This window comes from Kitasatospora sp. NPDC050543 (assembly GCF_044457565.1).
Lineage (GTDB): Bacteria > Actinomycetota > Actinomycetes > Streptomycetales > Streptomycetaceae > Kitasatospora.
The window spans coordinates 1-56004 of sequence record NZ_JBITGZ010000039.1; the positions used below are offsets into that span (position 1 = coordinate 1).

The 56004-nt window shown below is 74.0% G+C and carries 44 protein-coding genes; 31 read left to right on the plus strand and 13 right to left on the minus strand.

Going from position 1 to position 56004, the window contains the following annotated elements:
* Nucleotides 1-167: 167 nt before the first annotated feature.
* Nucleotides 168-1286, minus strand: coding sequence for a phosphoserine transaminase (gene serC, locus ACIBH3_RS31295; RefSeq protein ID WP_396315482.1), 1119 nt, complete (start codon nt 1284-1286; stop codon nt 168-170).
* 135 nt (nt 1287-1421) lie between these two features.
* Nucleotides 1422-2522: a citrate synthase 2 gene (locus ACIBH3_RS31300; RefSeq protein ID WP_396315483.1), complete on the minus strand. Its 1101-nt coding sequence runs from the start codon at nt 2520-2522 to the stop codon at nt 1422-1424.
* 424 nt (nt 2523-2946) lie between these two features.
* Here ACIBH3_RS31300 and pdxH point away from each other — a divergent pair, with 424 nt between their 5' ends.
* From pdxH to ACIBH3_RS31360, 12 genes are all read left to right on the plus strand, one after another.
* Nucleotides 2947-3570 carry a pyridoxamine 5'-phosphate oxidase gene (gene pdxH, locus ACIBH3_RS31305; RefSeq protein ID WP_396315522.1) on the plus strand — a complete coding sequence of 208 codons (624 nt, stop codon included), beginning with the start codon at nt 2947-2949 and terminating at the stop codon, nt 3568-3570.
* A 155-nt stretch (nt 3571-3725) separates the two neighbouring features.
* Complete coding sequence (gene fxsA / locus ACIBH3_RS31310) at nt 3726-3911, plus strand: FxSxx-COOH cyclophane-containing RiPP peptide (protein WP_396315484.1); 186 nt, start codon at nt 3726-3728, stop codon at nt 3909-3911.
* Between the two features lie 207 nt (nt 3912-4118).
* The gene (locus ACIBH3_RS31315; protein WP_396315485.1) at nt 4119-5489 is read left to right on the plus strand and encodes a TIR-like protein FxsC; all 1371 of its coding nucleotides are present in this window, start codon (nt 4119-4121) and stop codon (nt 5487-5489) included.
* A complete protein-coding gene (gene fxsT / locus ACIBH3_RS31320) occupies nt 5479-9489 on the plus strand; it encodes an FxSxx-COOH system tetratricopeptide repeat protein (RefSeq protein ID WP_396315486.1) in 4011 nt (1336 codons plus the stop codon). Before ACIBH3_RS31315 ends, fxsT (ACIBH3_RS31320) begins: the two co-directional genes overlap by 11 nt.
* A gap of 42 nt (nt 9490-9531) precedes the next feature.
* Nucleotides 9532-10872: an FxsB family cyclophane-forming radical SAM/SPASM peptide maturase gene (locus ACIBH3_RS31325; protein ID WP_396315487.1), complete on the plus strand. Its 1341-nt coding sequence runs from the start codon at nt 9532-9534 to the stop codon at nt 10870-10872.
* Between the two features lie 188 nt (nt 10873-11060).
* Nucleotides 11061-12122: an aKG-HExxH-type peptide beta-hydroxylase gene (locus tag ACIBH3_RS31330; protein ID WP_396315488.1), complete on the plus strand. Its 1062-nt coding sequence runs from the start codon at nt 11061-11063 to the stop codon at nt 12120-12122.
* Between the two features lie 248 nt (nt 12123-12370).
* Nucleotides 12371-12556 carry an FxSxx-COOH cyclophane-containing RiPP peptide gene (fxsA, locus tag ACIBH3_RS31335; protein ID WP_396315489.1) on the plus strand — a complete coding sequence of 62 codons (186 nt, stop codon included), beginning with the start codon at nt 12371-12373 and terminating at the stop codon, nt 12554-12556.
* Between the two features lie 46 nt (nt 12557-12602).
* On the plus strand, nt 12603-15086 hold the full coding sequence (locus tag ACIBH3_RS31340) for an FxsB family cyclophane-forming radical SAM/SPASM peptide maturase (protein ID WP_396315490.1): 2484 nt from the start codon (nt 12603-12605) through the stop codon (nt 15084-15086).
* A 123-nt stretch (nt 15087-15209) separates the two neighbouring features.
* Nucleotides 15210-16175, plus strand: a complete 966-nt coding sequence (locus ACIBH3_RS31345) for an aminoglycoside N(3)-acetyltransferase (protein WP_396315491.1) — start codon at nt 15210-15212, stop codon at nt 16173-16175.
* Between the two features lie 161 nt (nt 16176-16336).
* On the plus strand, nt 16337-17704 hold the full coding sequence (locus ACIBH3_RS31350) for a TIR-like protein FxsC (protein WP_396315492.1): 1368 nt from the start codon (nt 16337-16339) through the stop codon (nt 17702-17704).
* The gene (gene fxsT / locus ACIBH3_RS31355; RefSeq protein ID WP_396315493.1) at nt 17701-21717 is read left to right on the plus strand and encodes an FxSxx-COOH system tetratricopeptide repeat protein; all 4017 of its coding nucleotides are present in this window, start codon (nt 17701-17703) and stop codon (nt 21715-21717) included. The genes ACIBH3_RS31350 and fxsT (ACIBH3_RS31355) overlap by 4 nt, the downstream gene beginning before the upstream one ends.
* Before the next feature lie 103 nt (nt 21718-21820).
* Nucleotides 21821-22786: a 2-hydroxyacid dehydrogenase gene (locus tag ACIBH3_RS31360; RefSeq protein ID WP_396315494.1), complete on the plus strand. Its 966-nt coding sequence runs from the start codon at nt 21821-21823 to the stop codon at nt 22784-22786.
* 134 nt (nt 22787-22920) lie between these two features.
* Here the strand turns inward: ACIBH3_RS31360 and ACIBH3_RS31365 are convergent, their stop codons facing one another.
* From ACIBH3_RS31365 to ACIBH3_RS31375, 3 genes are all read right to left on the minus strand, one after another.
* Nucleotides 22921-23787, minus strand: coding sequence for an alpha/beta fold hydrolase (locus tag ACIBH3_RS31365; RefSeq protein ID WP_396315495.1), 867 nt, complete (start codon nt 23785-23787; stop codon nt 22921-22923).
* A 173-nt stretch (nt 23788-23960) separates the two neighbouring features.
* Nucleotides 23961-24881 carry a DUF4231 domain-containing protein gene (locus tag ACIBH3_RS31370; RefSeq protein ID WP_396315496.1) on the minus strand — a complete coding sequence of 307 codons (921 nt, stop codon included), beginning with the start codon at nt 24879-24881 and terminating at the stop codon, nt 23961-23963.
* Between the two features lie 218 nt (nt 24882-25099).
* Nucleotides 25100-25864 (minus strand): SIS domain-containing protein, encoded by a 765-nt coding sequence (locus ACIBH3_RS31375; protein ID WP_396315497.1) that lies wholly within the window; start codon nt 25862-25864, stop codon nt 25100-25102.
* Between the two features lie 220 nt (nt 25865-26084).
* Between ACIBH3_RS31375 and ACIBH3_RS31380 the strand changes: the two genes are divergently transcribed.
* A complete protein-coding gene (locus tag ACIBH3_RS31380; protein ID WP_396315498.1) occupies nt 26085-26777 on the plus strand; it encodes a metal-dependent transcriptional regulator in 693 nt (230 codons plus the stop codon).
* A 543-nt stretch (nt 26778-27320) separates the two neighbouring features.
* Here ACIBH3_RS31380 and ACIBH3_RS31385 read toward each other — a convergent pair.
* The gene (locus ACIBH3_RS31385; protein WP_396315499.1) at nt 27321-28028 is read right to left on the minus strand and encodes a bifunctional DNA primase/polymerase; all 708 of its coding nucleotides are present in this window, start codon (nt 28026-28028) and stop codon (nt 27321-27323) included.
* A 306-nt stretch (nt 28029-28334) separates the two neighbouring features.
* On the opposite strand from ACIBH3_RS31385, the gene ACIBH3_RS31390 reads away from it, so the two are divergent.
* Complete coding sequence (locus ACIBH3_RS31390) at nt 28335-29711, plus strand: transcriptional regulator (protein WP_396315500.1); 1377 nt, start codon at nt 28335-28337, stop codon at nt 29709-29711.
* Nucleotides 29712-30040: 329 nt separating this feature from the next.
* Nucleotides 30041-31153 (plus strand): hypothetical protein, encoded by a 1113-nt coding sequence (locus ACIBH3_RS31395; RefSeq protein WP_396315501.1) that lies wholly within the window; start codon nt 30041-30043, stop codon nt 31151-31153.
* 72 nt (nt 31154-31225) lie between these two features.
* On the opposite strand, the gene ACIBH3_RS31400 is transcribed toward ACIBH3_RS31395, so the two are convergent.
* Nucleotides 31226-32539 (minus strand): ABC transporter substrate-binding protein, encoded by a 1314-nt coding sequence (locus tag ACIBH3_RS31400; RefSeq protein ID WP_396315502.1) that lies wholly within the window; start codon nt 32537-32539, stop codon nt 31226-31228.
* Nucleotides 32540-32773: 234 nt separating this feature from the next.
* Between ACIBH3_RS31400 and ACIBH3_RS31405 the strand changes: the two genes are divergently transcribed.
* Both ACIBH3_RS31405 and purU read left to right on the plus strand, forming a co-directional pair.
* Nucleotides 32774-33217: a hypothetical protein gene (locus tag ACIBH3_RS31405; RefSeq protein WP_396315503.1), complete on the plus strand. Its 444-nt coding sequence runs from the start codon at nt 32774-32776 to the stop codon at nt 33215-33217.
* Between the two features lie 149 nt (nt 33218-33366).
* Nucleotides 33367-34233 carry a formyltetrahydrofolate deformylase gene (purU, locus tag ACIBH3_RS31410; RefSeq protein WP_396315504.1) on the plus strand — a complete coding sequence of 289 codons (867 nt, stop codon included), beginning with the start codon at nt 33367-33369 and terminating at the stop codon, nt 34231-34233.
* Between the two features lie 46 nt (nt 34234-34279).
* Here purU and ACIBH3_RS31415 read toward each other — a convergent pair whose 3' ends face one another.
* The gene (locus ACIBH3_RS31415; protein ID WP_396315505.1) at nt 34280-35530 is read right to left on the minus strand and encodes a zf-HC2 domain-containing protein; all 1251 of its coding nucleotides are present in this window, start codon (nt 35528-35530) and stop codon (nt 34280-34282) included.
* Nucleotides 35527-36207, minus strand: a complete 681-nt coding sequence (locus ACIBH3_RS31420) for a sigma-70 family RNA polymerase sigma factor (protein WP_396315506.1) — start codon at nt 36205-36207, stop codon at nt 35527-35529. Before ACIBH3_RS31420 ends, ACIBH3_RS31415 begins: the two co-directional genes overlap by 4 nt.
* 654 nt (nt 36208-36861) lie before the next feature.
* Between ACIBH3_RS31420 and ACIBH3_RS31425 the strand changes: the two genes are divergently transcribed.
* On the plus strand, nt 36862-37395 hold the full coding sequence (locus ACIBH3_RS31425; protein ID WP_396315507.1) for an ATP-binding protein: 534 nt from the start codon (nt 36862-36864) through the stop codon (nt 37393-37395).
* 395 nt (nt 37396-37790) lie between these two features.
* Here the strand turns inward: ACIBH3_RS31425 and ACIBH3_RS31430 are convergent, their stop codons facing one another.
* Nucleotides 37791-38825 carry a GlxA family transcriptional regulator gene (locus ACIBH3_RS31430; protein WP_396315508.1) on the minus strand — a complete coding sequence of 345 codons (1035 nt, stop codon included), beginning with the start codon at nt 38823-38825 and terminating at the stop codon, nt 37791-37793.
* A gap of 116 nt (nt 38826-38941) precedes the next feature.
* Between ACIBH3_RS31430 and ACIBH3_RS31435 the strand changes: the two genes are divergently transcribed.
* The 4 genes from ACIBH3_RS31435 to ACIBH3_RS31450 all read left to right on the plus strand — a co-directional run bounded on the left by ACIBH3_RS31435 (nt 38942) and on the right by ACIBH3_RS31450 (nt 42505).
* Nucleotides 38942-40252 (plus strand): MFS transporter, encoded by a 1311-nt coding sequence (locus ACIBH3_RS31435; protein ID WP_396315509.1) that lies wholly within the window; start codon nt 38942-38944, stop codon nt 40250-40252.
* Between the two features lie 22 nt (nt 40253-40274).
* Nucleotides 40275-40802 carry a GNAT family N-acetyltransferase gene (locus tag ACIBH3_RS31440; protein ID WP_396315510.1) on the plus strand — a complete coding sequence of 176 codons (528 nt, stop codon included), beginning with the start codon at nt 40275-40277 and terminating at the stop codon, nt 40800-40802.
* 107 nt (nt 40803-40909) lie between these two features.
* Nucleotides 40910-41254 (plus strand): DUF4229 domain-containing protein, encoded by a 345-nt coding sequence (locus ACIBH3_RS31445; RefSeq protein WP_396315511.1) that lies wholly within the window; start codon nt 40910-40912, stop codon nt 41252-41254.
* Nucleotides 41255-41527: 273 nt separating this feature from the next.
* Nucleotides 41528-42505, plus strand: coding sequence for a LacI family DNA-binding transcriptional regulator (locus tag ACIBH3_RS31450; RefSeq protein WP_396315512.1), 978 nt, complete (start codon nt 41528-41530; stop codon nt 42503-42505).
* Between the two features lie 65 nt (nt 42506-42570).
* Here ACIBH3_RS31450 and ACIBH3_RS31455 read toward each other — a convergent pair whose 3' ends face one another.
* Nucleotides 42571-43812: an MFS transporter gene (locus ACIBH3_RS31455; protein WP_396315513.1), complete on the minus strand. Its 1242-nt coding sequence runs from the start codon at nt 43810-43812 to the stop codon at nt 42571-42573.
* A gap of 436 nt (nt 43813-44248) precedes the next feature.
* Here ACIBH3_RS31455 and ACIBH3_RS31460 point away from each other — a divergent pair, with 436 nt between their 5' ends.
* Together ACIBH3_RS31460 and ACIBH3_RS31465 are read left to right on the plus strand one after the other, a co-directional pair.
* Entirely contained in the window at nt 44249-45592 is a 1344-nt protein-coding gene (locus ACIBH3_RS31460) for a dicarboxylate/amino acid:cation symporter (RefSeq protein ID WP_396315514.1), read from the plus strand.
* A 166-nt stretch (nt 45593-45758) separates the two neighbouring features.
* Nucleotides 45759-46256 carry a peptidylprolyl isomerase gene (locus tag ACIBH3_RS31465; RefSeq protein ID WP_396315515.1) on the plus strand — a complete coding sequence of 166 codons (498 nt, stop codon included), beginning with the start codon at nt 45759-45761 and terminating at the stop codon, nt 46254-46256.
* 110 nt (nt 46257-46366) lie between these two features.
* Here ACIBH3_RS31465 and ACIBH3_RS31470 read toward each other — a convergent pair whose 3' ends face one another.
* Nucleotides 46367-47392 carry a bile acid:sodium symporter family protein gene (locus ACIBH3_RS31470; protein ID WP_396315516.1) on the minus strand — a complete coding sequence of 342 codons (1026 nt, stop codon included), beginning with the start codon at nt 47390-47392 and terminating at the stop codon, nt 46367-46369.
* A 158-nt stretch (nt 47393-47550) separates the two neighbouring features.
* A complete protein-coding gene (locus ACIBH3_RS31475; RefSeq protein WP_057227626.1) occupies nt 47551-47754 on the minus strand; it encodes a cold-shock protein in 204 nt (67 codons plus the stop codon).
* 351 nt (nt 47755-48105) lie between these two features.
* On the opposite strand from ACIBH3_RS31475, the gene ACIBH3_RS31480 reads away from it, so the two are divergent.
* From ACIBH3_RS31480 to ACIBH3_RS31510, 7 genes are all read left to right on the plus strand, one after another.
* Nucleotides 48106-48960: a menaquinone biosynthetic enzyme MqnA/MqnD family protein gene (locus ACIBH3_RS31480; RefSeq protein ID WP_396315523.1), complete on the plus strand. Its 855-nt coding sequence runs from the start codon at nt 48106-48108 to the stop codon at nt 48958-48960.
* A gap of 206 nt (nt 48961-49166) precedes the next feature.
* The gene (locus ACIBH3_RS31485) at nt 49167-50894 is read left to right on the plus strand and encodes a serine/threonine-protein kinase (protein WP_396315517.1); all 1728 of its coding nucleotides are present in this window, start codon (nt 49167-49169) and stop codon (nt 50892-50894) included.
* Nucleotides 50895-51050: 156 nt separating this feature from the next.
* Complete coding sequence (mqnC, locus tag ACIBH3_RS31490) at nt 51051-52271, plus strand: cyclic dehypoxanthinyl futalosine synthase (protein ID WP_396315518.1); 1221 nt, start codon at nt 51051-51053, stop codon at nt 52269-52271.
* Nucleotides 52271-52879, plus strand: a complete 609-nt coding sequence (locus ACIBH3_RS31495) for an imidazolonepropionase-like domain-containing protein (RefSeq protein WP_396315519.1) — start codon at nt 52271-52273, stop codon at nt 52877-52879. Before mqnC ends, ACIBH3_RS31495 begins: the two co-directional genes overlap by 1 nt.
* A 193-nt stretch (nt 52880-53072) precedes the next feature.
* Entirely contained in the window at nt 53073-53657 is a 585-nt protein-coding gene (locus ACIBH3_RS31500; protein ID WP_396315520.1) for a hypothetical protein, read from the plus strand.
* A 134-nt stretch (nt 53658-53791) separates the two neighbouring features.
* Nucleotides 53792-54484: a demethylmenaquinone methyltransferase gene (locus ACIBH3_RS31505; protein ID WP_396315521.1), complete on the plus strand. Its 693-nt coding sequence runs from the start codon at nt 53792-53794 to the stop codon at nt 54482-54484.
* A 109-nt stretch (nt 54485-54593) separates the two neighbouring features.
* Nucleotides 54594-55877, plus strand: coding sequence for a geranylgeranyl reductase family protein (locus tag ACIBH3_RS31510; protein WP_396315524.1), 1284 nt, complete (start codon nt 54594-54596; stop codon nt 55875-55877).
* The last annotated feature ends 127 nt before the right edge of the window (nt 55878-56004 follow it).

The following is a 56004-nucleotide window of genomic DNA, read 5'->3' on the forward strand; positions in this document are numbered from 1 at the left end:
GGCCGGCCGGGCCGCCGGCCCGTCGGCGGCCCCCGCGGGGCCGCCCCCCCGGCGGCCCCCCCCCGCCGGGAGGCGCCCCCGCCCCCCCCCGCCCCCGGCCCCCCCCCCGGGGGGGGGGCCCCTTCTCCGCGTTTGCGGCCCGCTGCGCTTGCGCCGCAGCGGCAAGGTCAGAGCTGCTCGACCACGTAGTCGATGCAGGCGGTGAGCGCCTCGACGTCCGCCGGGTCGATGGCCGGGAACATCGCGACGCGCAGCTGGTTACGGCCGAGCTTGCGGTACGGCTCGGTGTCCACGATGCCGTTGGCACGCAGCGCCTTGGCGATCGCGGCGGCGTCGATCGAGTCGTCGAAGTCGATCGTGCCGACGACCTGCGAGCGCTCGGCGGGCTTGGCCACGAACGGCTGTGCGAAGGAGGACTTCTCGGCCCAGGTGTACAGGCGCGAGGAGGAGTCGGCGGTCCGGGCGACGGCCCAGTCCAGCCCGCCGTTGCCGTTCAGCCACTCCAGCTGGTCGGCCAGCAGGAAGAGGGTGGAGATCGACGGGGTGTTGTACGTCTGGTCCTTCGACGAGTTGTCGATCGCCGTCGGCAGGTCGAAGAACGGCGGGATGTAGCGGCCGGAGGCGGCGATCTCGGCGGCGCGCTCCAGGGCGGCCGGGGAGAAGGACGCCAGCCAGAGGCCGCCCTCGGAGGCGAAGGACTTCTGCGGGGCGAAGTAGTAGACGTCGGTCTCGGTGATGTCGACCGGCAGGCCGCCGGCGCCCGAGGTGGCGTCGACCAGGACGAGGGAGCCCTCGTCGCCGCCCACCGGGCGGTTGATCGGCATCGCGACGCCGGTGGAGGTCTCGTTGTGGGTGAGCGCGTAGACGTCCACGCCCGCCTCGGCGACCGGCAGCGGGTGGGTGCCCGGGGCGGTCTTGATCACCGACGGGTCGGCCAGCCACGGGGCGGCCTGCACGGAGGAGGCGAACTTGGAGGAGAACTCACCGAAGTTGAGGTGCTGGGACTTCTCGCGCACCAGGCCGAAGGCCGCGATGTCCCAGAACGCGGTGGAACCGCCGTTGCCGAGCACCACCTCGTACCCCTCGGGGAGGGAGAAGAGGCTGCTGACACCCTCGCGTACGCGCTTGACCAGGTTCCTGACCGGGGCCTGGCGGTGCGAGGTGCCCAGCAGGGCGGACTCGGTGGCGGCGAGGGCACTCAGGGCCTCGGGGCGCACCTTGGACGGGCCGCAGCCGAAACGGCCGTCTGCGGGCTTGATATCAGCGGGGATCTGGATCTGAGCCACAGGCGCAGCCTACTGCCCCGGTCCGCGCGGATTCGACGATCGTCCGCACCCTGAGATGTGATCTTCCGGGTTCGGAGCCGCCCGAGCGGGCCCGGGCTGGTGCCTGCCCGGGCCCGTCCTCGAAGGGGTGACGCGTCAGCGCGCGATCGACTCGTAACCCTCGATCTCGCGCGGGCTGCGCGGGCCGGGGCCGATGTAGCGGGCGGCCGGGCGGACCAGGCGGCCGGTGCGCTTCTGCTCCAGGATGTGCGCGGACCAGCCGGCGGTGCGGGCGCAGGTGAACATCGAGGTGAACATGTGCGCGGGGACCTCGGCGAAGTCCAGCATGATCGCGGCCCAGAACTCGACGTTGGTGGCGAGCACGCGGTCGGGGCGGCGGTTGTGCAGCTCCTCCAGCGCGGCCTTCTCCAGCGCCTCGGCGATCTCGAAGCGCGGGGCGCCGAGCTCCTTGGCGGTGCGGCGCAGCACGCGGGCGCGTGGGTCCTCGGCGCGGTAGACACGGTGGCCGAAGCCCATCAGGCGCTCGCCCTTGTCCAGGGCCTGCTTGACCCAGGCGGCGGCGTCGCCGGTGCGCTCGATCTCCTCGATCATGCCGAGCACGCGGGAGGGGGCGCCGCCGTGCAGCGGGCCGGACATCGCGCCGACCGCGCCGGAGAGCGCGGCCGCGACGTCGGCGCCGGTGGAGGCGATGACGCGGGCGGTGAAGGTGGAGGCGTTCATGCCGTGCTCGGCGGCGGACGTCCAGTAGGCGTCGATGGCCTTGACGTGCTTCGGGTCCGGCTCGCCCCGCCAGCGGATCATGAAGCGCTCGACGACCGTCTCGGCCTTGTCGATCTCGCTCTGCGGGACCATCGGCAGGCCCTGGCCGCGGGCGGACTGCGCGACGTAGGACAGCGCCATCACGGCGGCGCGGGCCAGGTCGTCGCGGGCCTGCTCGGCGGAGATGTCCAGCAGCGGCTTGAGGCCCCAGACCGGCGCGAGCATGGCCAGCGCGGACTGCACGTCGACCCGGATGTCACCGGAGTGCACCGGGATCGGGAACGGCTCGGCGGCCGGCAGGCCGGGGTTGAACTTGCCGTCCACCAGCAGGCCCCAGACGTGACCGAAGGAGACCTGGCCGACCAGCTCGTCGATGTCGACGCCGCGGTACCGCAGGGCGCCGCCTTCACGGTCGGGTTCGGCGATCTCGCTCTCGAAAGCGACGACTCCCTCAAGCCCGGGTACGAAGTCGGACATGCGACGGCTCCTTCAGTTCTGCGATCGGCGGGCGGCCGTGGTGGGGCAGCACGCCAGTGACCGATGGTGGTTGGCACTCGGTGCCAGACTCTCAGGCACCGGGTGCATTGCGCCATACACCACCATGGTGATGTTTCCCAAAGGACCGCTGAACCCCTGCCGGCACCCGGTCGTGACCGGGGATCTTCCGGAACCTATCCGGTCCGTTCCGGACAATCTCCCGTACGCCGGGCGGTGAAGCGGTGGCGAGACACCATATCTCCCACCGGGGTTTGTCCGGCCGTAGCGGTGCCCGTTGCTTGTCGTACGGGATGATGTTGACGTGCAGACCCCGGAACGCGCCCACCCGACGCCCCCGACGCCCCCGAGTCACTCCTCGCCGCGGCTTGCCGCCGAGGACCGGCCGGGCCCGGACCTGACCGTGATGCGCAAGCACTACAGCCATGAGGGCCTGGTCGAGGAGGCCGTCGCGGCCGACCCGGTGATCCAGTTCACCCGCTGGTTCCACGAGGCCGACGAGGCCGGCGTGGACGAGCCCAACGCCATGGTGCTCTCCACCGCCGACGCGGCCGGCCGGCCCAGCTCGCGGACCGTCCTGCTGAAGGGCTACGACCGGCGCGGCTTCGTCTTCTTCACCAACTACGGCTCGCGCAAGGGCGCGGAGCTGGCCGCCAACCCGTACGCCGCGCTGCTCTTCCCGTGGATCGCGCTCGGCCGCCAGGTGATCGTCCAGGGCCGGGTGGAGAAGGTCGGCCGGGACGAGACGGCGGCGTACTTCCGGACCCGGCCGCACGGGTCGCAGCTGGGCGCCTGGGCGAGCGAGCAGTCCAGCCCGGTCGGCGGCCGCGAGGTGCTGGAGCGGCGCTACGCGGAGCTGGAGCGCCGCTACCCCGAGGGCGAGGGGGTGCCGGTGCCGCCGTTCTGGGGCGGGTACCGGGTCGTCCCCGAGAGCGTGGAGTTCTGGCAGGGCCGGGAGAACCGCCTGCACGACCGGCTGAGGTACGTCGTCGAGGGCGAGGACTGGCGGGTGGAGCGGCTCTGCCCGTGAGGGCCGCGGGCGGCCGGCCGGTGGAGCCGTACGGCTGACAGCGGCGGGGCGGTACACGGGTCCTGAGAAGGTGTCAGGTGTAGGATGCGCGACGCGGACCGGGTCTGTTTGGCTGACCTCAGCCCGCTCCGCCGAGAGATCGAAGAGGGACTGATGTGAGCGTCACCGATGCGGAAGTCGGCGCCGGGATCGGCTCCGATCTGGTCGACATCACCGGCCTCTCGCTCGGTGAGCTCGACGGCCTCCCGGACACCGTGCTGGGCGATCTGCTGCGCCGGGTGGTCGCCGACGCGATCTCGCCCGGGGCCGAGCCGGTGGCCGCCTTCCAGTCCGCGCTCTGACCCGGCTGCCGCGGCCGGCCGCCGTGACCCGGCCGCCCGTCCCGGTTCGACTGCCCGCGTGCTGCCCCGCGCCCTGATCCGTGGATGACGGATTCGGACCGATAACCGTCGTGATATTGCCGAACTCCCCTGCACGACCGGCCGACTGACGACATCCTGGGTAGGACAGGCAGGGCAGTCGTGGCTCAGTCGGGCCCAGGGGGTGCAGTGCGGCCGTACTTCTTCTTCAGCTACGCGCGGCAGGACTACGTCAGCGAGGACAAGTTCGTCGACCGGTTCTTCAGGGACCTGCAGAACGAACTGGGCCGGATCGAACCGGCGGCCCCCTCCGAGGAGCGCAGCTACCGCGACATCGAGCGGCTGCGGATCGGCGACAACTGGGACCAGCAGCTCGCCAGAATGCTCGCGACCTGCCGGACGATGGTGGCGCTCTACTCCCCGGCGTACTTCGCCAGCCTGTACTGCGGCAAGGAGTGGACGGCCTTCCACGGCCGGGTGCGCAGACACGAGGAGCTCACCGGCGAGGCCGTGCCCGCGCTGATCCCCGTGCTGTGGGAGTCCCAGCTGGGCCCGCTGCCGTCCGAGGTGCAGAAGATCCAGTACGTCCAGCAGGGCATGGGCGAGGAGTACCCCCGCACCGGACTGCGGGACATGCTGCGCAACAACCCCAGGGGGCCCGACTACCCGAGGGTCGTCCAGGCGGTCGCCGAACGGATCAGGGCGGCGGCCGCGCACCGGCTGACCGAGCTGCCGGAGTTCGAGCTCGGCGCCGTCCGCGGCTACTTCCCGCCGCCGGCGGCCGTCGTCCAGCCCTCCGCCTCGGCCGGGATGGTCCGGCTGTTCGTGGCGGCCGGGCGGTCGGTGGACGGCGACGCGGCCCGGGCGGCGGGTGGCGCGCCCGGTGGCGCGCCGGGCGGGAGGTCCGGCGGAGGCTGGTACGGCACCCAGCCCTGGCACTGGGCGCCCTACCACCCGCCGACCCAGCCGTCCCTGGTGGTCCGGGCCCAGCAGGTGATCACCGCCGCCGGGCACACCACCACCCTGGACGAGATCGGCGAGGGCCTGGGCGGCAGCCTCGACCGAGCCCGGGAGAACAACCAGGTCAGCGTGCTCCTGGTGGACCCGTGGGTCGCCGACGCCGAGCCGTACCGGCAGGCGCTGCGCGAGTACGACGACCAGAACCACCCCGTCACCGGCGTCCTGGTGCCCTCCGGCACCGGCGACCCGGCCGCCGGGCCGGAGCGCGAGGCGCTCTGGGCCGGCGTGCGCGGGGTGTTCCGCCGCAACTGGCTGCGCCGGAGCGATCCGGAGCAGTTGTTCCGGGTCCGCGTACCCAGGGAGAGCTTCGACGACCAGCTCACCATCATGGTGACGGTCGCTCAGAACAAGCTCATGGACGACAACTTCGATTGGGGGGACGATGGCGACGGTACTGCCTTCGGCCTCGGCCCCGGCGGTGCGGGAGAGAGCCCGGTGATGCCCGGACTCGCCATCCCGGCGGGGCCGCCAGGCCCGCGCCGCAGCCCGGACCAGGCGGCCCTCGCGCCGCTGAGGGGGGAACAGGACGATGTTCACTGAGCCCGCGACCGACCGCGACAGGACCGGCCCCGGCTCGGTCGTGACCTTCTACTCCTTCAAGGGCGGCACCGGCCGCACCATGGCGCTCGCCAACGTCGGCTGGATCCTGGCCAGCCGCGGCCTGCGCGTCCTGGTCGTCGACTGGGACCTGGAGGCGCCCGGCCTGCACCGGTACTACCACCCGCTGCTGGTCGACCCCGAGCTGCACGCCACCGACGGGCTGATCGACCTGCTGCGGGCCTACGTCAAGCAGGCCCTGCCCAGCGCCACCGGCCCCGCCGGGCAGCCCCCCGGCGAGTGGCTCGACGAGCCCGGGCGCCTGGACGGCTACCTCTGCGGCCTCGCCCTGGACCTGCCGCCCGGCGGCAAGCTCGACTTCCTGCCCGCCGGCCGGCAGAACGCCGCCTACTCCGCCGCCGTCACCAGCTTCAACTGGCGCAGCTTCTACCACGGGCGCGACATCCGCGGCGGCGAGCTGCTGCGCGCGCTGCGCGAGCGCTGGGCCCGCGACTACGACTACGTCCTGATCGACAGCCGCACCGGCGTCAGCGACACCTCGGGCATCTGCACCGTCCTGATGCCCGACACGGTGGTGGACTGCTTCACCTTCAGTGCCCAGAACATCCGTGGTGGTGTGGACGCCGCGCGCACGATAGCGGACGCCGAGGAGCGCGCCATCCGGGTGCTGCCCGTCCCGATGCGGGTCGAGGACGCCGAGCAGGAGCGGCTGGAGGCCGGGCGGGACTACGCCCGCGAGTCCTTCGCCCCCTACCTCGGCCGCTGGCTGCCCGCCGAGCGCCGGGCCGCGTACTGGAGCGACGTCGAAGTCCCGTACAAGCCCTTCTACGCCTACGAGGAGGTGCCCGCCACCGTCGCCGACCGCCCGCAGGAGGCGCGCAGCCTGCTCAACGCCTTCGAGCGGCTCACCGGCTGGATCACCGACGGGCAGGTGCGCGCGCTGCGCCCGCTCTCCGGCGAGGCCCGCCGCCGGCTCTACGGCGCCTACCTGCGCTCCGCCCGCTCCGTCCCCCGCCAGGTGTACATCAGCTACGCCCCCGAGGACCGGATGTGGGCCGAGTGGGCCGCCGCCACGCTCACCGGCTTCGGCTACCGCACCTCGCTGCACAGCGCCGCCGAGCCGCTCACCGGCCTGCCGCCGGAGGCCGCCGGGCCGCTCGACGGGCAGGGCCGGCTGCTGGCCCTGCTCTCCCCCGAGTACACCTCGCTGCCCCGCGCCGCCGAGGTCTGGCAGCTGCTGGGCGGGCGCGAACTGGCCACCGGATCGCCCGCGCTGGTCGCGCTGCGGCTCCAGGAGTCGGACGAGCCGGTGCCCCGCCCGTTCGTCGGGCGGGCCGCCCCGGAGCTGGTGCGTGCCTCCGCCCTGCTGGCCGAGTCCCAGCTGTACAACGAGCTCGGCCCGCCGCCGGGCGTCAACCGCCAGCCGGACGGCGACAGCGGCGAGTTCCCCGCGCCCTCGCGCTTCCCCGGCACCGCCCCGCAGGTGCAGGACGCGCCCTCGCGCAACGCCTCCTTCACCGGCCGCGGCCGGCTGCTGGAACTGCTGCGCAACCGCTTCACCGCCGGGTCCAACGCCGTGCTCAGCCAGGTGCTGTACGGCATCGGCGGGGTGGGCAAGTCGCAGACCGCCGTCGAGTACGCGCACCGCTTCAAGGCCGCGTACGACGTGGTCTGGTGGGTGCCCGCCGAGGAGCCCGCCAACATCCCGCAGAAGCTCGCCGAACTCGCCCCCCGGCTGGGCGTCCAGGGCAGCGACGACGTCGCCCACACCGCCGCCGCCGTCCTGGACGCGCTGCGCCGGGGCCACCCGTACCGGCGCTGGCTGCTGGTCTACGACAACGCCGGCACCCCGGAGGAGCTGGCGCCCTGGCTGCCGGCCGGATCCTCCGGCGGGCACGTGCTGATCACCTCCCGCAACCAGGGCTGGTCCAAGCACGCCGGGATCGTCGAGGTGGACGTCTTCACCCGGGAGGAGAGCGTCGGGCTGCTGCGCCGCTTCAACTCCGGCCTCGCGCCGGAGGACGCCGACCAGGTCGCGCACCTGCTCGGCGACCTGCCGCTGGCCGTCGGCCAGGCCGCAGTCTGGCTCCAGGAGACCCCGATGCCGGTGGCCACCTACCTGGAACTGCTGGAGGGCGCCCTCACCGAGATGCTGGAGCGCACCCGGCTGCGCCCGGCCGAGTACCCGCACTCCGCCGCCGCCACCTGGCGGATCTCGGTCGAGGAGCTGCGCGGCGTCAACGCGCCCGCCGCCCAGATCCTGGAGATCTGTGCCTTCTTCGGCCCGGACGCCATCCCGATGCGGCTGCTCTACAGCCGCGAGGTCACCCACGCGCTGCACCTGCCGCCGCGCGCCCCCCGCGACAAGCTCGCGATCGGCGAGTTCCTGCGCGCCATCAACCGCTTCGGGCTCGCCCGTACCGACCAGGGCAGCGAGACCCTCACCGTGCACCGCCTGGTGCAGGCCGTCCTGCGGGACCAGGTCGAGGAGCAGGACAAGGCCAGGATCCGCGCCGTCGTGCACGCCGCGTTGGCCGCCGCCAACCCCGGTGACCCGGACATCCCCGCCAACTGGCCGCAGTACGCCGAGCTGCTGCCGCACCTGTGGCCCTCCGGCGCGGTCGGCAGCGCCGACGAGGAGGTCCGCCAGTGGATCATCGACTCGGTGCGCTACCAGTGGAAGCGCAGCCTGCACGAGTCCGGCCGGGAGCTGGCCGAACGCACCCTTGAGCACTGGCGCCAGGACGGCTACGGCGGCCCCGGCTTCGACGTCGAGAACGACGCCCAGACCCTGATGCTGCGCACCCAGCTCAGCAACATCCGCCGCTCCCAGGGCGCCCTCCAGGAGTCCTACGAGACCGACAAGGACGTGCTGGAGCGATTCCGCGCCACGCTCGGGCCCGAGCACTCGCACACCCTCGCCGTCGCCAACAGCCTCGGCGCCGACCTGCGCTTCCTCGGCCGCTACCAGGAGGCCCGGGCCCTGGACCGGCAGACCCTGGACGCGGCCCGGCGCACCCTGGGCCCCGACCACCCGCGCACCCTCATGATCACCAACAACCTGGCGGTCTCCGACTACCTGGCCGGCGACCGCCGCGCCGCCCTGGAACGCCACCGCCGCAACTACCACCAGCAGCGCGACGCCCTCGGCGCGCACAGCCTCTACGCGCTCTCCTCCGCCAGCAACTACGCCCGCGACCTGCGCGAGACCGGCCGCCTGCGGGAGGCCCTGGACCTGCTGGAGGAGACCGTCCGGATCTACCAGCAGACCATCGGCGACGCCCACACCGACACCCTGCGCGCCCGCAAGAACCTCGCCGTCGCGCTGCGCCGGGCCGGGCGCTACACCGAGGCGCTGGAGATAGACGAGGACATCTACCAGCGCTACCTGGACATCAACGGCGCCGAGCACCCCGACACCCTCGCCGCCGCCACCAACCTCGCCAGCGACCTCAACGCACTCGGCGACACCGAACGCGCCATCGGGCTGGCCGAACGCGCCCTCGCCCGCTACCGCGACTACCTCGGCGAGGACCACCCCGTCACCCTGGCCGGCGCCAACAACCTCTCCGTCTACCTCCGGCTGGCCGGACGCACCGCCGAGGCCCGCGAACTCTCCGCGCGGACCGTGGCGCAGTTCCGCGCCGTCCTGGGGGACGGCCACCTCTACATCCCGATCGCGACGATGAACCACGCCAACGACCTGGTGTTGGCCGGGCTGGAGGAGCAGGCCATGGCCCTGGAGGAGCAGGCCGCGCCGCTGATGTCGGAGACCCTCGGGCCCGACCACTACGACACCATCGGCATCACCTCCAACCTCGCCCTCAGCCTCGCCGCCGCCGGCCTCCAGGAGCGGGCCGCCGAGCTGCGGGGCGACTGCGTGCGCCGGGCCCGGCAGACGCTGGGTGAGGAACACCCCACCACGGTGGCGGTGAAGGCGGGGCAGCGACTGGACTCCGACATCGAACCGCCGTCGGTGTGACGGCCGGCCGACGGGGGGTCAGTGGGGCGCTACGCTCGGGCAATGGTCGCTGAAAGCGGTGCACCCGGGGGCTCCGGCGCTCCCGCCGGCCCGGGCGGCACCGGTCGCGCGCCGGTCGGTGCCGGGCAGACCGGTGCGGGGCGTGCCGGTGCCGGGCGGGCCGAGGGCCGGGTGCCGTTCCGCCAGTACCTGCTGAAGATCCACAGTCGCTGCAACCTGGCCTGCGACTACTGCTACATGTACGAGGCGGCCGACCAGAGCTGGCGCTCCCGGCCGCCCCGGATGACCCTCGCGACCGCCCGGCGGGCGGCCGAGCGGATCGCCGAGCACGCCGCCGGGCACGGCCTCGACGAGGTCGCGGTGATCCTGCACGGCGGCGAACCGCTGCTGGTCGGCGCGGCCCACCTGGACGCCCTGCTCGGCGAGCTGGCCCGGGCGCTGGCGGGCCGGGTCGGGGTCCGCTTCAGCCTGCAGACCAACGCGCTGCGGCTGCTCACCGAACCCGCGCTGCTGGACGTCCTGCACCGCCACCGGGTCGCCGTCGGCGTCTCGCTGGACGGCACCCCCGCCGACCACGACCGCCACCGCCGCACCGCCGACGGCCGGGGCAGCCACGCCCGCACCGCGCAGGCCCTGCGACTGCTCGGCTCGCCCGAGCACCGCTCGCTGTTCGCCGGGCTGCTCTGCGTGGTCGACCTCGCGGCCGACCCCGTCGCCACCTACGAGGCGCTGCTGGAGTTCGCCCCGCCGAGGGTCGACCTGCTGCTGCCGCACGGCACCTGGCAGGCCCAGCCGCCCGGCCTCGCGCGCAGCCTGCCGAGCACGCCGCCCGGCCCCGGCGAGGACGCCCCCGCACCGTACGGGCGGTGGCTGGGCGCCGTCTTCGACCGCTGGTACGACGCACCCCGCCGGGAGACCGGCGTGCGGCTGTTCGAGGAGCTGGCGGTCCTGCTGCTCGGCGGCCGCGCCGCCAGCGAGAGTGTCGGGCTGGCCCCGGTGGACCTCGTCGTGGTCGAGACGGACGGCACCATCGAGCAGGCCGACAGCCTCAAGGCCGCCTACGACGGCGCCCCCGGCACCGGCCTGGACGTCTTCCGGAACGGCTTCGCCACCGCCGCCGCCCACCCGGCCTTCCGGGCCCGCCAGCGCGGCCTGGCGGGGCTCGGCCCGGTCTGCGCCGCCTGCCCGCTGGCCCGGGTCTGCGGCGGCGGCCTCTACGCGCACCGCTACGCCCCCGACGGCGGTTTCGCCCACCCCTCCGTCTACTGCCGGGACCTGGACGCCCTGATCCGCCACATCGACGCCCGCCTGCGCCGTGACCTCGCCCGGCTGCCCCCGGCCCGGGGCGCCCGCCCGGCGCCGCACGGCCGCCAGGTGCTCTGACGACTCCCGCCGGACGGCCGACGCGAATTGTCGGACAAAGCGGTGCGCGGCGGCCGGGCGGGCGCGGCGGTGCAGGATCGGTGCGGAGCGCGACCGGGGTTGTGGCAGCGGGCGCGCGGCGGTCCGGCGGACGGCTCCGGCGGACGGGTTCGGTGGACGGGTGCGGAGACAGGCGTGGAGGACGGGCGATGAGCGGTGGCGAGGTGCCGGCGGCGCGGGCGGGGCTGCGGCGGCACGGGGTGGACCGGGCGACGTTCCTGGCGATCGCGGCCGCCCGCGGCGGCCCCGAGGCCGTCCGGCTGCTGCGGGCCGGGCAGTTGAGCAAGCGGGCCCTCCTGCTGCTCGCCCTGCGCAGGGCGGTGCCCGAGCCGGAGCGCACGGCATTCGAGCGGGCGTACGGCGAGATCCGCGCGCTCCAGGACGCGGACCGCGCCGGGTGGGAGCGCCTGCTGCTGCGCCCGGAGTTCGACGCCTGGGCGGCCGACTGCCTGCGTGGCCTGGCGGCCGGCGAGGCGGCGGCGCTCGGGACACTGGGGGAGTTCGTCCGCACGCCCGAGCCGGCGCCCGTGCCGCTGGAGTGCGACGGCCTGCGCTGGGCACCGGTGCTCGCCGACCGGGGCCCGTACCTGGGCATCTACGGCCGCCCGCCGACCGGGCCGCTGGACGCGGCCGAGCGGGGGGAGTGGCACCGGCTGCTGGCCGGCGCGTGGCAGGTGCTCGTACACCGGCATCCGTGGCACGCGCGGGTGGTGAGCGCCTGCGTCCGCACCGTGGTGCCACTGCGGCCCGCGCCGGACGGCTCCGCGGTGAGCGCCGCGGCCCGGCGCGCGTACGGGGCGGTGGCGGCCTCCCGGCCGGCCGATCCGGTGCTGCTGGCGCTGTCGCTGGTGCACGAGTTCCTGCACGTCCAACTGGGCGCGCTGCTGGACCTGGTGCCGCTTCACCGGCCCAACGGCGAGGCGCGCTACCACGCGCCCTGGCGGCCCGACCTCCGCCCGGTGGGCGCGCTGCTCCAGGGCACCTACGCGCACCTCGGCGTGACGGACTTCTGGCGCACCGAGCTGGCGGCCGGCGCGCCGGGCCAGGCCCGGGCGGAGCGGGAGTACCGGCGCTGGCGGGCGCACACCGCCACGGCCGCCGCCACCCTGCTGGAGAGCGGCGAACTGACGCCGATCGGTACGGAGTTCACCCGGGCGCTGGCGCGGGCGGTGCAGCACCCTGCGGCCGAACGGGTGAACTTCCCGGCCTGATCCGCCAGCCCCGCGCCCGCCCGCACCCCCGCCGGGATCCGGCCTTCCCCGGGGGCGCGTGCTGCGCCGGGCGGGACACGGCCCGCGGCAGCCGAATGGGTGGATTTCGGGACCTACGCCGCAGCTGCGGGGCCGTGCCCGTCAATGAGAGCCAATCAACGTCCGGCGCGGCGGGCCGACTGCCACTACATTGGCAGTCGGGTGTTATACCCGCCCTCATCGGTCTCAATCGCAGAGAGACATCGAACATGACTTCCGCTATCGACACCAGGCCCCTCGAAGACCTGACGGACCCTCAGCAGCAGGGCGTCCGGGCCTCACTCGCCGATCTGGCCGCGCTGGGCTCCGAGGAGCTCGCCGCACGGCTGCGACGTGCCCTCCCCGGCACCGATTCGGGGCGGGTGCCGGTCGCGGCGTTCAATTCCTCGATCTGACCCGAATCCGAGAGGCAAAGGCTTCCACGGAGCCGGCTGAGCGAATATGACGCAAATTCTGCTGCCTTTCACACAATTCGTGCTGAAAGTGCACAGTCGCTGCGATCTCGCCTGTGACCACTGCTATGTCTACGAACACGCGGACACCAGTTGGCGTGCCCGCCCCCGGACGATCAGTGACCAGGTACTGGCCAAGGCCGCCGCGCGCATCGGTGAGCACGCGGCCGCCCACCGGCTGCCCGCCGTCCGGGCCGTCCTGCACGGGGGAGAGCCCCTGCTCGCCGGCCCGGACCGGCTGCGGCGCACGGCCGAGCGGCTGCGCGCCGCGCTGCCGCCGGACTGCACCCTCGACCTGCGCATCCACACCAACGGGGTGCTGCTCGACCGGCGGTTCTGCGAGCTCTTCGACGAGCTGGGGGTGCGGGTCGGGGTCTCCCTGGACGGCGACCGCGCCGCCAACGACCGCCACCGCCGGTACGCCGACGGCCGCAGCAGCCACCCCCAGGTGCTGCGTGCCGTAGATCTGCTCCGCGGGCCGGAGTTCCGCCATCTGTACGCGGGCCTGCTGTGCACGATCGACGTGGCGAACGACCCGGTCGCGGTATATCGCGCGCTGGCCGAACTCGAACCGCCCGCCGTCGACTTCCTGCTTCCGCACGCCACCTGGGACACTCCGCCCGAGCGCCCGCCGGGTGGGGGGAGCGACCCGTACGCGCGTTGGCTGCTGGCGGTGTACGACCGCTGGGACGCCGATCAACGCCCCTTCGCGGTAAGGACCTTCGAGTCCGTCCACCGGACGCTGCGCGGGCTCTCCAGCCTCACCGAGGCGCTCGGGCTGGAGCCGGCCGACCTGGTCGTGCTGGAGACCGACGGCAGCTTCGAGCAGGCCGACAGCCTGAAGACGGCCTACGACGGCGCCCCCGCCACCGGGCTCGACGTCTTCAGGCACAGCCTTGACGAAGTCGCCCGCCACCCCGGCATGATGGACCGTCAGTCTGGTTTGGCCGGGCTCAGTGCCGAGTGCCGCTCCTGCCCCGTCGTGCGCTCCTGCGGCGGTGGCCTCTACGCCCACCGCTACCGCAGCGACGGCGGCGGATTCGACCATCCCTCCGTCTACTGCGGGGACCTCATGACCCTCATCAACGGGATCAGCGACCGGGGTGCCGCCCCCGTGGCTCCCGACGCCACGCCCACCGCCGATGCCGGGCCCGCCGCCACCGGGCAACCCGCCGCCGGCGAGCCCACCGCCGCCGTCACGGTTCCCGGGCAGGCCGCCGCGCCCGCCGCGCCGGTGCTCACCGACCGGCAGCTGGCCGACCTCGCCCGCGGCCACGGCGGCGCCGACGCGGTACGGGCCCTGCGGCTGTCCCAACTCGCCATCACCCGCGCCATGCTGGCCGCGGTCTGGGACGCGGCCGGGCTGCGCAGCTCGGCCGCCTGGGAGCTGCTCGCCGCGCTGGACACCGCGGCGCCCGGCGCAGTCGACACCGTCCTCGGCCACCCGTACGTCCGGGCCTGGGCGGCCCGGTGGCTGAGCGGGGACACCGGCGACGGGCTGGCGCCGCTCGCCGAGCTGGCCGCCGCGGCCGCCGTCCGGGCCGGGCGCGGGGACGCGTTGGCCGTGCCCGTCCGGGGCGGCGTCCTGAACCTGCCCACCCTCGGCCGGCTCACCGTCGGCGGAGGCGAGGCGGTGGTGACGGGCGGGCCCGAGGGATTCACCGTCCGCACGGGCGCCGGTGAGCTGATCCGCCTCGGTGGCGGCCCCGGCCAGGACCCGCGCTGGCAGCCGCTGCGGCGGATCCGGCTGGCCGGCGGCTGGGCCCCGGCCCTGGAGGACACCGACCCGCGGCGCGACAGCCACCAGTGGCCGGTCCAGGGCCGACTCGACGACACCGAACTGCTCTGCTGGACCGGCGCGTTGCGTGAGGCCTGGGAGCTGCTCGGCCGGGACCTGCCCGGCTACGCCGAGGGCGTGCGGGCCGGGCTCAACACCATCACCCCGCTGCGGCCGGGCCCCGCCGGGCGGGACGTCAGCGCCGCCGCCCGGCAGGCCTTCGGCGCGGTCGGCATCGCCCGGCCCGCCACCGCGCCGGTCCTCGCCCTGCTGATCGCGCACGAGTTCCAGCACGTCAAGCTCGGCGCCGTCCTGGACCTCTGGGACCTCTACGACGCCGGCGACACCCGGCTGTACCACGCGCCCTGGCGGCCGGACCCGCGCCCACTGGAGGGGCTTCTCCAGGGCACCTACGCGCATCTGGCGGTGACGGAGTTCTGGGGCTCCCGGGCGCTCGCCTACGACGGGCTGCCCGGCGCCGCCGCCGACCATACCCGGCTGCAGTTCGCGCTCTGGCGCGCCTACACCGCCGAGGCGGTCGAACGGCTGGCGGACTCCGGTTCGCTCACCCCCCTCGGGCTGCGCTTCGCCGCGGGGATGCGGGAGACGATCGCGCCCTGGCTGGCGGTGGAACTGCCGGGCGCCGCGGAGGAGGGTGCCCGCCGGGCCCGGGAGGAGGCCGCGGTGACCGGCTGACGCCCCCACCCCGACCGTCTCCTGACCGCCGGCCGCCCGCGCCGCCCGCCCGCGCCCGCCGTCCCGTGTCCGTCGCACGCACCCCCGGGTCGGCGCCGGAGCGGCCCTCCCCCCGGGATCATCATGGACACCCTCGAACGCGCCGGAACCCGCACCGCCGGGCGGACGGCCACCGGCACCCGTACCGCCACCCGCACCGCCGCCGAGAGCGCGCGGACCGCGGAGAGCGCACGGACCGCCGAGGCCGCCCAGAGCACACGGACCGCTGGCAGCGCCCTGGCCGCCGACGGCGGCCACCAGCGGGCCGCCCTCCTGGGCGACCTGCGCCGCCTGGGCGTACTCCCGGGCGAGGTGCTGCTGGTGCAGGCCTCGCTGCGTGCGCTCGGCCCGGTCGCCGGCGGCCCGGCCACCGTCGTCGGCGCACTGCTGGAGGCGCTCGGCGGCCCCGAGCGGGGCACCCTGGTCGCGTACACCGCCACCCCGGAGAACTCCGACACCTCACGGCTGGCCGCCCGGCTGACCGCCGGGCTCTCCCCTGCGGAGCTGACCGCACACCGGGACCGGCTGCGCGCGGCCTACCGGCCCGACGGCCCCTGCTCGCCGACCATGGGCGCGCTGTCCGAACAGATCCGCACCACGCCGGGCGCGCTGCGCAGCGCCCACCCGCAGACCTCCTTCGCGGCGCTGGGCCGGTACGCCGCCGAGGTGACGGCCGGGCACGAACTCACCAGCCACCTCGGCGAGTCCTCCCCGCTGGGGCGGCTGTACGGGCTGGCCGCCAAGGTGCTGATGGTCGGTGTCCCGCTCAGCCGGTTCACCGCCTTCCACCTGGCCGACCTGCGCCAGGGCGACCCGCCCAGGCGGCGCTACGGCTGCGTGGCCGAGGTCGCGGGCCGTACCGACTGGGTCTCCTTCGAGGCGCCGGACCTGGACGACCTGCACTTCGGGGCGCTCGGCGAGCAGGTGCGGCGCGAGGCGCACGGCATCCGGGCGGGCCGGCTCGGCGACGCGCACTGCCTGCTGGTGCCGATCGTCGAGGCCGTGGACGTGGCCACCAGGGTGCTGCGCGGGTCACTCGCACCGCACTGAGCAGCGGAAACCGCTCCCCGCAAGGCCCGTACGCGTCCGACCCGTCGCCGTCGCGGCGCCCCCGGGATCATTGCGCTATTCCATTCGGGTGCATGTCGTTCCTAGACTGAAGCCCCCGTCACACGGGGATCAGGTTGCGGACGGGCCCGGGGGAGGCGCGTGTGTACGACCCGGGGAGCTGGGACGAGGACGCGGCCAGGCCGTACTTCTTCCTCAGCTATGCCCACACGCCGAGGGCCGGCGCGCGCGGGGCGGGCGACCCCAACCACTGGGTCCGCCAGCTCTACCGCGACCTGTGCGAGGCGGTGCTCCAGCTCACCACGCTGCCGGCCGGCGCCCCGGTCGGCTTCATGGACGAGAGCATGCACCAGGGCGAACTCTGGGCCGAGCGCCTCGCCCAGGAGCTGGCCACCTGCCGGGTGTTCGTGCCGCTGTACTCGCCGCGCTACTTCAACAGCCTGGCCTGCGGCCAGGAGTGGCACTGCTTCACCCAGCGGCCGGTGTACCCGGCGAACATCGACTCGGAGCGCACCAGCGGCGTCGTCCCGGTGCTGTGGGTCGCGATGGGGCAGTACAAGCTGCCCGAGGTGGCCAGCCGGCTGCAGTTCAACCACGCCAGCTTCGGGCCCGACTACGCGGCCGAGGGCCTGTACGCGCTGATGAAGCTCACCTACTTCCGCTCCGCGTACGAGCTGGCCGTCCACCGGCTGGCCCGGCGGATCGTCGAGGTGGCGGAGGAGACGGTGATCCCCGTCGGCCGGCAGCTGGACTTCCAGGCGCAGCCGAGCGCGTTCAACGTCGCCGCGCCCACCAGGCAGTTGCGGATCTCGGTGCTCTCCTACCACCAGGCGGAGCTGCCGCCCGGCCGCAACCCCGACTACTACGGCCCGCGCCGCACCGACTGGCACCCCTACCAGCCGGCGGCCGGCCGGCCGCTGGCCGAGCACGCCGTGCGCCTGGCCCGGCAGTTGGGCTTCCAGCCGAGCGTGCACGAGTTCGACGAGGAGCTGGCCGGGCTGGCCGACGACGGCCCGCCGACCGCGCCCGGCCTGCTGCTGCTGGACCGCTGGGCGCTGCACGACGAGCGCCGCCGCGAGCTGGTCCGGCGCTTCGACCGGGCGAACGCGGGCTGGGTGGGCGTCCTGGAGCCGTGGAACATGGCCGACCCGGACTGCGTGGAGCACGACGGCTCGCTCGGTGAACTCAGCGCCCAGACACTGCGCTTGACCCATCGCGCGGCCCGCCCGAGCTTCCAGGGCGCGCTGGCGGGACCGTCCGGCCTGAACAGCCTGGAGGAGTTCGACGACGCGCTGCCCCGGGCCGCGATGAAGGCCAAGTACGCCTTCGAGGACCGGACCAGATCAGGACCGGAGGAGCCGGTACCGCAGCGCCCCAGCCTGCGGGACGCGTTCCGCGGCGGGCCCGGCAGGGACGGGCCCGGCCTCGCACCCGACACGGACGACCACCCAGCCAGTGCCGAAGGCGGCGGCCCGCGCGACGGGGCGCCCCCCGGGGGAGGAATCAGATGACCGAGAGCCGCACCAGGAACCTCAGGGTCGGCGGCACGGGCGCCGCCGGGGCCGCACCGCAGTCGCAGCCGACCTCGCAGCCGCCCTCGCACGCGGACGAGGACCGGGGCGGGCGGATCGTCACCTTCTACTCCTACAAGGGCGGCACCGGCCGCACCATGGCGCTGGCCAACACCGCCTGGATCCTGGCCGCCAACGGCTTCCGGGTGCTCACCGTGGACTGGGACCTGGAGGCGCCGGGCCTGGCCAAGTTCTTCCACCCCTTCCTCGACCAGGCGGTGCTGGCCGGCACCACCGGGATGATGGACCTGATCGCCGAGTACCGCGAGGAGGCGCTGCGCCCGGTCGAGCGCAGCCCGGGCTGGCACCTGGACTTCGCCCGGGTGCACCCGCACGCACTGTCGCTGTCCTGGCCGCTCTTCCCGAGCGGCGGCAGCCTGGACTTCCTCTCCGCCGGGCAGTTCAACCGGGACTACTCCGAGGCGGTCGGCCGCCTGGACTGGGACATCTTCTACGACCGCTTCGACGGCGGGCAGTTCTTCGACGCGCTGCGCGCCGACATGAGCAAGCGCTACGACTACGTCCTGATCGACAGCCGCACCGGCCTGTCCGACATCGCCGAGATCTGCACCGTGCAGATGCCCGACGACCTGGTGGTCTGCTTCACCCTCAGCGACCAGTCGATCGACGGCGCCTCCCGGATCGCCCAGCACATCCACGACCGCTACCGCGAGCGCGGCATCCGGATCCTGCCGGTGCCGATGCGGATCGACGAGGGCGAGAAGGAGAAGGCGGATGCCGGGCGGGCACTGGCCAGGATCAAGTTCCTCGGGCTGCCGGCCGGGCTGGAGGGCGACGAACTCGCCCACTACTGGGGGTCGGTGGAGATCCCGTACCGGCCGTTCTACGCCTATGAGGAGATCCTCGCGACCTTCGGGGACCAGGGCGGCTCGCCCACCTCGATGCTGGCCGCGTGCGAGCGGCTCGCCGCGGTGCTCACCGAGGGCCGGGTCACCGGCCTGCCGCCGGTCGACGAGGAGGTCCGGCTGCGGTACGTGGACGCCTTCACCCGCAGGCGCCCGTCCGTACCCGCCGACCTGTACCTCTCCTACGTCCCCGAGGACCGGATGTGGGCGGACTGGATCGAGTCCGTCCTCGGCCGGGCCGGCTTCCGGGTCCTGCCGCGGGACCTGAGCGCCGGGGCCGACCCGCGGCAGGAGACCGAGCGGGGAATCGACGGCGCCTACCGTACGGTCGCGGTGCTCTCGCCCGCCTACCTGCGCTCGCCACAGGCCCGCGCGCTGTGGGAGTCCGTGGTCAGCTCCGACCCGTCCGGCACCCGGCGCCAGCTGGTGCCCGTCCGGGTCGGGGACGTCCGGCTCACCGCGCCGTTCAGCAACCGCAACCCGGTCGACCTGGTCGGCCGCGACGAGGCGCAGTCCGTGCAGACCCTGCTGCGGGCGCTCGGCCGCGGCGAGACCCCGCTCGCCGAGGCGCCCGGGGCGGGCCCGCGCTTCCCCGGCAGCAAGCCGCAGGTCTGGGACGTGCCGCCGCGCAACCCCTCCTTCACCGGCCGGGCCACCGTGCTGGAGCAGCTGCGCAACCAGCTGCGCGGCGGCATGGCCGCCGTCCTGCCCACCCCGCAGACCCTGTACGGGCTCGGCGGCGTCGGCAAGACCCAGGTCGCGCTGGAGTACGCGCACCGCTTCATGTCGGACTACGACCTGGTCTGGTGGATCGACGCCGAGCAGACCGAACTGGTCGCCCCGGCGCTCGCCGAACTCGCTCGCCGGCTGGGCCTGCGGGTCGGCGACTCCGTCACCGAGGCGGCCGAGGCCGCCCGGGAGGCGCTGCGGCGCGGCACCCCGACCTCGCGCTGGCTGCTGATCTTCGACAACGCCGACGAGCCCTCCGAGATCCGCCGGTTCTTCCCCGGCGGCTCCGGCCACATCCTGGTCACCTCGCGCAACCAGGCCTGGTCCGGGCACGCCGAGGCGCTGGAGGTCGACGTCTTCACCCGCGGGGAGAGCGTCGAGCACCTCTGCCGCCGGGCCCGCGGCCTGTCCCGGGCCGACGCCGACCGGGTCGCCGATGCCGTCGGTGACCTGCCGCTGGCCGTCGAGGTCGCGGCCGCCTGGCTGGACACCACCGGCACCCCGGTCGACACCTACGTCTCCCAGCTCCAGGCGGAGGCCGCCCGGGCGCTGGCCGTCGCCCGGCCCGCCGACTACCCGACCCCCGTCGGCGCGACCTGGAACGTCTCGATCGCCCGGCTGCGGATCCAGTCCCCGGCGGCCGTGCGGCTGCTCCAGCTGTGCGCGTTCTTCGCGCCCGAGCCGATCTCGATGAACCTCTTCTACAGCGACCAGATGATCCGCGCACTGGTGAAGTACGACGAGGACCTCAACGACAAGTTCATGCTCGGCAAGGTGATCCAGGCGATCGGCCGGTACGCCCTCGCCAAGGTGGACGCCGGCAGCAACAGCTTCCAGGTGCACCGCCTCGTCCAGGCGGTGATCCGCTCCGAGATGTCCGAGGACGACCAGGAGATCGCCGTCCACGAGGTGCACCGCATCCTCACCGGCGCCCGGCCCGTCCTCGGCGACACCGACGACCCCGCCAACTGGCCCGCGTTCGACGAGATCTGGCCGCACCTGTCGCCGTCCAAGGCGCACAACTGCGACGAGGCCGACACCCGCCAGCTGCTCATCGACCGGGTCCGCTACCTGTGGAAGCGCGGTGAACTGGAGCGCGCCCGGACCCTGGGCCACGACCTGGACGCCGCCTGGACCAGCAAGCTCGGCGAGGGCGACCGCCAGACCCTGCTGCTGCGCTTCCAGCTCGCCAACGTCCTGCGCTCCCAGGGCAACTACGCCGAGGCGCTGGCCCTGGACGAGGCCACCCTGGAGCGCCAGCGCGAACTGCTCGGTGAGCACCACCCGTACACCCTGATGACGGCCGGCTCGCTCGGCGCCGACCGGCGGGCGCTCGGGCTGTTCCAGTCCGCGCTCGAACTGGACCGCGAGATCCTCGACCAGTTCCGCGAGCTGTTCGGCGACGACAACCCACGCACGCTCTCGATGGCCAACAACCTGGCGATCGACTACCGGCTGGTCGGCGACAGCGAGGCCGCCCGCGACCTCGACCAGGAGACCCTGGACCGCCGCACCTCGGTACTCGGCGCCAAACACCCGTACACCCTCTCCACCAAGTCCGCGCTCGCCCGCGACCTGCGCGAACTCGGCGACTACAAGGGCTCGGCGGACCTCGCCAGGGAGGTGATGACCGACCTGACCGACGTCCTGGAGCCCGACCTGCCGGAGAACCTGCGCAACGCCAAGTCGCTCGCCGTCTCGCTGCGCAAGGCCGGCAACCTCGCCGAGGCCCGCCGGATCACCAAGGAGACCTACGAGCGGTACCTGGAGCGGTACGGCGCCGACGCGCCCGACGCGCTCGCCTGCGCGCTCAACCTGGCCGCCGACTACAGCGCCTCCGGCGACAAGGAGGCGGCCCGCGACCTCGCCGTCACCGTCTACGACGGGCACCGGCGGCTGTTCGGCGACGAGCACCCGTTCACCCTCGCCTGCGCCAACAACCTCGGCATCTACCTGCGCGGCAGCGGCGACATCGCCGAGGCCATCGAGCGCGGCCGGCAGACCGTGGACGCGCTGCGCCGTACGGTCGGCCCCGACCACCCGTACACCCTCAACGCGATGATCAACCTGGCCAACGCGTACGGCGACGACGGCCAGCACAGCCGGGCGGAGGAGCTGGAACGTGCCGCCCACTCCGGCCTGTGCAACCGCTACAGCCCCCGCCACCCGGACGCGGTCGCCTGCGAGGCCAACCTCGCCGTCACCCTGCGCGCGGCCGGCCGGCACAGCCAGGCCGCCGAGCTGCGCGCCAGGGCCGTCGCCGAACTGATCCGCCAGCTCGGGGAGGAACACCCCAACACCGTCTCCGCCCGCGGCTGGAAGCGCATCAACCGCGACCTCGAACCGCAGCCGGTGTAACGCGGAGGTGTGGGGCCACCGGTGTGGGGCCACCGGGCTGCGGCGCCGCCGGCGCGGCCGCGCAGCCCGGTCAGCCTGCGCGGCCCGGTACGCTGCGGAGCTGATGAACGAGAAGCCCCTGCCCCCGGTCCTGGTCACCCGACGGCTCGCGCCCGGGGTGACCGAGCGGCTCGCCGCGTCCTGCGCGTTCGATCTGCACGACGACGACCTGCCGATGGGCCGGGCCGAGCTGCTGAAGGCCGTCCGCGGCCGGTCGGCCGTGATCACCACCCTGGACGACGTGGTGGACGGCGAGTTCCTGGACGCGGCGGGGCCGGGTCTGCGGATCGTGGCCAACCACGCCGTGGGCACCCACAACATCGACCTGGCGGCCTGCGCCGCCCGCGGGGTGCCGGTGAGCAACACCCCCGGCGTACTCACCGCCGCCACCGCCGACATGGCCTGGGCCCTGCTGCTGGCGGCGACCCGGCGGCTCGGCGAGGGCGAGCGGTGGCTGCGCTCGGGCCGGCCGTGGGCCTGGGCGCCGAACTTCCTGCTCGGCGTGGAGCTGGCCGGCACCCCGCTGGGCATCCTCGGCATGGGCCGGATCGGGCAGGCCGTCGCCCGCCGGGCCCGCGCCTTCGACATGCCGGTCAGCTACCACAACCGGACCCGGCTGCCCGAGGAGCAGGAGCAGGGCGCGCGGTGGCTGCCGCTGGAGGAACTGCTCGCGCAGTCGCCCGTCCTGGTGGTGACCTGCCCGCTCACCGCCGCCACCCGGCACCTGCTGGACGCCGAACGGATCGCGCTGCTCCCGGCCGGTGCCGTCCTGGTGAGCATGACCGCCGGCATCGTCGACGAGCCCGCGCTGGCCGCCGCCCTGGACGGCGGCGCGCTCTTCGCGGCGGCCGTCGACAACTTCGAGCACGAGCCCGCCGTCCCGGCGCAGCTGCTGGCCCAGGAACGCGCGGTGCTGGCCCCGCATCTGGGCAGCGCCACCGTCCGCACCCGGCAGGCGATGGGCAACCTGGCCGTGGACAACGTCCTGGCGGTCCTGGCCGGCGGCCGGCCGGTGACCGAGGCCGGGTAGCGGCCCGGCCGGGTGGGCCTGCCCCGCGCCCGCCGGCCCGCGGACTCCCGGCGGCGGCCGCCCTCCCCACCGCCGCCCGCGCCTGAACCGTCCGGCGGCCGGCGGAAGGCTCCCGAGGGTCTGCCGGAACGGGCTCAGCCGGCCGCCCACTTGAGGGCGGCGGTGAGGACCCGCAGCGCGCCGAAGTGGGCCGCGCCGGGCTCCAGGAAGAGCGTCGCGTCCGGGATGTGGTCGGCCAGCCAGCGGGAGTGCTCCACGGGCGAGAACTGGTCGTCGGCGCCGTGCCAGAGCCAGGCGGGGACATGGATGTCCTCCACCTTGAAGCCCCAGTCGGCGGTGAACGCCAGCACGTCGTCGATCCAGCCGTCCGCGTTGTGCCGGAACGCCTCCCGGTAGTTGCTCTGCAGCATCCGGCGGATGCCCGCGTCGGCGACCACCGTCCGGTCGGTGGGCGGCAGTTCCGGCGCGAGCCCCCTGAGCAGGCTGACCGGGTCGTCCTTGATCTGGAGGGAGCGGAACTGCAGGCTGTCGGCGATCCGGTGGTGCCCGCGCTCGGCCTCCCGGTACGCGTGCACGTTGGACGGCGTCATGCCCTCGTACCAGTCCAGGCCGGCCGCGTCCCGGGGCGCCAGGCTGACCAGTGCCGCGACCCTGGTCACGCGGCCGGGCAGCAGCGCGGCGCAGGCCAGCGCGTGCGGCCCGCCGCCGGAGCGTCCGAGCACCGCGAAGTCGGCCAGCCCCAGCTCGTCCGCGATGGTCCGCACGTCCAGGGCCGCCGCCGCCACCCGGCGCCCGGGCAGCCGGGTGGAGTCGCCGTACCCGGGCCGGTCGAAGGCGATCAGCCGCACTCCGAGGCGGTAGAGCACGGTGCTGCGCGGCGCGGGGCCGAGTCGGCTGCCGGGGGTGCCGTGCAGCAGGAACACCGGCCGTCCGCGCGGATCGCCGAGGATCTCGACCGCAAGCGTCCGGTCGTCCGCCGCCCTGACCACGCGTAGCGTCACTCGCCAACCCTCTCTCGTCCGGCTGCTGGTGCCTGTCCGTTGCGCGGGCGCGGCCCCGCCCGGGCCGCTCTCGCCGCCGCCCGCCCGCTCTCGCCGCCGCCCGCCCGCTCCCGGCGGTGCCGCCCGGGCGCGCCGGCACCCCGGTGTCGCGGTGCGGTGGTGCCGCGGTGCCGCTAGTGCTCGCGGCCGCGGACCTCGCGGCGGGCCTGCCAGGTGGTGTGCTCCCGCGACACCGCGTCCTCGGCGTCTCTCGCCAGCCGGGCCCAGAGCTCCTCGGCGTCCGGGGAGCGGACGTCCAGCTGGGTCAGCTGGCGCCGGATCAGCTCCAGCTCGTCGGCGGCCAGCGCGTACGCGGCGGCGAGTGGGCGGTACTGGCGCAGCTGCGCCCACGCGGCGACGGAGGCCGCCACGGCGGAGACGGTGCCGAGCGCGTCGTAGTCGAACTCGCCCATCGCCCGCAGCACCGCCAGCACCAGCCCGAGCAGCGGCAGCACCACGCCGAGGACACCCGTCCAGAACCCGGCCCGCGCGCAGTAGCGCGCCTTGGCGGTGTACCAGTCGTGCTGGGTCTTCACCCGCTCCTGGAGGTACACCTCGCGCCGGACCGGCAGCGGCTGCCGGCGCAGGTCGCGCATCGTCTCGGTGATCTCCGCTGCGGCGTCCTCGCGTACCGCCCGGCTGCTCCGGAACGCGTTGAGCACCCGGGCCAGCTGGAACTGGTAGAGCCCCTCGGCGTCGGGCAGCGTGGTGGGCGGCGGCTGGTAGGCGTCCGCCCGCACGGCGAACTTCCAGGCCAGTGTCTTGACCGACTCGGCGGCGGCCCGGCCCTCGTACCACAGGCCCTGCGGGTTCTGCCGGCTGATCACCACCGCGAAGCAGATCGTCCCCAGGTAGGCGGTGGCCGCCAGCCAGGCCCAGATGCGTCCGTCGGCGGAGCCGGTCGCGGCGGCGACGATCAGCAGCAGCAGCTCCCAGCGCGACAGCGCGACCGAGCGCCGCTGCCCCTGCCGGGAGGCGGAGTCGGCGGCCCAGAACAGCTCGGGCAGCAGCTCGTGCTCGCGCACCGGCCCCAGCTCACCCGCGCCCGTCGCCATCCTCGCCCCCACCCGTCGCTCAGGTCGCTCCGGTGTCCCGCGCCCCGCTGTGTCATGCCCCGGCCCCGCGGCCGGTACGCCTGGCGCCGGCGCTCTGGCCGGGAAGCCCCGCTGCTTGTCTCAGAACGGCGGCCTTGCGCCCCGGCCCGCCCGCGCGTAGGCCCGCGCCGGTGGGTAGGCCCCACCGGTGCGTGGGCCCGGCCCGGCAGGCGTACGGCTCAGAACGTGTAGAAGATCCGCTCCGCGTTGTCCGCCATCACCTTGGCGTTCCACTCGGTGCCGCCGGGCACGTTGCCCGAGCGGAACAGCGGCGGGGTGTCGCCCCGGCCGTCCAGGGCGCGGTCCGCCAGCCGGCCGACCGCCCCCGCGACCACGGCCTGCATCACGGCGCAGGTGACGACGGTGGAGACCGGCCCGAAGCCGGTCTGCGCCCCCGGGTGGGCGAGCTCGCCGTCGCCGACCGCGATCCCGCTGTCCAGCACCACGTCGCAGTGGTCCTTGAGGTACGTACCGGAGGGGTGGTTGGAGGCGAGCTCGGTGGGATAGGCCAGCGAGGTCAGCCCGATCACCCGCAGGCCCTTGGCGCGGGCGTGCTGGGCCAGCTCCACCGGCATCACCTGGCGCCCGGAGAGCGAGATCACGAAGAGCAGGTCGCCGGCGCGCGCCGGGGTGAGGTCCAGGGTGGTGCTGGCCAGGCCCGCGACCCGCTCCAGGGCGCTGCTCAGCGGCGCCGGCCGGACGGTCACCCCGGTCGTCCCGGGCACGTCCAGCAGGTTGACCGGCACCAGGCCCCCGGCCCGGTAGACCACGTCCTGGGCGGGCAGCGCGGAGTGCCCGGCACCGAAGGCGAAGACCCGCAGGCCGTCCGCGACCGCCTCCGCCAGCAGCTCGGAGGCCTGCTCGATGGCCGCGGCCTGCTCGTCGCGGACCCGCCGCAGGTGCGCGATCGCCGCGTCGAAGTACTGCCCGACCAGGTCGCTCATCTCAGCCTTCGCTTTCCGCCGGTGGGGGAGCCGGCCGGGTGGGGTGGGCCTGGTGGTCCAGACCGCCAGTGGAGAAAGCTACGGCGAGCACGGTGCTGCCTGGACCTGGCCGCTGTCAACAGGGACGAAAATGCCCGCGGAACATCTCGCCGCGGGCCTGGTTGTCCGTGCGGTACGTCAGAATTGGCGGTGAGGACACCGAGGAACGGAGCCAGCGGCGATGTCTGGGCTGATCGACACGACCGAGATGTACCTTCGCACCATTCTGGAGCTGGAGGAAGAAGGCATCACCCCGATGCGCGCCCGGATCGCCGAGCGGCTCGAACAGAGCGGCCCGACGGTGAGCCAGACCGTCGGCCGGATGGAGCGCGACGGCCTGCTCCAGGTCGCCGGCGACCGCCACCTGGAGCTCACCGAGGAGGGCCGCCGGCTCGCCGTGCGCGTGATGCGCAAGCACCGGATCGCCGAGTGTCTGCTGGTCGACGTGATCGGCCTGGAGTGGGAGCAGGTGCACGAGGAGGCCTGCCGCTGGGAGCACGTGATGAGCGAGACGGTCGAGCGCAAGGTGCTGGCCATGCTCGGCCACCCCACCCAGTCGCCGTACGGGAACCCGATCCCGGGCCTGGACGAGCTCGGCGACACCAAGGCCGAGGGTGAGGGCTTCGACGCGGCGCTGATCACTCTGGACGCCCTGCGGCCGGGCGACGGCGGGGCCAGCGTGGTGGTCCGCCGGATCGGCGAGCCGATCCAGACCGACGAGGACCTGATGCGTACGCTGCGCCGGGCCGGTGTCCGGCCGGGTGCGACGGTGCAGGTCGCGGCCGGGCTGGGCGGGGTGCTGGTGGGCAGCGGTGAGGACGCCGCCGAGCTGGGCAAGGACATCGCGGCGCACGTCTTCGTGGCCCGGGTCTGAGCGGGTCCGCTCTGAGCGGTCCCACAGGCCGGACGGCGTTCCGGGCCGGAACAGCTTTGCGGGGCCCGGTGCATCCCCGTGCACCGGGCCCCGCTGGTCCCCACCCTGATCCCCTCCGGTCCCCTCCTCCGTGCCACCGAGCCGCCCCGAGCCCGGCCGGTGCCACGGCCCCCCGCCATTCCCTCCCGCCCCCCCTGAGCCGCGCCCGGCCTCCCCGACCGAGCGCCCCTCCCGGCGTTCCCCCTGCTCCTGCGCCCCCTGTGACGTCCCCTCGCGGCCCCGCTGCGGGGTGGTGCTCCCTTCGCTCCGTCGGCCTCCCCTCTCGGAGGAAATCCTCCCCTCGGCAGATCTTGGCAATCCTTGAGCGCGGTCACTCGTACGAGGGGCTTTCACGGTTTGACCAGCGGGTACACCGATCTCTTATCCGCGTATGCGTGTGACGGGCCCCGTCTCCGGTGGGAGAAGGGGCCCGTCAGTCGCGCGCGTGGTGTCGCGCCGTGCACGCCCTCACCCGATAGGCGTAGGGCGGCCGTCCACCGGGGGCTACCGCACGGCCGCCGCGTGGCCCTGGCGCGGGCGCACCGAGGGCGCCTCGCGGCCGCAGGCGTAGGCCAAGGGGTTGATCAGCTCGACGGCGTCCGGCAGCCAGCGGTTCAGCGCGGACGGCGGCCGGGCCCACTGGGCGAAGCTGTACGGGCCGACCCGCGAGGGCGGGGCCACGATCCAGTCGCCGTCGCCGCGGGCCACCAGGTCGAGCCGGCCGGGCGCCCAGCCGAGCTTGTGCAGCATCTCGGGCAGCTTGGACAGCACACCGGGCAGGACGAGAAAGAGCAGCCGCCGCCCGACCTGGCCGGCCGCCGCCGGCACGGCCACCACCGGGCCGAGCTGAAGGCCCATCCGCTCCATCCGGGCCAGCGCCAGGCAGCCCGCGACCTCGGGTACGTCCAGCACGTCGAAGGAGCGGCCGGTCGGCAGCAGGATCGACGCCTGCGGGTTCTCCGTCCACCAGCGGCGCACCACGCCGGGGCCCGCGCTGGCCTTGCGACGCCAGTCCTCGCCGACCGGATGCGCCCCGGGCAGCGCGCAGCGCCGGTCCCCGCACGAGCAGCGGGCCGGTCCTTCGCCGTCGATCAGCCAGCTGCCGGGGGCGACCTCCCAGTGGCGGTTCTCGGCGTAGCTGACGGCTTCGATGAGCAGTGGGGGCGGCTCGCTGTTGCTGCCCTGGTCGGGGGCTCCTGGGGTGTCTTCCACGCGCTGCTCAACTACCGTCCGTGAGGCTGGTTACGGCCGGACGGGGGGTGTTGTGCCGGTGGGCGGCAATGTCACCCGAACCGGTGAGGGCGCGCCCGCGGACCGGCGGGGCGACGGGCGCAGTGGGGGCGCACGGGTGCATTACAGAGGGCGCGTGGGGGGTGGGGATCGTCACCGTGGGTATCCCGCTGACGTCGCTGATCGCTAACCTGGTGTCAGAATCCTTGGACGGTCGGACAGTCGGCAACAGATCAGCAGAATCGTCGCCAGCCGGCCGGGACCGGAGGGCGTTGGGGAGGCGTAGCCATGGCCGCGAGACCACTTGTCGCACGACAGCCCAACGAGCGTCTGCAGCAGCTGATCCAGGAGGCAAGCTGCTCAAACGCGGGTCTGGCCCGCCGGGTTAACCTCTGCGGCGCGGAACACGGACTCGATCTTCGGTATGACAAGACATCCGTCGCCCGCTGGCTGCGCGGTCAGCAGCCGCGCGGCCAGGCACCGGCCGTGATCGCCGAGGCGATCGGCCGCAAACTCGGCCGGGGCGTCTCGGTCGAGGAGATCGGGATGGCCGACGGCAAGAACCTCAGCTCCGGCATCGGGCTGCAGTTCTCCGCCACGCTCAGCGGGGCGCTGGAGCAGGTCTGTGAGCTCTGGCGCAGCGACGTGGGCCGGCGGGACTTCCTGACCGGCGCGACGGTCGCGGCCTCGGCCCTGGTCGAGCCCAGCCGGGACTGGCTGATCACCCCGCCGGACCCGGTGGTCGCCCGCACCGGCGGCGTCCGGGTCGGTCCCTCGGACGTGGCGGCCATCCGGGCCACCACCGCGATGCTGGTCGACCTGGACCACAGGTTCGGCAGCGGTCACGTCCGCCCGGTGGTCGTCCACTACCTCAACAGCGTGGTCTCCGGGCTGCTGAGCGGTGCGTACCGGGAGGAGACGGGCCGGCAGCTGTTCGCGGCGGTGGCCCGGCTGACGGAGCTGGCCGGGTACATGGCGGTCGACACCGGGCAGCCGGGGCTGGCGCAGCGGTACTACATCCAGGCGCTGCGCCTGGCCCAGGCGGCGGACGACCGCGGGTACGGCGGCTATGTGCTGGCGGCCTCGATGAGCCACCTCGCGGCGACCCTCGGCAATCCCCGCGAGATCGCCCAACTCGCCCGCGCCGCGCAGGAGGGAGCCCGCTCGGTCGCCACCCCGACGGCGATGGCGATGTTCTACGCCGCCGAGGCGCGCGGCCACGCGCTGCTCGGCGACGCCCGCGCCTGCGAGGCGGTGGCGGCCAAGGCGCTGGCGGCGATGGAGCAGCGCAGGCCGGAGGACGACCCGGACTGGATCGTCCACTTCGACGACGCCTACCTGGCGGACGAGTTGGCGCACTGCCACCGGGATCTGGAGCAGGGCGGCCAGTCCGAGCGGTACGCCCGGCGCGCGCTGGACCTGCACCCGCCGACCAGGGTACGTCGCCGCGCGGTGGACCTGGTGCTGCTGGCCACGGCCCAGTTGCAGCAGCGTGAGGTGGAGCGGGCCTGCGAGACGGGCACCCAGGCGGTGCGGCTGCTGAGCGGGTTGCGTTCCAACCGGGGCGTGGAGTACCTGGACGAGTTCCGCCGGCGGCTGGAGCCGTACCGGGAGCACCGGGTGGTCCGGGAGTTCCAGGCCAGGGCGGAGGCGGAGGCGGCCTGAGCGGCCGGGGCGAGGCGGCCCTCGCCGGGCAGTCGCCGCAGCGCGGCGGGCTGCCCGCGTGAGGGCCCGGTGAGGGATGTCCCGCCCACATGGTCACCCGTGTCGGTGTACCGGTAGCGTGGGCGCGACGTTCCCAGATCGCGACGTTCAGAGACAGCAGTGCCGCCCAGCAGTACCGCCCAGATGTGGTCCGCCGTCAGCGAGCGCGCGGAACAACCGAGGAAGGCCCGGGTGCAGGTACGGGAGACAGGGTGCCGGTGGCTTTCGGCCATCCGGTCGCTGTCGCCTGCCCCGGCGGACCCGGTGTCGTGCACAGGTGAGGAATCGCGTTGAACCAGCGCCGCTCGTATCCGAACTCCGGTGAATTCAACATGGACGACCTCTTCCGGCCGGAGCCGGGCCAGCCCCAGGGGCAGCAGGGGCAGCCGCAGGAGCAGCCCCAGCAGTACGTCGGGCAGCCGCCTGTGCCCGGCCGGCCGGAGTACCTCGGCGAGGGCCAGGGCCAGGGTCACGCCATACCCGGTCAGGGCGGGGCGTGGGCCGCCCAGCAGCAGACGCAGGCGTACATCCCGGCCCAGACGGCTCCGGCCGACCCGGCGCCGGAGACGCAGTACCTGCCGCCGTACCCCACCGCGGACCCGTCCGCCGGCGGCTACCCCGGCCAGCAGCAGGCCTACCAGGGCGCACCCCAGCCGGGCTACGGCACGGCCGAGCCCGCCTACCCCGGCGGCGACCCGGCCTACGCGGCGACGGGCGCCATGCAGGTGCCGGGCGGCCTCGGCCACCAGCACGGCGGCGGCAACGGTCGGCGCCCGTCCGGCAAGCTGATCATCGGCGGCGTGGTGGCGGGCTGTACGGCCGCCGGCATCCTGGTCGGCGTCCTGATGAGCGGCGACGACAAGGCGCCCGACACCGCGAAGACCACCCCGCCGGTCGCCTCGGCCACCGGGAGTGCCCCGGCGACCGCCACCGCCGGCGCCACCGTCAGCCCCGAGGTCAAGGCGCAGGCGCAGGCGCTCTCCGACCTCCTGGGCACCGCCAACGAGAGCCGCCAGGCGGTGATCGGCGCGGTGAGCGCGGTGCAGCGCTGCGACAAGCTGCCCGAGTCGCAGCAGGCGCTGACCGACGCGGCGGGTAGGCGCAAGGAGCTGCAGACCAAGCTCGCCGCGCTCAAGACGGACAAGCTGACCGGCGGCCAGCAGCTGGTCGACCAGCTCAACCAGGCCTGGCAGGCCTCCGCCACCGCCGACGAGGAGTACGCGGCCTGGGCGGGCGACGCGCAGTCCGGCGGCTGCGACCCCAAGAAGCTGGACAACCCGCACTACAAGACGGCGGTGCAGGCCAGCGGCTCGGCCACCACGGCGAAGAAGCAGGCCGCCGGCCTGTGGAACGGCATCGCCGGCCAGACCGGGCTGCCAACCAAGACCGACGGCGACCTCTGACCTCTGACCCCTGCGCCCTGCGGCGGTCGGCCGCGGATCACCCCGCGCCGGCCCGTCGGCTGCGCCCGGCGGCTACTTCGGCGGCCTGCTGCCGGTCAGGACCCATCGGACGTCCACGAACCCGGGTTGCTGGAGCGTCAAGCGCCCGCCCTTGACCTGCTGGTACGTCACCCAGGTGTTCACCAGCCGGGGCGACTCCGCGTTGGCCAGCATGTTGGTGCCGGCCCAGTTCAGCGGCGGGGTCAGCCCGGCGGTGTCCAGCTGGTCGACGCCGTCGAGCTGGCTGGTGAGAGTCTTGGCGGTGATCGGCCGCCCGGCCTCGACCAGCCGTTCGACCGCCTGCCGCAGCACCTCGTACGCGACCCAGGTGGTCTGCACCCCGGAGTCGGCGACGTCGATCGTCCCGCCGCCGCCCGTGTGGGAGCGGACCACGCTGCGCAGCGCGTCCCAGACCCTGGAGGACTCCGGCGGGTACCAGCCGGCCACGTACGCGCCCGCGAGCGGGCCGCCGTCGCCGCCGGTGGAGTCGATCACCGACTGCTGGACGCTGCCGATCACCGAGGCGAACCGGGTGTTGCGCGCGCCGAGCCGTCGGTAGGAGTCGATCAGGTTGCCGGTCGGCTCGGCGCCCAGTGCGCTGGTGATGCAGTTCGCCTGCTCGTCGCCGCCGACGGCCTTACGGGCGACGTTGCCGTAGTCGGTGGACTGCTCGGGTGCCTTGACGTCGAGCAGCTTCACCCCGGCCGGCCTGAGCGCGTTGGCGAGGTAGCCGAGCAGGTTGTCCCCGGCGGGGGTGTCCGGGCGGACGAGCGAGACGCTGCGGCACCCGGCGTCCACCAGCTGGCGGCCGCTGCCGGCGATCAGCGCGGGCATCCCGCCGGCCACCGGGTAGGACAGCGGGCTGCTGAACTCCGGCGTGGAGAGCCCGTACCCGCCGATGAACGGGATGCCGGCCCGCTCCAGGGTGTGGATGAAGCTGTCGCCGTACTGGCTGTACGAGCCGACCACCGCCGTGGCGTGGGCGTCCACCGCCTGCTGGGCGCAGGCCGCCACCCCGGCGGTGGTGTTGTGCTCGTTGCAGGTCAGCACCCGGATCTTGCGTCCGCCGAGGCCGCCGTTGGCGTTGATGTCCCGGCCGATGGCCGTGGCGACCGCCGTCATCCCGGGGCGGTCGGCGGAGCCGGTGCCGTCGGGGGCCCAGGTCATCACGGTGAGGTCGCCGCCGCCCGTCGAGGCGTCCGCGGGGCCGCCGCAGCCGGCGGCGAACAGTGCCGGGAGCATCGCCATCGCGGCGGCGGCGCCGGCGATCGGGCGGCTGCGGGGGCGCCGGGGGCGGCGGGTGGCGATGGATCGCCGGTCTTCGGGCATTGCGGTCCGCGTGGTCATTGCTGATCCCTCCCTGGACGCGTTTCTGCGCACGGGAACCAGGAAAGCCGCCATGCCACAAGCACAGAGGGCAGGAAAGGAAACGGCGGGCCAACGCGGGCGGAACACCGGGGTGGGGTGTGTGTAGAGAGCGAACGGTCGGGGAACGTACGATCTCTGCCCATGTCCGCCAGCACAGATTCTTCGCATCGGTCTGCCCGAAACCCTTCTCGTCCGGGGTACCGCTCCAGCACGATGGGCGGCATGCCGCTCAATGACCTGCCCTGGTGGCGCTGGCGAGCCCGACTGCGCTCGGCGCTGCACATGCTCTCCGATCCCGGCTTCCACCAGGAGACCTGGCTGGCCGGGCGGGAGGGCTACGGTGATGTCACCGACGCCGTCTACCGGCTGGTGGAGGACACCTGGCTGGACCGCTGGTCCGCCGAGAAGTACGTGGGCACGATGTTCCGGGACGCCGCCGAGGCGGCCCTGGTGGACGTCGCGGTGCTGCGGGTGGTGAGCATCCTGCACCAGGTCGGTGCGGACGCCCCCGTCTCCGACTTCCTCGGCCACCCGGGCTGGCCCGAGGCGGTTCGGGCGGCGCGCGAGGCGCACCTGCGGCTGGCCCTCAACGACGGCGACGACCCGGACGCCCCGCCGCGCTCGCTGGAGGTCCTGCGCATCATGACCCAGGTCTGAGCGGGGCGCGGGCGCGAGGTTCCGGGCAGCGCGCGGGCCCGGGCGGGACGGGCCGTCCCGCAGTACGGGCAGCGCTGCGGGCGGTGTCCGGAATATGACACGCTTGAACCACCCACGCCAGCACGACCTCAGGACGGGAAACCCCCACCGTGGAACAGCAGACGGCCAGCGCCCAGTACGTCCTCACCCTGTCCTGCCCGGACAAGCAGGGGATCGTGCACGCGGTCTCCAGCTACCTCTTCATGACCGGCTGCAACATCATCGACAGCCAGCAGTTCGGGGACGGGGACAGCAAGCTGTTCTTCATGCGGGTGCACTTCTCCGCCACCGAGACGGTGACGGTCGACAAGCTGCGGGCCAGCTTCGCCGCGATCGGTGCCTCGTTCGGGATGGACTGGCGGATCAGCCCCAGCGCCGAGCGGATGCGGATCGTGCTGATGGTCAGCAAGTTCGGGCACTGCCTGAACGACCTGCTGTTCCGCACCAGCATCGGCGCGCTGCCGGTGGAGATCGCCGCCGTGGTCTCCAACCACACCGACTTCCGCGAGCTGACCGAGAGCTACGGTCTCCCCTTCCACCACATTCCGGTCACCCGGGACACCAAGGCGGACGCGGAGCAGCAGCTGCTCGACCTGGTGGAGAAGGAGAACGTCGACCTGGTGGTGCTGGCCCGCTACATGCAGGTGCTCTCGGACGACCTGTGCAAGGCGCTCTCCGGCCGGGTGATCAACATCCACCACTCCTTCCTGCCGAGCTTCAAGGGCGCCAAGCCCTACCACCAGGCCCACACCCGGGGTGTGAAGCTGATCGGTGCCACCGCGCACTACGTGACCGCGGACCTGGACGAGGGGCCGATCATCGAGCAGGAGGTGGCCCGGGTGACCCACGACGTCACGCCCGACCAGCTGGTCGCGCTCGGCCGGGACGTCGAGTGCCAGGCACTGGCGCGCGCGGTGAAGTGGCACAGCGAGCACCGGGTGCTGCTCAACGGCACCCGCACGGTGGTCTTCGCCTGAGGCCTGAGGCCTCCCGTCCGAGGACCGCGCCCGCCGGGACCTGCCTTCAGGGCCTGGACAACAGCGGCACGGCCCGCAACACCTCGCGGATCGCGGCCCGGTCGCCGTGCTCCCCGACCGCCAGCCGGTCGGGGTCGCGGTGGGCCGCGGCGAGGTGGCAGAACTCCAGCCCGTCCAGCACCATGGCCGCCACCGGCGGCCCGAGGGTGCACGGGCCGGCCGGGTCGCCGGGGCCGTCCAGCGGGATCAGCCACTCACCGGCCGCCGGGCCGTCGATCACCAGCCTGAGCGCCCGCCCCGGCCGGCTCGGGCCACCCGGGGGAGCGGTCGGCGGGCCGGGCCGGGAGGCCCGGCGCAGCGCGTCCAGGGCGGCGGGGAGCATCCGCGCGGCCAGGTCGACCATCAGCCGCAGGTGCTGCGGCGCGGGCGGCCCGTACGGGTAGGCCACCGCCCGGGCCACGTCCTCGCCGTGGATGAAGCACTCGAAGGCCCGGTCCACGAAGGCGTCGCGCAGCGGCAGGGTCGCGAAGCCGAAGTCGACGGGCGTGGTGCCGTCGGGCGTCAGCGCGGCCGTCCGTACCAGCGCGTGGGTCTGCCGACGCCACAGCGCGCGGACGGACCCGGGAGGCTGCCCGGCCAGGTCGGCGGTCAGCCGTTCGGTGCGGTCGGCGATCCCGGTCCAGGGCGAGAACGCCTGTGCGGGCAGCCGTGGTTCGGCCGGCCCGGCCTGCCGGGGCACCCGCGTCGGCTGCGGGACGGGCTGTGCGGCGGAGCCGGGCATGGCGTCGGGGCGCGCGCCGGGCACCGGATCGGGCAGGCCGAGGGCGGTGGCGAGGTAGCCGTCCACGGCGGTGAGGTGGCACAGCACCTCGGCCGGACGCTTGTGCTCGGTGCCGCCGTGCCAAGGGAGTTCGGCGACCTCGTGCCACTCCTCGGGCCCGAGGTCACGCAGCAGCGCGTCCAGCTTGGCCGTCTCGGCGGTGTACGGCGCGCCCCAGGACGGGATCGGCAGCTCGGCGGGCCGCCGGGCCAGGCACCAGTCGAGCACCTGCTGGCGCAGCGCGCCGGAGGGGTCGAGCGGTTCGTCGTCGGAGAGCCAGCCGGCCGCGTCCCGCAGCCTGTTCGCCTCCTCGGCGCACTCCGGGCAGAGCCGCAGATGGCGCTCCAGCGCGGCGGCCTCGCGGCGCGGGCAGGCGCCGAGTGCCCAGGCGCCGAGCAGTGAGCGCAGTACCTCGTGCTGCCCTTCGTACTGCTCCCCGTGCGGGTTGCCGTGCTGATCCTCGGAGGGCGCGCTCACGGGCCGCCCCCGCCGATGCCCCGTTCGGTGCCGGCCTCCGCCGCGCTCCCGGCCTCGCTCCTGGTCCCGCTCCCGGTCCCCGTCCCGCTCAAGCTCTCGCCTTCGCTCCCGGCCCCGATCCGTGGCTCGGTTTCGGTCTGCGCCTCGGCCTCGGCGAGTTCGGTGGCGAGGAGCTCCAGCCCGAGCCGCATCCGCTGCTTGGCGGCCTGCTCGCTGATGCCCAGCCGGTCGGCCGTCTCCTGGTACGTCCGGCCGTCGTAGTACGTCACCGCGATGGTCTCGCGCAGGCTGTCGGGCAGCGAGTCGACCACGTACTGCACCCGGGCGGCGGTGGCGAGGGTGCGGATCGCGTCGTCGGCGGCGTCCCGGTACACCCCGTGCAGCGGGCCCCGGGCCAGCCGGAGCCGGTCGACCGCGCGGCGGTGGGTCAGGGCGCCGAGCCAGGAGCGCAGCGAACCCTGTTCGGGGTCGAAGGCCTCGGGGTGCTCCCAGAGATGGGCGAAGACCTCGCGGGTGAGCTGCTCGGCGGCCGTCTGGTCCGCCAGGATGCGGCCGGCCAGGCCGTGCACAAGGGGAGCGAGCTGGTCGTAGAGCTCGGCGAGGGCGGTCTCCTCGCCGCGGGCGAGGCGTCGTTGGAGCTGCTCGTCCCACCGCGGGGTGCGCCCGGGGGTGGTCATCGGTACCACCCTTCTGGCGGGCGAGCGGCGCCGCGCCGCTCCGTCGGCTCTGCGGTTCCCACGCTATCCCGAGGTGTTTCGGCGACGGGCGCAATCACGCGAAGAGGCGAACGCGAAGTTTCGGATCGTCACATGGTGGGATCTGGCGCCGATGCCGCTGTTCGACGGCCGGTGGACATATGTAGGAAGGGTGGTTCCCGAGTGGCGGCCGCCGCGTCCCCGGTGCGGGCCGGTAGGTTCGCTACGCTCATTCCGGCTGGTCCGGCAGGGTCCGGTGACGGATCGCGCGGGCGCCGGTGCGAGGCTCGTTAGCGTGAACGGGACAGTATGCACTGCCCTGTCCCCCGATCGCCGGAATATGCCTGAAGCGCTTGCTGCGGTCCGCCCGCCGGATCATCCTGAGCCGTATTCGTGTCGCAGCCGGTTCGCGACGGACGAGATCGACGGACGAGATCGACGGACGAGATCGACGGACGAGATCGACGGACGAGATCGACGGACGAGATCGACGGACGAGATCGACGACATCGACGGACGAGATCGATTGAAGGACTGCGAGCCGGCCGACTCCCATGCGGCCGGCCCGGGCCGGCCGGCCGGACGAACCGGCCCGACCGAAACGATGGCCGAACTGCGAGTGCGGGTGGTGGAGCGGTGCAGGTACTTCAAGTACAGCTGGCGGTGCAGGCGGACCCCGCCGAGGTCGGCCGGGCTCGCAGGTGGGTGCGCTCGCGGCTGTTGAACCACGGCGTCGACCCGGAGGCGCCGATCGCCGAGACGGTCGTCCTGGTGGTCTCCGAGCTGGTCACCAACGCGGTGGTGCACACCGGTTGTCCGGCTGTGCTGCGGTTGCTGATGCCGGTGGACGGCGCCGGCGGCGGCCGGGAGCAGGACGGCGGGGACGCGCCCCGCGCGGTGGCGGTGGTCGGCCCGCTGCGGGTGGAGGTCGCCGACGCCAGCCTCACCGCCCCGGCCCCCCGGCACGCGGGCAGCGACGCGGAGGCCACCAACGGTCGTGGCCTGGAGCTGGTCGAGCTGCTCTGCGACCGCTGGGGCTGGTACCCGGACGGTTCGGGCAAGCGGGTCTGGTGCGAGATCGGCGCGCCGGCGCCGGCGGAATCGCTGCTGGTCGGAGGGGTGGCGGTGCCCCCGGACGAGCGCTGGGGGAGTGTGCCGGTAGCGCCGTGATCGTCCGCGCGCTCCGGGTTCACCCCGGTCGGGCTGAAATGCGACGCAACCATTCCGAATTTCGGACAACCCATTGACGTGAAGTATCCGACTGATCACGCTTGGGTGCAGCTCTCCGTTGCGAGGGGACGCCGAGGGAACACCCGAACGTCACTGCGGTGCTGCTGTCCAGGGGGACCATGTCAGCAGGGGGGCCGCGAGGTGCCGGTCGTGCGATGGCTCCTCGGCGAGTGCGGAGTGCGGAGCGCGGGTCAGGGCCCGTGCGCAGCGGTTGGATGGCGGCCTGCCGTGCCGTGCTCGGGGTGCGTGCGGCCTGCCGCCATCCAGTCCGTCGCATGCCGCCCCCGGTCGGCCTCGGTCCGCGCCGACTCGCCGAGGGCTGATTCCGGCCGGGCTCAGCCGGGCTGGCCCACCGCCCGGAAGGTCCTGCGGTAGGCGCTCGGTGCCACGGCGAGGCGCCCGCGCAGCTGGAGCCGCAGCGAGGCCGCCGTGCCGAATCCGGAGTCCCTCGCCACCTGGTCGATCGTCAGGTCGGTGCGTTCCAGCAACTGCCGGGCCCGCTCGGTGCGCTGGACGGTCAGCCACTGCCCGGGGCTGCTGCCGGTCTCCTCGCGGAAGCGGCGGGTGAAGGTCCGCACGCTCATGCCGGCGCGGTCCGCCAGTTCGCGCAGGGACAGCGGCTCGGCGAGGTGCTCCAGCGCCCAGGCCCGTACGGCGGCCGTGCCCGTACCGATCTCGGCCACCTGGCGGGGCAGTTCGACGTACTGCTTCTGGCCACCCTCGCGCCAGGGCGGCACGATGCAGGTGCGGGCCACCGCGTTGGCCACCGCGCCGCCGTGGTCGCGGCGCACCACGTGCAGGCAGAGGTCGACGCCCGCGGCGACGCCGCCCGAGGTGAGGATGTCGCCGTCGTCCGTGAACAGCACGTCCGGCTCCAGCGCGACCCGCGGGAAGAGCTCGGCGAACTGCCCGGTGTAGCGCCAGTGGGTGGTCGCCGGGCGCCCGTCCAGCAGCCCGGCGGCGGCCAGGACGAAGGAGCCGGTGCAGATCGACAGCAGCCGGGTGCCGGGCCTGACCCGGGCCAGCGCGGCGGCCACCTGCGGCTCCAGGCGGCCGTCGGTGCCGGCCTGGCCCGGGTCCTTGGAGGCGGGGATCACCACCGTGTCGGCCTGCTCAAGCAGTTCGGGGCCGTGCTGGACGCTGATCCGGAAGTCGGTGCTTGTCCCGACCGGCCCGCCGTCCACCGTGCAGGTGGCGACCTGGTAGAGCGGCTCGCCCTGCGGTCCGGCCGCCGACTCGAAGATCCGGGAGGGGATGCCGAGCTCGAAGGCGATCACCCGGTTGAGCGCCAGCACCGCGACCCGGTGCGGGCCCGCGGGCGCGGGCGGGTGTGTGGGCGGCTGCGCGGGCCGGTGGTCGGTGGACGTCATGGTCGCTCCCTCGCTGCGTGTGACCCGATGCTGCCACAGCTCGTGGCCCGATCCTGACGAAAGCTGGCAGTCAGGCCACTCGTGGGGCGCGGGGGCCTTCGGGAGACTCGGGTGCTGTGACCGATGCGACCACCGAGCCCGCCCCCGCCCCCACCCCTACCCCCGCCCCCGCCCGTCGGCTGCACTACGCCTGGGTGGTGGCGGGCGTCGCCCTGCTCGTCCTGGTCGGTTCGGCCGGCTTCCGCTCCACCCCCGGCCTGATGATGGACGCGCTGACCGGCGAGTTCGGCTGGTCGCACGCCACGATCGCGAGCGCCGTCTCCGTCAACCTCACCCTGTACGGCCTGACCGCCCCCTTCGCCGCCGCGCTGATGGACCGGTTCGGCGTCCGCCTGGTGGTGGTCTGCGCGTTGCTGACCATCTCGGTCGGCTCCGGGCTGACCATCCTGATGACGCAGAGCTGGCAGCTGATCCTCTGCTGGGGCGTGCTGGTGGGTCTCGGCAGCGGCTCGATGGCCGGCGCCTTCGCCACCACCGTCACCGGCCGCTGGTTCAGAGCCCGCCAGGGCCTGGTGACGGGTGTGCTGACGGCCGCCGGCGCGGCGGGCAACCTGGTCTTCATGCCGCTGCTGGCCTGGCTGGTGGAACAGCAGGGCTGGCGGACGGCGGTCGTGGTGGTGTCGCTGGCGGCCACCGCCGTCGCCGTCCCGGTGCTGGCGCTGATGCGCGAGCGCCCCGCCGACCTCGGCCTGCTCCCGTACGGCGCGACCGAGCAGGAGCCGCCGGCCCCGGCGACGGACGGCAGCGCGCTGCTGCGCTCGCTGCGGGTGCTGCGCGAGGCCTCGCGCAGCACGGCGTTCTGGCTGCTGGCCGGATCCTTCGCGATCTGCGGCGCCACCACGGCCGGCCTGGTCGGCACCCACTTCATCCCCGCCGCGCACGACCACGGCATGCCCGTGACCACCGCCGCGAGCCTGCTGGCCATGGTCGGCGTCTTCGACGTGGCCGGCACCATCGCCAGCGGCTGGTTCACCGACCGCTTCGACTCCCGGAAGCTGCTCGTCACCTACTACGCGCTGCGCGGGATCTCGCTGCTCTTCCTGCCGCAGCTGTTCGCCGGCTCGCTGAAGCCGCCGATCCTGGCCTTCGTGATCTTCTACGGCCTGGACTGGGTCGCGACGGTGCCGCCGACCGTGGCGCTCTGCCGCCAGCACTTCGGGGCGGACGCGCCGATCGTCTTCGGGTGGGTGCTGGCCAGCCACCAGATCGGCGCCGCGCTGGTCGCCGGCCTGGCCGGGGTGGCCCGCGACGCCTTCGGCGACTACGACCTGGCCTGGTACGCGGCCGGCGGGCTGTGCGCGATCGCGGTGCTGCTCTGCCTGGCCCTGGGCAGGAGGCCGGCCGGCGTTCCCGCGGCCCCGTCCTAGCCGGCGGCTAGGCTCGGGGCCCATGGCACTGGTCTTCACACTCGCCCCGGATCTCACCCCTGAACTGCGCGAGCAGCTCGTCCACCTGTGGACGGACGTCAGCAACGCCGGGGGCGCGGTCGGCTTCGTCCCGCCCGTGACGCCGGACGAGGTGCGGGTCACCGCCGAGCAACAGCTCGCCGGCGTCGGCCCGGGCGGGCCCGACCACCTGCTGGTCGCGTACGAGGAGGGGACGGGCCGGCTCGCCGGCTGCCTGTTCTTCGAGGATGTCCGCTTCGCTCTGATGGACCACTGGCGGCTGCTGAAGCGGGTGATGGTCCACCCCGGCCTCCAGGGCCGGGGCTACGGCTTCGAGCTGATGGCCGAGGCCGAGCGGGTCGCCCGCGAGTGGGGTCTGGCGGGCCTGCGGCTGACGCTGCGCGGCGGCTGCGGCCTGGAGAAGTTCTACGGCCGCTGCGGGTACACCGAGGTCGGGCGCGTCCCCGGCGCCATCCGGGTCGCCCCGGGGGACGACCGCGACGACGTCACCATGTGGCTCGACCTGCGCTGACGGCGGCGGCCCGGCGGAGCGCGGCGGCCCCCTGAGCCGGGCCGCCCGTTCGGCATGCTTCACTGGGAGACCGGCCCAGTTCGACCCGTGCAGTAAGGACGTTCCCCGTGAGCAGCAATGTGAGCAGCAAGTCGCACGCCACGCTCCGCTACACCTCCCTGCGGGCCAGCATCTTCCTCGGCTGCCTGCTGCTGGCGCTGCTGCTCGGCCACTTCGGGATCATCCCGGTGGCGGGTTCCTCGGGCGCCGTCTTCCTGTTCCTGCTGGCGGCCCTGGTCTCGGCGCCGCTCAGCTACGTGCTGCTCAGCAAGCAGCGCGACGAGATGTCGGCCCAGATCGCCGAGCGGGTCACCGGGATGCGCAGCCGTACGGCCGAGCGGATCGCCGCGCAGAACGCCGAGGAGGACGCCGCCGACGACGTGGCCCGCTCGGTCGCCGCCCCGCAGAGCTGACCCGCCGCACCCGGCCCCCGGACCCGGCCCCCCGTGGACACCCCAGCCCGCCCGCGCCGCAGCGACCCCGCGTCGGGCGCGGGTTCAGCACCGGCCGCCGGCGCGGGCGCGGGCTCAGGCGCGGGTTCGGTGCCGGGCGCGGCATCCGACTCGGCCGCGCACCGGAAGTCGGCCGGTCCGACTTCCGGTGCGGGTGCTGGAGCCGCTGGAGCCGGTGGGGCCGGTGCGGGCGCCCCCCGCGGCGGCCAGGGCCGCCGGCCGACCGGACGCGACGTGGCGCGGGTGGCCGGCGTCTCCCAGGCGACGGTCTCACTGGTGTTCTCCGGCTCGGACGCCGGCGGCCGGGTGTCCGAGGCGACCAGGCAACGCGTGAGGGAGGCCGCCCGCGGGCTCGGCTACCGGCCGCAGGCCGCGGGGCGGCAACTGCGGCTGGGCCGCAGTGGGATGATCCTGCTCGCCGTCCCCAACATCCTCGGGCCGTTCTTCGGCCGGGTCCTGGTCGGGGTGCACGAGGAGGCCGGCCGGCACGGGCTGGCCGTGGTGGTCAGCTCCGGCTGGGGCAGTGCCACGCTCGCCGAGGCCGCGACCACCAGCCGCTTCGACGGCCTGCTGATCTGCTCACCGGACGACAGCCAGCTCGGCGAGCTGCCCGCCGACACCCCGGTGGTGTTCCTGGACGCGGACCCGGGCACCGACCGCTCCCGCCCGACCGTGGAACTGGACGTCGCCGGGGGCATGCGGGCCGCCGTCGAGCACCTCGCCGGCCTCGGCCACCGCCGGATCGGCCATCTGCGCTCCATCCACTCCGCGTACACCTTCCGGGTCCGGCAGGAGGCGTTCGAGCGGGCCACCCGCGAACTGGGCCTGGACGTGGTCGAACTGGGCGTCAGCCTCAACCTGGGCCAGTCGGAGGCCCGCACCGCGGCGTACGAGCTGCTCGGCCGGCCCGACCGGCCGCAGGCGGTGATCTGCGACGACGACGTGGTCGCCTCGGGCGTCTACCAGGCGGCGGCCGAGCTGGGCCTGCGGATCCCGGCGGACGTCTCGGTGGTCGGCATCGACAACATCCCGGTGGCCGGCCTGCTGGCGCCGCCGCTGACCACCGTCGACCTCCCCGGCGAGGAGCTCGGCCGGGTCGGGGTCGCCGCCCTCGCCGGCCTGCTGCACGGCGAACCGGTCACCCCGGTGCCCCCGCTCGCCACCGCCCTGGTGCTCCGCTCCTCCACCACCGCCCACCCCCCGGCCGGCTAGCCGCCCTCCCACACCCGAGTGCCCCGGCCCACGCCCGGGCCACCCGCGCCGTCGGCCGCTGCCGCTCAGGCGGCGGGGACGGGCTCCGGGGCCGTGGGTGCCGCGGTCACGGCGTCCGCCGGGGCCGCAGGCTGGAACCAGCGGCGGGCACCGAACAGCAGCAGGCCGCCGAGCCCGATCCCGGCCACCGCGCAGAGCGCGACCTCGCGCAGCGAGCCGGCGACCAGCCAGCCCGACACCGCGTACCCCAGCGAGTTGCCGGTGGCGAAGAGAGTGATCAGCCAGGCGAAGGCCTCGGTGACCGTCCCGACCGGCGCCAGCTCGGCGATCAGCACGAAGGCCGCGGCCAGCAGCGGGGCCAGCCCGACGCCCGAGAGCAGCGCCAGCCCGGCCATCGCGAGCGGGCCGGGGAGCAGCAGCAGCGGCAGGAAGGACACCGCCATCCCGAGGGCCATCACCCAGGTGCGGGTGGCGGTGCTGCTGCGCCACTTCACCGCGCCGTACGCGAGTGCGCCGACCAGCCCGCCGAGCGCGGCCAGCGCCAGCAGCGTGCCGGCCCCGCCGGGGATGCCCTCGCCCGCGGCGGCGGTCTGCTCGGCGTAGGCGATGAAGAGCACGGTCTGGGCGCCGACCGTCCAGCCCGCGCCGGCCAGGCCGATCAGCAGCAGCACCAGGCCGGGCGAGCGCAGCGGGCCGAGCAGGCCGGCGCCCGAGCGTTCGCGCGGCGGGGCCTGCCAGGCGCGTGCGGGTGCGGCGGTGGCGACGACCAGCGCGCCGGCCAGGCCGAGCCCGGCGGCGGCCCAGAGCGCGGCGACGGGGCTGAACGCGGCGGCGATCCCGGCCACCGCGAGCGGCCCCGCGACGTAGAGGATCTGCTGAGAGGCGGAATCGAAGGCGTACGCGGTGTCGAGCTGCTCCTCCTCCACCACGACCGGCCAGAGCGCACGCAGGCACGGCTCCAGCGGGGGCATCGCCAGCCCGGCGACGGCCGCGCCGATCGGGGCGGCGAGCGCCGAGCCGGGGGCGAAGGCGAGCAGGGCGTATCCGAGGCCGGCGACCACGGCGGCGCCGAGCAGGACGCGCGGCTGGCCGGTGCGGTCGACGATCCGGCCGAGGACGGGGCCGCCGACCGCGGCGGCCAACGCGTAGGCGGCGGTGGCCAGCCCGATCCGGCTGTACGGCGCGTCCGCCTCCCGTAGGGCGAGGGCGATCACCAGGCCGGTCATGCCGGCCGGCAGGCGCCCGAGCAGGGTGCCGAACAGGAGTCGGGTGACGTGCGGGGCACGGAGCAGGGCGACATAGCCCATGGGACGGGTCTCCACGGTCGGGCGGCGGGTCTCGGCGGGGCGGCAGGTCGGGTTGGCGGCAGGGCGGTGGGATCATCATCAAAGTTATACGTATAACTGCCCGCGGTCAATCGAGCCCGAGGGGCCGCGATGATGGAACGTCAGGTCGGTTCGTGTCCGTATCTCAAAGAAGTACTTTGAACATCTCAAATCTCTACTGCTAACGTGTCGCCCATGACCACCCCAGGCGCTCCCCGGATGCAGGCAGCGGGCTCGATGCCCCTGGCCCGTCCGCGCCTGCTCGGTGCTGTGGACAGCCCGCGCGTCTGTCGCGCCCTGAGCTGTATCTAGGCGGCACGCCCCGCCCGAGCGCCCCCGCGCGCCCGGGGCCCGTGCGTCGTGCCGCCCGCCCCAGCCTCCCCCGTCACGCAACGCCCTCTCCCGGAGCCGCACCGTCATGTCCACAGCGCCCGAGGCGACCTCGTCGCCATCCGTGCTCACCAGACTCCGCAGGACCCCGTTCTGGGTCCAGATCGTCGCCGGCCTCGGCCTCGGCGTGATCTTGGGCTACGTCGCCAGGACCGCCGACGTCTCGTGGCTCGCGACCACGCTGGAGACCATCGGCAAGACCTTCGTGCAGCTGCTGAAGCTGGCCGTGCCGCCGCTGGTCTTCACCGCGATCGTGGTCAGCGTCGCGAACCTGCGCAACGTCACCAACGCGGCCCGGCTGGCCGTCCGCACCCTGCTCTGGTTCCTGATCACCTCGCTGATCGCCGTCGCGATCGGCCTGGGCCTGGGCCTGCTCACCGACCCCGGTGAGGGCACCGCGCTCTCCACCGAGGGCCTCAAGGCGCCCACGGGCACCGGCACCTGGGTCGACTTCCTGACCGGGATCGTCCCGACCAACATCGTCACCTCCTTCACCGAGGTGAACGTGTTGCAGATCGTCTTCCTGGCGGTCGTGACCGGCGCCGCGATCCTCAAGGCCGGCGAGCGGGCCGCTCCGGTCCTGAAGCTCAGCGAGACCGTCCTCGAACTCACCCAGACCGCGCTCTGGTGGGTCATCCGGCTCTCCCCGCTCGGCACCCTCGGCCTGATCGGCAAGTCCGTCGCCAAGTACGGCTGGGACCTGCTCAAGCCGTTCGCGACGCTGACCGCCGACGTCTACATCGGCTGCGCGCTGGTGCTGTTCGTCGTCTACTCGCTGTTGCTGAAGTTCGTCGGCGGCCTCAACCCGCTCAACTTCTTCAAGGGCGCCTGGCCCGCGATCCAGCTGGCCTTCGTCTCCCGCTCCTCGGTCGGCACGCTGCCGGTCACCCGCCGTGTCACCGAGCGCCTCGGCGTCCCGAGCGAGTACGCGAGCTTCGCCGTCCCGTTCGGGGCCACCACCAAGATGGACGGCTGCGCCGCGATCTACCCCTCGCTGGCCGCGATCTTCGTCGCGCAGGTCTACAACATCGACCTCGGCATCCGTGACTACCTGCTGATCGCCTTCGTCTCGGTGATCGGCTCGGCCGCCACCGCCGGCCTCACCGGCGCCATCGTGATGCTGACCCTGACCCTCTCCACCCTGGGCCTCCCGCTGGAGGGCGTGGGCCTGCTGCTGGCCATCGACCCGATCCTCGACATGGTGCGGACCGCCACGAACGTGGCCGGGCAGGCGGTCGTGCCGATCCTGGTGTCCGCGCGGGAGAAGACGCTGGACCTGGTCGCCTACAACAGCCCGGCGGCCGACCTGTACGACGAGAGTCCGCTCGCGGCCGGGCCCCGGCCCGCCGAGCAGGCGCCCGCCGCGGCCTGACACGCCGACGCTCCGCGCCCTCCCCGCAGCCGCGGGCGGGGGCTCGGAGCGTTTGTGCTGGTGGCGGTCATGATCCGCGCGGCGCCGGCGCTCGACGGCCGGGCGGTGCGGGGCATCGGACGTCTCGTCTCGCACGTCGCACGGAGGCTGTGACAGGATGCCTCGCATGAACTCGAACGTATTCTTCGACATCACCATCCAGGGCGAGGATGCGGGGAGGATCGTCTTCAAGCTGTTCGACGATGTGGTCCCCAAGACGGCTCAGAACTTCCGTGAGCTGGCCACCGGCGAGCACGGCTTCGGCTACGCGGGCTCCAAGTTCCACCGGGTCATCCCGGAGTTCATGCTCCAGGGCGGTGACTTCACCCGCGGTGACGGCACCGGCGGCAAGAGCATCTACGGCGAGAAGTTCGCCGACGAGAACTTCACCCTGAAGCACGACCGGCCGTTCCTGCTCTCGATGGCCAACGCCGGCCGGAACACCAACGGCTCGCAGTTCTTCATCACCACGATCGTCACGGGCTGGCTGGACGGCAAGCACGTCGTCTTCGGCGAGGTCGTCGAGGGTCAGGACCTGGTGCGGAAGATCGAGTCGCTGGGCTCCAGCTCCGGTGCCACCAAGGCCGAGATCGCCATCAAGGCCTCTGGCGTCGTCGCCGAGTAGTCCTCACCGACCGGACCTGACGGCCCGCCCCTTCCGGGGGTGGGCCGTCCGCATTCCCGCGGCCGCGTGAGGGCGACTCGCCGCCTCGTCACCGCCGTGCCGGCGCCGGGTCAGGGCGCCTCGCCGCCGGCTTCGTCGACGCGCCGGCGGCCCCAGCGGCGGGCCAGCACGGTGCAGACCATCAGCTGGAGCTGGTGGAAGAGCATCAGCGGAAGCACCGTCAGCCCGACGGTGGCCGCCGGGAAGAGGATGGTGGCCAGCGGCAGGCCGTTGGCCAGGCTCTTCTTGGAGCCGCAGAACCGGATGGTGACCTGGTCCGCCCAGGCGAAGCCCAGCCGGCGCGAGGCCACCGTGGTGAAGCCGAGCACCAGCCCCAGCAGTACGGCGCAGACGAGAGCCAGCCAGAGGATCTGCCCGGCCGTCACCTGCCCCCAGATGCCCTCGCGCACGCCCTCGCTGAACGCGCTGTAGACGATGAGCAGGATCGAGCCCCGGTCGACCACCCTGGTCACCACCCGGTGCCGGCCGAGCCAGGGGGCCACCCACCGGCGCAGCAGCTGGCCGGCCGCGAAGGGCACCAGCAGTTGGAGCACGATGTCCAGGATCTGCCCGCCGTTGATCCGCACGCCCGTGTCGGCGGCCAGCAGCCAGGCGGCGAGCAGCGGGGTCAGCACGATGCCGATCAGGCTGGAGAAGGTGGCGGCGCAGATCGCGGCGGCGACGTTGCCCCGGGCCATCGAGGTGAAGGCGACCGAGGACTGCACGGTGGACGGCAGCAGGGTGAGGAAGAGCACGCCGGTGGCCAGTTGCGGGGCGAGCATGCTCGCGGGCAGCAGTCGGGCGGCTTCCCCGAGCAGCGGGAAGAGCACGAAGGTGCAGGCCAGGATCAGCAGGTGCAGCCGCCAGTGCCGGGCGCCCGCCAGCGCCTCCCGGGGGGAGAGCCGGGCCCCGTACAGGAAGAAGAGCAGCCCGATGGCGATGCTCACCGCGGCGCTGACGGCGGTGGCGGCCCGGCCGGTGGCGGGCAGCAGGGTGGCCAGGGCGACGGTGCAGAGCAGCAGCAGGACGTAGCCGTCGACGCCGATCCGGTGCAGGGCGCGCTCGACGGCCCGGAGGGCGGCGGACAACTGGTGCATCGGAGACATTCTCGCCCATCGGGGGCAAAAGGCAGGGGGCCCACCGCGTCCAGGACGTGGCGAGCCCCCTTGGGTACTGCACGTTGTGCTCATGTGACGGCACGGCGGCCGCCGACGGACCCACTGGGGTCCCGAGCGATCAGATCATCAGAGGATGGTCAGATTGCGGTGACGTTCTCCGCCTGCGGGCCCTTCGGGCCCTGGGTGACGTCGAAGCTGACCGCCTGGTTCTCCTCCAGCGAGCGGAAACCGTTCGCGTTGATGGCGGAGTAGTGGACGAAGACGTCGGGGCCGCCGCCCTCCTGGGCGATGAAGCCGAAGCCCTTCTCAGCGTTGAACCACTTGACGGTTCCCTGAGCCATGCCGTTCTCCTTGCGAGGGACGTGTTGGGGGCCACACCGTGTGGCACCCGGTCCGCTGCGCTGATCGCCCCGCCTCCGGAATGGGTCCGGAGTTTTTCGATATTGCTGAAAAACTACAAAAAGCCCGCGGTTACATGCTCCGCAGGCTTCAAGTACTGCAAGGGGAATCAAACTGCAACTGACGGCAACGCTAGCATGCGGGCGCGGGCTCGACCAGGGGTGACTTGAGGCGTGGGCAGGGCGTGTCGGACGGTCGGTGGCGGCGCCCGGAGGGAGCGGGCATACGCTGCCAGGAGCGTACGAACAGCAGAGGAGCGAGCAGTGGCAGTACGGGATGCGAGCGGCCCGGCGATGCCGGCCAGGCCTCGGGTCGGACATATCCAGTTCCTCAACTGCGTGCCCCTGTACTGGGGCCTCGCCAGGACCGGCACCCTGCTGGACCTCGACCTCACCAAGGACACCCCGGAGAAGCTCAGCGACCTGCTCGTCGCCGGCTCGCTCGACATCGGTCCGATCACCTGCGTGGAGTACCTGCGGCACGCGGACGAGTTGGTCGTCCTGCCCGACATCGCCGTCGGCAGCGACGGCCCGGTGATGTCCTGTGTGATCGTCAGCCGGGTGCCGCTCGCCGCACTGGACGGCCGCCGGGTCGCGCTGGGATCCACCAGCCGTACGTCCGTGCGGCTCGCCCAGCTGCTGCTGGAGGAGCGCGAGGGCGTCCGGCCCGAGTACTTCAGCTGCCCGCCCGACCTGGACGCGATGCTGGCCGAGGCGGACGCCGCCGTGCTGATCGGCGATCCGGCGCTGCGCGCCTCGCTGGAGCAGGCGCCCTCGCGCGGCCTGGCGGTCCACGACCTCGGCGAGATGTGGAAGGACTGGACCGGCCTGCCGTTCGTCTTCGCGGTGTGGGCCGCCCGCCGGGACTTCCTCGCCGGTCGGCCCGAGGCCGTCGCCGCCGTGCACCGGGCGTTCCTGGAGTCGCGTGACCTCTCGCTCGCGGAGTCGGCCCAGGTCGCCGAGCAGGCCGCCCGCTGGGAGGCCTTCGACGCGCCGGTGCTGGAGCGGTACTTCAGCGAGGCCCTGGACTTCTCGCTCGGCGAGCGGCAGCTGGCCGGCATCGCCGAGTTCGCCCGCCGGGTCGGCCACGACAGCGGCTTCGCCCCGGATGTGCGGATCCAGCTGCTGGAGACCGCCCCCGTCGGCTGAGCCGAGGAGGAGGCTCCGCAGGGGAAGTCGGACCCGCCGACTTCCCCTGCGGCGCTGCCCCGGCGGGCCGGTGGCGGGCCGCCGGCCGGTGGCGGTTCCGGCTGTGGCCGGGTGGGTCCGGCGAGGTGGGCCGCCGGGCCGGTACGGTCTTGCGCTGTCGGCGGGCGGCTGCCGGCGGTGGTGGGTGGCGAGGGGAGCGTACGGGGATGGAACCACTGGGGTCCGAGGACCCGAGACAGGTCGGGGAGTACCGGCTGCTGCGGCGCCTGGGCGCGGGCGGCATGGGCCGGGTCTACCTCGGGCGGACGGCCGGCGGCCGGACGGTCGCCGTCAAGGTGGTGCGCGGCGAGCTCGCCGACGACGGCGAGTTCCGCGCCCGCTTCCGGCAGGAGGTCGCCGCGGCCCGGCTGGTCGGCGGGGAGTGGACGGCGCCCGTCCTGGACGCGGACACCGAGAGCGAGCGCCCCTGGGTCGCCACCGGCTACGTCGCCGGGCCGGCGCTCGGCACCGCCGTACGGGAGTTCGGCCCGCTGCCCGAGCCGGCCGTCCATACGCTGGGCGCCGGGCTCGCGCGGGCGCTGGCGCACGTGCACGGCCTCGGGACGGTCCATCGCGACGTCAAGCCGTCGAACGTGCTGCTCACCTTCGACGGCCCGCGACTGATCGACTTCGGCATCGCCCGGGCCCTGGACGCCGCGACCGCGCTCACCCGATCGGGCTATGTGGTCGGCTCACCCGGCTTCATGTCGCCCGAGCAGGCGCAGGGCACCAGGGCGGGCGCCCCCAGCGACGTGTTCTCGCTCGGCGCGGTGCTGGCGTACGCGGCCACCGGGGCGCCGCCGTTCGGCGAGGGCGTCAGCGCGGCGGTACTGCTCTACCGGGTGCTGCACGAGGAGCCGGACCTGCACGGGCTGGACGGCGGGCTGCGCGAGATCGTGCTCGGCTGCCTGGCGAAGGATCCGGCCGCCCGGCCGACCCCGGCCGAGTTGCTGGCGCTGCTGGACGCCGAGGAGGCGGGCGAGGCGGCCACCGGACGGTCGGGGCAGGGCGGTTGGCTGCCGCCGGCGCTCGCGGCGGCGGTCGGGCGCAGCGCCGTGGAGCTGCTCCACCTGGACTCGGCGGAGCCGGCTGCTCCGACCGGCCCGGCTGCGGGCGGCCCGGCGACGGCCGCCCGGGCCGTCGGCGCCGCGCGGGAGTGGACGCCCACGCAGGCGGACGCCCCATCGGCGGACGCACCGTCGGCGGATGCCCCGGCGCGCGGACGCCGGAGGGCGCGCACGCTCACCCTCGGTGCGCTGGCGGTGCTGCTGGCGGCCTTCGGCGGCCTGAAGCTCTACCAGGGCTTGGGCTCGGGCGACGGCGGCGACACCGCCCGGGGCGGCGCGACGCCGTGTCCGTCCGTCAGCACCTCGGTGGGCGGGGTACCGGCGGCGCCTGCGCTGGGCCCCGCCTCCACCTGCGCGACGGGCGCCGCCACCACGGCCGCCACCGACGGCCCGCCGCCGAGCCCGGCCACCACCACGGCCGTGGCCACCACCGGCGCCGCGGCCACCGGCTCCGGCGGCCCCAGCGTGATCCCGCCGGCCTTCCTCGGCGTCTGGCGCGGTGACATGACGACCACCGACACCCACATCCCCGCCGGCACCACCACCATCACCGTCCGGCCCGCCGCCATCGGCGCCGAGACCACCACGAGCGTCAACAGCGTCGAGAGCATCGTCTCGGTCAGCTGCGAGGGTGCCTGGACGCTGAAGTCGGTTTCCGCGAAGGAGCTGGTCTTCCAGTCCAGGCTGGTCCGCTCCAGCCCGGCCGGATTCTGCACCAACGGCTCGACGCGCGAGACGCTCACCCTCCGAGGCGACGGGACGATCCGCTTCGGCTCGGCCGACCCGCCGGCCGGCAACCCGGTGGGAGTCATGAGCAGAGCGGGCTGACGCCGAGCCGCCGACCCCCTGGCGTAGGCTGGTTCGGCGGTACCACGACCGGCCCGGACACCCCTTCCGTACGCGCCGGCCCGTACGTCCCACCCGCCGCACCACGCACCATCACGACGCACCACGCCGCACCACCGAGAGAGAGAAGGCCGCCAGGTGTCCGAGCTCGCAGCGACCCTCGATGCGCCCAGCACCGACCTGCAGGCCGTCCTCGACCGAGCGGCCGCGGGGGGCCGGATCAGCCCCGAGGAGGCGCTGGAGCTCTACCGCCGGGCGCCGCTGCACGCGCTCGGCTCCGCCGCCGACGCGGTGCGCCGCCGCCGCTACGCCGGTACCGAGCACATCGCGACGTACATCATCGAGCGCAACATCAACTACACCAACGTCTGTGTGACGGCGTGCAAGTTCTGCGCCTTCTACGTGGCGCCGAAGAGCGACAAGGGCTGGTCCCGCGACCTCGACGAGATCCTGCGCCGCTGCGCGGAGACGGTCGAGCTCGGCGGCACCCAGGTCATGTTCCAGGGCGGCCACCACCCGGACTACGGCGTGGAGTACTACGAGACGGCGTTCTCGGCGATCAAGGCGGACTTCCCCGACCTGGTGATCCACTCCCTCGGTGCCTCCGAGGTCGAGCACATGGCCAGGATCTCCAAGGTCTCCGTCGAGGAGGCCATCACCCGCATCCACCGGGCCGGCCTGGACTCCTTCGCGGGCGCCGGCGCCGAGCTGCTGCCGGAGCGGCCGCGCAAGGCGATCGCGCCGCTGAAGGAGTCGGGCGAGCGCTGGCTGGAGATCATGGAGACCGCCCACGGCCTGGGCGTGGAGTCCACCTCCACCATGCTGATGGGCACCGGCGAGACCAACGCCGAGCGGATCGAGCACCTGCGGATGATCCGCGAGGTGCAGGACCGTACGGGTGGCTTCCGCGCCTTCATCCCGTACACCTACCAGCCGCAGAACAACCACCTCAAGGGCTCCACCCAGGCCACCGTCTTCGAGTACCTGCGGATGATCGCGATCGCCCGCCTGTTCCTCGACAACGTGGCCCACATCCAGGGCTCCTGGCTGACCACCGGCAAGGAGGCCGGCCAGCTGTCGCTGCACTACGGCGCCGACGACCTGGGCTCGGTCATGCTGGAGGAGAACGTCGTCTCGATGGCGGGTGCCAAGCACCGCTCCAACCTCACCGAGCTGATCCACCTGATCCGCGCCGCGGACCGCACCCCGGCCCAGCGCTCCACCACCTACCAGCACCTGCGGGTGCTGGACGACCCGGCCAACGACCCGGTCGACCCGCGGGTGGCCTCGCACATCGCCTCCACCGCCATCGAGGGCGGCACCGCGCACCCCGAGCTGAAGATCCTCTCCACCAGCTGATGCTGACCCTGCACCGGGTCACCACCCTGCTCGCGGACCCCACCGCCCCGCCGGTCACCGACGGGGCGGTGCTGGTGCAGGGCACCCGGATCGCGGGCCTGGGGCCGTACGCCGAGCTGGCCGGGGCCTTCCCGGCGGCCCGGACCAGACGGTGGGACGGCCTGCTCACCCCCGGACTGCGCAACCCCTGCGGGCACTGGCTGCTGGAGTGCGCCTACCACCCGGACCCGCGCGAGGAGATCGGTGCGGAGCCCGTCCCCGGCCTGGAGCTGGACGAGACGCAGGCCGGCGCCAGTGCCCGGCGCGGCTTGCAGCGGATGCTCGGCTACGGCACGACGGCGGTCGCCGGCCCGTTCGAACGGCCCGCGGTCCGCACGGCGGTGGCCCGCTCCGGGCTGACGGCGCTGCCGGGGGAGGGGCTCGCCGGCCCGCTCGACCCGCTGGCCACGGCGACGCTCGCGCAGGCCGCGCACGGCCGGCTGACCATCGGCGGGCCGGCCGACTTCGCCGTCTTCGAGGCCTCCGGCCCGGCCGGCCCGGCCGTGCCCCGGGCGGGCGGCGCTCTGGCCACCGTGCTGGCCGGACGGCTGGTCTTCCGCCGCCACTGAGCGGGCGTCACACCGCTCGCACGGGCCCGAACCATTCGAGTGCGGCCTAACTCACGTCCCGGTCACGCCCTCTGATTGACCCTTCGCAGTGACCTGAGGCCCCGCCAGCGGATACGATCCCGGACAGCGTCCGTCCCCGGACGGCAGGCGCCCCGCCCCAGGGCTCCGACCAGGCAAGCCAGGACAAGGAACCATGCGACCCGCGACCGTCCCCCCGCCGCGAGCCCCGCGGCTGGGCCGTGGTTGGTACCTCGCCGCGGTGCTCAGCGCAGTGCTGGCCGTCGGCATGTGCCTGCTGGGCTGGCGCCAGGCCGACCAGGCCGACCGGATCGGCGCCCACCCGGTCCAGGTCGAGGGCACCGTCACCCAGCTGCCCGGCGGCGGTGGCTCGTACAGCGCGGTGAGCTACCGCGCGGGCGGCCAGCAGCACACCGCGGCCGCCCTGCCGCTGAGCGACACCAGCCAGGTCGGTGACCACGTCTGCCTGGAGCACGCCGCCGACGACCCCGCCGCCGTGCGGATCTGCGGCGACACCTACCCGCAGCCGGTCGGGGTGGGCCTGGCCCGGATGAGCGTGCCGGTCGCGGCGCTGCTGTTCCTCGCCTGCGCGCTGCGGATCGGCCGCCACCGCCGGGCCGAGTCGGCCCTGGCCGGCGCCAACCGGGTCCGCACCACGGTCGCCTTCGCCACCGAGGCGCTGGCCGACGGCATGCCCGCGATAACCCACGGCAAGCGCTCCCGCCGCCGCCGCAAGGGCGGTCGCCGCGGGCTGCACTGAGCCGGGCGGCGGGGCCCGCACCGAGCCGCTCGGGGGCTCCACCGAGCTGCGGCGGCTGGGCGTGCGGGGCGGCGTGAACGGGTGGGAACGGCCCCATTGCCGGTCTTGTCCGCAGGAGGGTGAAGAATGGTGTCGTGACCCGAGCCTCCCTGGACAAGCAGCCGCACGAAGTCGCCGCGATGTTCGACGACGTCGCGGCCAAGTACGACCGTACGAACGACGTGCTCTCCCTCGGCCAGGCCCGCGCCTGGCGGCGGGCGGTCGCGGAGGCGGTGGACGCCGGGCCGGGGGCCGTGGTGCTCGACCTCGGGGCCGGCACCGGCACCTCCTCGCTGCCGTTCCTGGAGGCCGGTGCCAGGGTCGTCCCGTGCGACTTCTCGGTGGGCATGCTGGCCGAGGGCAAGCGCCGCCACCCGGAGCTGCCGCTGACCGCCGGGGACGCGACCAGTCTGCCGTTCGCCGACGCCTCCTTCGACGCCGTGACGATCTCCTTCGCCCTGCGCAACGTCCAGGACACCGACGCCGCGCTGAGCGAGATGCTGCGGGTGACCAAGCCCGGCGGCAAGGTCGTCATCTGCGAGTTCTCCACCCCGACCTGGACGCCGCTGCGGACGGTCTACACCGAGTACCTGATGCGGGCTCTGCCGCCGGTGGCGACCGCCGTCAGCAGCAACCCCGACGCGTACGTGTACCTCGCCGAGTCGATCCGCGCCTGGCCCGACCAGCCCGCCCTGGCGGGCCGTCTGCAGGAGGCCGGCTGGTCCAGGGTCGCCTGGCGCAACCTGACCGGCGGCATTGTGGCCCTGCACAGGGCCTTCAAGGCCTGATCACTCGTAGACTCGTCCAAGCCGACGACCGGTCGACGACCGGCCCGGCCCACGCCCCGCCGACCCGCAGCGCAGGAGAGTGCCCACCGTGTCCGAGACCGCAGTCGACCTGAGTACCGGGTCCGTGGAGAGCACGGCCGACGTCATCGTGGTCGGCGCGGGCCCGGCGGGCTCCACCACCGCGTACTACCTGGCCCAGGCCGGGCTGGACGTCCTGTTGCTGGAGAAGACCGAGTTCCCGCGCGAGAAGGTCTGCGGCGACGGCCTGACCCCGCGCGCGACCAAGCAGCTGGTCGACATGGGCATCGACGTCTCCACGAGCAACGGCTGGCTGCACAACAAGGGCCTGCGGATCATCGGCGGCGGCGTCCGGCTGGAGCTCGACTGGCCCGAGCTGTCCGCGTTCCCCGACTACGGCCTGGTGCGCAAGCGCGCCGACTTCGACGAGCTGCTGGCCCGTCAGGCCGAGAAGGCCGGCGCGCGGCTGTACGAGCGCTGCAACGTCAGCGGCCCGGTGCTGGACGACCGGACGGGCCGGATCGTCGGCGTCACCGCCAAGCTCGGCGCCGACAAGCGCGAGGTGACCTTCCGCGCGCCGCTGGTCGTCGCCGCCGACGGCAACTCCACCCGGCTCTCGCTGGCCATGGGCCTGCACCGGCGCGAGGACCGCCCGATGGGCGTGGCGTACCGGACGTACTTCACCTCGCCGCGCCACGACGACGACTACCTGGAGTCCTGGCTGGAGCTGTGGGACACCCGGGGCGGCGAGAAGAAGCTGCTGCCCGGCTACGGCTGGATCTTCGGCATGGGCGACGGCACCTCCAACGTGGGTCTGGGCATCCTCAACTCCTCGCCCGCCTTCGGCGAGCTGGACTGGCGTGAGGTGCTCAAGTCCTGGTGCGCCAACATGCCCGAGGAGTGGGGCTACACGCCGGAGAACATGACCGACCCGATCCGGGGCGCGGCGCTGCCGATGGCCTTCAACCGCCAGCCGCACTACACCCGCGGCCTGCTGCTGGTCGGCGACGCGGCCGGGATGGTCAACCCGTTCAACGGCGAGGGCATCGCCTATGCGATGGAATCCGGCCAGATCGCGGCCGGCGTCATCGTCCAGGCCAACGCCCGGGTGACGGACGCGGGCCGCGAGCGCGCCCTGCACGCCTACCCCAAGGTCCTCAAGGACGTGTACGGCGGCTACTACACGCTCGGCCGCGGCTTCGTGAAGATGATCGGGAACCCGAAGATCATGCAGATCGCCACCCAGCGCGGTCTGACCCACCCGGTGCTGATGAAGTTCGTCCTGAAGATGCTCGCCAACCTGACGGACCCGCAGGGCGGCGACGCGATGGACCGCGTCATCAACGGCCTCGCCAAGGTCGCGCCCAACGCCTGAGCACCGACCGGGGGGCCCCCCCCCCCCCGGGGGGGGGCCCCCCCCCGCCCCCCCGCCCCCCCCCCCAGGACCCCCTTGGGGGGGCAAAACAAAAAAACCCGCGCCCACCGGGCCCCACCCCCCACGC

Excerpts from the sequence above, each read along its gene's own strand:
- ACIBH3_RS31300 (WP_396315483.1), bottom strand. The coding sequence starts at position 2,522 with ATGTCCGACTTCGTACCCGGGCTTGAGGGAGTCGTCGCTTTCGAGAGC.
- pdxH (WP_396315522.1), top strand. The coding sequence starts at position 2,947 with ATGCGCAAGCACTACAGCCATGAGGGCCTGGTCGAGGAGGCCGTCGCG.
- fxsT (WP_396315486.1), top strand. The coding sequence starts at position 5,479 with ATGTTCACTGAGCCCGCGACCGACCGCGACAGGACCGGCCCCGGCTCG.
- ACIBH3_RS31325 (WP_396315487.1), top strand. The coding sequence starts at position 9,532 with ATGGTCGCTGAAAGCGGTGCACCCGGGGGCTCCGGCGCTCCCGCCGGC.
- ACIBH3_RS31330 (WP_396315488.1), top strand. The coding sequence starts at position 11,061 with ATGAGCGGTGGCGAGGTGCCGGCGGCGCGGGCGGGGCTGCGGCGGCAC.
- fxsA (WP_396315489.1), top strand. The coding sequence starts at position 12,371 with ATGACTTCCGCTATCGACACCAGGCCCCTCGAAGACCTGACGGACCCT.
- ACIBH3_RS31340 (WP_396315490.1), top strand. The coding sequence starts at position 12,603 with ATGACGCAAATTCTGCTGCCTTTCACACAATTCGTGCTGAAAGTGCAC.
- ACIBH3_RS31345 (WP_396315491.1), top strand. The coding sequence starts at position 15,210 with ATGGACACCCTCGAACGCGCCGGAACCCGCACCGCCGGGCGGACGGCC.
- fxsT (WP_396315493.1), top strand. The coding sequence starts at position 17,701 with ATGACCGAGAGCCGCACCAGGAACCTCAGGGTCGGCGGCACGGGCGCC.
- ACIBH3_RS31360 (WP_396315494.1), top strand. The coding sequence starts at position 21,821 with ATGAACGAGAAGCCCCTGCCCCCGGTCCTGGTCACCCGACGGCTCGCG.
- ACIBH3_RS31370 (WP_396315496.1), bottom strand. The coding sequence starts at position 24,881 with ATGGCGACGGGCGCGGGTGAGCTGGGGCCGGTGCGCGAGCACGAGCTG.
- ACIBH3_RS31375 (WP_396315497.1), bottom strand. The coding sequence starts at position 25,864 with ATGAGCGACCTGGTCGGGCAGTACTTCGACGCGGCGATCGCGCACCTG.
- ACIBH3_RS31380 (WP_396315498.1), top strand. The coding sequence starts at position 26,085 with ATGTCTGGGCTGATCGACACGACCGAGATGTACCTTCGCACCATTCTG.
- ACIBH3_RS31390 (WP_396315500.1), top strand. The coding sequence starts at position 28,335 with ATGGCCGCGAGACCACTTGTCGCACGACAGCCCAACGAGCGTCTGCAG.
- ACIBH3_RS31400 (WP_396315502.1), bottom strand. The coding sequence starts at position 32,539 with ATGACCACGCGGACCGCAATGCCCGAAGACCGGCGATCCATCGCCACC.
- ACIBH3_RS31405 (WP_396315503.1), top strand. The coding sequence starts at position 32,774 with ATGGGCGGCATGCCGCTCAATGACCTGCCCTGGTGGCGCTGGCGAGCC.
- ACIBH3_RS31420 (WP_396315506.1), bottom strand. The coding sequence starts at position 36,207 with ATGACCACCCCCGGGCGCACCCCGCGGTGGGACGAGCAGCTCCAACGA.
- ACIBH3_RS31430 (WP_396315508.1), bottom strand. The coding sequence starts at position 38,825 with ATGACGTCCACCGACCACCGGCCCGCGCAGCCGCCCACACACCCGCCC.
- ACIBH3_RS31440 (WP_396315510.1), top strand. The coding sequence starts at position 40,275 with ATGGCACTGGTCTTCACACTCGCCCCGGATCTCACCCCTGAACTGCGC.
- ACIBH3_RS31455 (WP_396315513.1), bottom strand. The coding sequence starts at position 43,812 with ATGGGCTATGTCGCCCTGCTCCGTGCCCCGCACGTCACCCGACTCCTG.
- ACIBH3_RS31460 (WP_396315514.1), top strand. The coding sequence starts at position 44,249 with ATGTCCACAGCGCCCGAGGCGACCTCGTCGCCATCCGTGCTCACCAGA.
- ACIBH3_RS31465 (WP_396315515.1), top strand. The coding sequence starts at position 45,759 with ATGAACTCGAACGTATTCTTCGACATCACCATCCAGGGCGAGGATGCG.
- ACIBH3_RS31470 (WP_396315516.1), bottom strand. The coding sequence starts at position 47,392 with ATGCACCAGTTGTCCGCCGCCCTCCGGGCCGTCGAGCGCGCCCTGCAC.
- ACIBH3_RS31475 (WP_057227626.1), bottom strand. The coding sequence starts at position 47,754 with ATGGCTCAGGGAACCGTCAAGTGGTTCAACGCTGAGAAGGGCTTCGGC.
- ACIBH3_RS31480 (WP_396315523.1), top strand. The coding sequence starts at position 48,106 with ATGCCGGCCAGGCCTCGGGTCGGACATATCCAGTTCCTCAACTGCGTG.
- ACIBH3_RS31485 (WP_396315517.1), top strand. The coding sequence starts at position 49,167 with ATGGAACCACTGGGGTCCGAGGACCCGAGACAGGTCGGGGAGTACCGG.
- ACIBH3_RS31495 (WP_396315519.1), top strand. The coding sequence starts at position 52,271 with ATGCTGACCCTGCACCGGGTCACCACCCTGCTCGCGGACCCCACCGCC.
- ACIBH3_RS31500 (WP_396315520.1), top strand. The coding sequence starts at position 53,073 with ATGCGACCCGCGACCGTCCCCCCGCCGCGAGCCCCGCGGCTGGGCCGT.